Below are 57,671 nucleotides of genomic sequence, written 5' to 3'. Positions count from 1 at the left end.
CCGGTTTCCGGTACAGGCCTTACCGTCACACCTTGCGGATTCATCGAGTTTGGTCCGGGCGCGACCACCCAGTTGCATTTCAAAGCCAGCCATCCAAACAACTTTGCTGACTTTGATTTCAATCTGAGACGTGCCGTTTCCAATCACGTTGCCCTGGCCAGCACCAACGGTCGGGTGGGGTCCTCGCCTGTCACAACAGACGATCTCTCGCATTCGTACACATTGACTGCACCGAGTGATTACCGCGAAACGTTTACGGTTCTGGAATTACTCGGGCCCTGCTCACGTGCGGCTTTTACAGAAACCCTGCACGTTTGGTCTCGCGCAGTTGATGGTTACAACCGCTTGAGCAATCTCGACCGACACGGCGTTGACGGGTTTGCACTCACTCAACCGTGCCCGGAATGCTAGATAACAGGAAAATACTCCTTAAAGCCAGGGAGTATAACCACTGCTAGGCACTCAAGGAAATCCCCGTCTCATTTGAGGCGGGGATTTTTTTTGCCCGTTTGCTTAATTCCAAATGAATATTAAGGCAAGATGAAGACGACCCTTGTTGCAGTACCGGTATTGCCTGCCAGATCTGTTGCCGTGTAAGTGACTTCAATGACGTTCGGTGAAACCTGATTGAACTCTCCGGATACAGCAAGAACCCCGTCGACATTATCCAGTGCCGTAGCCCAGGGGTCGTTGTAGGGTTGACCGGATTGCAAGATGACCGGGTTGGCCCCATTGAGCGTAATCACCGGCGGCAACGTATCGTTTACCGTGACCGTGCGCGTCGCCGTAGCTGAGTTCCCGAAAAAATCGGTTGCTGTGTAGGTGAGCACATAAGTTCCCGTCTGTGGACCCTGTGGGGTAACTGTTACGGGCACTGTACCTTGAACGGAATCGGTGGCAGTGAAGCCCGGTTCAACGAAGGGCACGTTATTGTACACAGCAGGATTGGGCCCCAGAAGGGTCAATGTGGGAGGTGTTGTGTCTAAAAAGTTTACAACCCGGGTAGCCGAGGCAGTGTTCCCGGCGGCATCGGTGGCGGTGTAAATGACGTTGAATTGATTTGGACTTATTTGATTTGTGGTGAGTGTTACAGGAAGCACACCGTCTACGTTGTCGACCGCATTTGCCCAGGGATCCACATAGGCTGTTCCAATTTCATAATTTAATGGATTGGCACCGTTTATAGAAATCGCTGGCGGAATGGTATCGTTTATTGTGACCGTACGGGTTGCCGTTGCTGAGTTCCCGGAAAAATCGGTTGCTGTATAAGTGAGAACAAACGTGCCGGTTTGAGGACCAGACGGTGTGACTGTCACGGGCACGGTACCTTGTACTGTATCCACTGCGGTGAACCCTGGCTCAACAAAAGGAACGTTATTGAACACTGCCGGATTAGGCCCTTGCAGGGTTAGTGTCGGAGGAGTGGTGTCGACAAAATTTATGATCCGGGTGGCAGACGTTGAATTGCCGCTGATGTCTGTTGCGGTATAGACCACCTCAAAAGACCCTGGGCCCAGTTCATTGAACACCGCCGTTACCGGGACCGGACCATCGTGAATATCAGTAGCAATGGCCCAGGGATCGACAAAAGGGGTTCCCAGTTCGTGGGCAAGTGGATTTGGCCCATTGAGCGTCAACACAGGAATGGTGGTATCGACGATTGTTACATTCTGGATTTCCGTTGAAGTATTTCCTGCCTGATCAATTGCCGTCCAGGTGATTCCTATGGTGCCAAGAACAAATTGCCCGGGACTGTTACTGAACAAATGGATAAATTCCGGAGCAGAAAAATCATCGGTTACGGTCGCAGTTCCTATATCCAGAAATGTTACAGGACCTGTTGCCTCCTGCGTGATATCCGGCGGTGTGGTGATCACGGGTGGCGTTGTGTCTGTATCTCCGATTTTTGATACGAGCACATCGGATATTCCACTTCGACTTTCAATGGGAAACACGACATCATAATCCAGCGAGGTCGTCCAACCAGCGATGTAGGCATCGTCATTGGAGTCGATGGCAATCGCAAATGCCCGATCGTTTCCATCTCCCCCGAGATAAGTGGAGTATGACCGGGTGGGCCCCGAAGGAGAATCGTTCAGCTTCACGATGAAAACATCGGTTCCGGCACTGTCTCCTTCTATTTCGTTAACCAGATCGAAATCATTCGAAAGCGTATAACCTGCTATAAAGGCATTACCGGAGGGATCGATTGCAATAGACTGTGCAAAGTCAGCAGCACCCCCTCCCAGGTAAGTCGACCAGGCAATTGCGGGAGATCCGGCAATTTCCTGCAGCTTGAACACGTAGGCATCCCAGGTGCCATCTCCGCTGTCCCCTTCAATGGGATTGACCAATTCCAGGTTGGTAGAAGTTGTGTAGCCGGTGACATAAGCCCCGCCAGTCGCATCAACTGCAATACCAGACATTTCCTCTGCACCACTGCCACCAAGATATGTCGAATAAGCAAGGTTCAATACGCCCGCATTTTCTTCCAGTTTGAAAACAAAAAAATCAGAACTGAGATCCGGTGTGTCAAGGGTATTGACTGTATCAAAGTCCGGGGAAAAAGTACGCCCCGCAACATAGGCATCACCGGAAGGGTTTACCGCAATAGCATAGGCTTCATCGTTAAAACTGCCGCCAAGGTAGGTGGAATAAATAAGAGAGGGGCCTGTCGGTGTTTCTTCCAGCTTGAATACAAAGGCATCATTAAGACCGCTGTCTCCTTCCAATGCATTTAAGGTGTCAAAATCTCCCGATTGAGTCCAGCCGGCGACATATATACCACCCTGGGGATCAAGCGCCAGGCTTTCAGCTTGATCCAGACCGCTTCCTCCAAGGTAGGTGGAAAAATCAAGGCTGGGGACGCCGGCATTTTCTGAAATTTTCAGAACAAAAACATCGCGTCCCCCACTATCACCCTCTATGGGGTTCACTGTATTGAAATCGTTGGAGTCGGTCCACCCCGCAACAAACACATTGCCGGAAGAATCAACCGCAATGCTCTCCCCCTGTTCAAAACTGCTTCCTCCCAGATAGGTCGAATACACGAGATTCATTCCAAAGGGTGCGGTTTCCAGTTTGAAAACAAAAATATCCAGTTCGACATCATCGCCTTCAATCTCGTTTAACGTGTCAAAGTCCATGGAGCGGGTACTCCCGGTAACATAAACATCGTCATCCGGACCCACGGCAATCGAATAAGCTTCATCACTGCTTCCCCCTCCGAGGTAGGTTGAAAACTTTAGAATCGGGTCGATCACTAATTCGTGATCTCGATCAAAATTGGCAACCTGGAAAGTCACCCGGTTTTGTGACTCAAGGGCATAGCGGCTGGCAACGGTTTTCTTTTCGTCATTGATAACCTGGTAAGCCAGCGGTGCACGCTGAATAACTTTACCTGAGGGGGTGTTGAGTATCAGGTCACCTTGTTCATTCAGAGACAGGGCATCCGCACCCTTGAACTCCAGAATAATTTCGTTGGGGTCACTGCCGGGCTTTACAATGAAGTCATACTCCAACTCACCCTGGTTGCCGTAATACACCAGGTCAATTCCGGGATAAACTTCTTGAAAATGGACCTTTTCATAGTGAGGAATCTCCCGATGCCAGTTATCTTTTTTATTTCCAACAAAATAATGGCTGGCACTTTTAAGCTTTTCTTTACCCGTGATATGAGGAGAGGGATTCGCACCCGCCATACGCATCCGGATCACAGAGGTTTCAAATTGTCCCAGATCTCTTCCTTTAAAACCTTCTCTCAATCCCGACGGGTCCTTTTGATCCTTCCGCTTACTCAGCACCATCACCGATTCAGCCGGGGTCAGGAAAAAACTGTAGCCACGGCCACGCGAAAAAAACCGGACCTCTTCCGCTGTCTGGCCCAGGTTCTTTTCAAATCTTAAGGGCTGGCTGTAAAAAGATTTAGCGATCTCAAGTTTGGTAGAGTCATTTTTTGCCAAATCTTTTTTTTCTGTCGCAGCAAAAGAAAGATCAAAATGTAAGACCGCACTCAAAACCAAAAACAAGCAGGCAAGATTTTTCTGCACCGTTACATTCCCTCCAGGATTTATTTTTAGACAAAGAAAACCAATTCTCTAATCAGTCTAAATTTCGATTTGGGAGAGCACAATGCGAAACTGGAAGAACAGCCAAACAATTTTTCAGTAAAAAATTTTTCTTTGTATTTGGCCTGATAAGCGCATTAAATAGCCTTACAAGGGGGTAGGAGGTATTATTATGAAACCATCGAATAGCTTGTAGATCAAATCAATGACTGAAATTTTTTAAATATTTTCAGCATTTGAAATACAAAATTTTGCCACTTATTTTTAAATTAAATAATAAAATCCGGATTCGTTTATAGCGTATTTAATTTTTGAAAATTAAATTTTAAAACACAAAAGCTTTCTTGCTTTAACATCAAAACTCAATTCCAAAAGCCATCATCAGTTTTTTAATTATTTTGAATTGCAGGGCTCCGATGGTGCTGGCGAGTCCTCCGAGAATAAGAGACATTGCCAGAAATAAAAATGCTTTGGTCCTGTCGATTTTGATCTGGACCAGATCGGCAAGAAAACCAAGACCCATCAATCCGAAAAACAGAACATTCTGCACCATCCAGATCGCTTCTTCGCCTTCAAGAGGTTCGGACCGTTCGCCCGGAAAACGATATTCGTCAATGAAGCAGGTCAGGTAAAGGGCGGCCATAAATAGAGCCCACATCAGTTTGATGAACTGTAACGTCTCCTCGAGCTTTTCATTTCCTTCCATCAGAACCCAACCTCTCCAAGCATTCAAATATACTGAAAAATCCTGTGATATAATAAAGCATCAAAACTACAATACCAGCCCGCATCAAACTGCGGCATCTTTTAAATCCAAAAAATCATTCCCTATTATAGAGGAAAGGAAGCACGCAATGGCTATTCGATTAGGCGACACGGCACCTGACTTTACCGCCGAGACCACTGAAGGAACAATCAAATTCCATGAATGGCTTGGTGACGGATGGGGCGTGCTGTTCTCGCATCCCAAAGATTACACCCCGGTATGCACCACCGAACTCGGACGCGTGGCCAATTTGAAAGGTGAATTTGAAAAACGCAACGTCAAAGTCATCGCCATCAGCGTAGATGATGTGGAAAGCCACAAAGGGTGGATCGGGGATATCAATGAAACACAGTCCTGCACTGTGGGTTATCCAATCATTGCTGACCCGGAACGCAAGGTTTCGCAGCTTTATGACATGATTCATCCGAATGCTTTGGACAATATGACGGTCCGTTCGGTGTTCATCATCGGTCCTGACAAAAAAGTCAAACTGACACTCACTTACCCAGCTTCCACAGGAAGGAATTTCGACGAACTGCTTCGCGTTATCGATTCTCTGCAGTTGACCGCTAATTACCAGGTAGCAACTCCGGCCGACTGGAAGCATGGTGACGATTGCGTGGTAGTACCGGCAATCAAAACTGAAGATATTCCAGCGAAATTTCCAAAAGGGCATAAAGAGGTCAAACCTTACCTCAGGATGACACCTCAACCCAATATTTAGTTGATGGTTCTAATTTCAGATTAAATGCTGGCTTTGGCCAATCCCTGAATTCAGGGGATTGGCCTTTGCCGGTAAAAATCTCCTTAATAAATATAATTTGGACAATTAATGACGCTACCCGGCCACGAAAATATCGACTCCCTCATTCGCCTTCTGGATGATCGCGATTCGTTCGTCTACAACAAGGTTCGAGAAAATCTGATTAATCTCGGTTCTTCTGCAATACCTTATCTCGAAAAAGCAGCTGTCAGCGAGAACCCCAAGCTGCGCCAAAGGGTGGCCGACGTTCTGAACGCACTGCATCCAGTCCTCTTAAAAGAAAAGTTTATTACGTTTTCCAAAGAATCCGGTGGAGCCGACCTGGACCTCGAACGAGGGGCCTGCCTCATCATGGAAATCGATGGTTTCCGACAAAACGCTGAAAGGGAAGTGGAACTCACTTTGGATCAATTGGCCAATAACTTCAAAGGCCAGCTGGATTCATCGGACACTCCCGAACAAATAGTGAAAAAACTGTCCCGGTTTATTTTTGAAGAAAAAGGATTCAGAGGAAATCAGTCGGATTATTTCAATCCCGATAACAGTTACCTTGACCGGGTCCTGGAAACAAAGCTTGGGATCCCCATTACCTTGTCACTTATATGTATCCTGGTAGGAAAAAGACTGGATCTTCCTGTGGAAGGCGTTGGCATGCCCTGTCACTTTATTGCACGGTTAAGCCATCCGGAAAGCCCTGTCTATTTCGATCCCTTCAACAATGGACGCATCCTGACCCAGCAAGCCTGCATTGAGATGGTTCAAGGATTTGGCCTGGAGTTTGAAAACAAATTCCTCAACGTCACACCCTCCAGGGAAATTCTGGTGCGCATGCTGCACAACCTCATCACCGTTTTCAACCGTAACAACGAGGAAGAAAAAGCCTCGCAACTGATCGAATACAGCAAAATCCTTCTCGATCCAAACCAGGATTGACCCAAATGAAAACTATTCTCGTAACGGGAGCTGGCACCGGTATCGGGCTGGCCATCGCCAAAGTGCTGGCTGAAAATGGCTATTCGCTAATCCTGATGGGCCGAACTATTTCAAGACTGGAAGAGGCCCAATCCCAAATGCCTTCTTCAGAAAAACACTTTATTGCCGGCTGCGATGTTCGCGACCGGAACGCCCTGGACAATGCCTTGCAAAAGACCGGGGTTGAATCTTTATATGGAGTGGTCATCAACGCCGGGGTGGGTGGAGAGAACTATCCCGGAAAAGATGACCGATGGCAGGAGATCATAGACACCAACCTGACCGGTAGCTACCATACCTTGAACGCCTGTCTGTCCTACCTCAAAAGCAAAGCAGACAACGATTATCGAAAGGTGGTTTTCATCTCATCCATACTGGCTCGTCTGGGTGTACCAGGCTACTCCGCCTACTGCGCTTCCAAAGCCGGAATTCTTGGGCTGATGCGGTCCATGGCAAGCGAACTGGCAGGCGAAAAAATCCTGGTCAATGCGCTCTGCCCGGGATGGGTCGATACGGCTATGGCTCAGGAAGGGATAGAAGGATTTGCCGAGGCCCTTCAAATTTCCAAAGAGGAAGCATTTGAGCAAGCCATGCAACAGGTACCTCTTCGCAAAATGTCGACTCCGGAAGAAATAGCAGGTCTCGTCTCGTTTTTGATGTCCGATGCCCAGACTTCGCTAACCGGCCAAACTCTCGACATCAACAATGGCGCCATGATGCCCTGACTCATTGGAACCACGTTCTTCCAAATAAAAAAAGCCAGACGGGTGCTCGGCGCACGGCCAACTCCCTAACGTTTTACAGAATGTGAGATATCGAACGCGTCTAAAAAACTACACTCTCCCAAACAAAAAAAGCCAGACGGGAAACCCGTCTGGCTTTTATAATTTCTATCTTTTCAGAATCAGACTTCTATAAAATCCTGAACGTTGGATTGCGGTGTTCCTGCTGACTCAACTGTGGTCGGTTCGGAACCGTCCACAGGTTTCGCACCATTCAGCGAAACTGTCACCCGGTCTCGGAGTACGTCGAGAAATTCCCTGAGGGATCGAACCAGGGCTTTGCTTCCGAAAACCTCAAGACCTTTTTCAGGAAATTCGGTTTCGATTACGGACAAGACCAACTGGGTGATATCCCGCACATTCGGGAAATTCAGAAATCCATCCGAGGTACCCAGTTCATTGAGGGCGGCCGGATCAATCTCCGGAACCACTTCACCCTCACCGCCACCTTCACCACTGGGACCCGTCAACTGGGTCTGTTGAAACGCAAACGTAGCCGCTATGGTGCGTTCCAACCTGAGTTCCACTTCCTGAATTTCTCCCAGGCTGGCTCTCAGGGTTTCACTGGCTTCATCAAAATTAAACTCACCATTCAGAAAAAATTCTTCAGCGATCGGTTGGATCCCCTTAGCTAGAGCATCGATAGCGGCCAACTCGTCTTCATTCAGGTCCCCTTCCACAGACAGGGAGTAGCGTGCCGCAGCTTGAGCCACCGTGGAAATTTCCTGGGTCACAACACCGTTTTCTACCGTTTCCTGTTGGGACTGGGCGAACTGGAATTCATTGCCGAACGACAAATTGACCAGATCACCTTCCCGGGTGCGCAGGCTCAAGTCACCAGTATTCTGAACTCCTACCTGAGCTTCGGAGGTTTTTTGGTCAAACAATATATGGGGTTGCGTTGCAGTCTGTACTTCCATTTTCCTTCTCCATCACCAGCCAATTTCAAATTCGGGCTCACCCCTCTTTTCGGCATTTTCAAAAACAAACATAAGCCCTTTTTTCAAAAAGATTTACACTTGAAACCCTATGATTTTATAGCGGTTTTGAATTTTCCGGGTTGTGATAGAATGCCATCCACGTAAATTTTCGTATCAACTCATGACCGACTACAAGCCCTTATTCCAAAAAGAATCGATACGGACCCACCAGTACCGACGGGTCATTATTCGAAAAACCCTGCAGATTGTGCGCAATAATCCGGACCTCAAAGAGGAGGAAATCATTGCGCTGGCGGAGAAAGAAGCCGTCAAAATATGTGATTTATGTGTAGAATCTTCCATGGAGGAAAATTCACGGGAACTGGTTGACCAGTATTTTCTTCTGGAAACCGAAGCCCAGCGGCAGGATCACGTCGGTCGCCTGTTCCTTCATCCGCTTGATGGTGAGCTGCGAAAGGGATATCTCAAGGAATGCCTCATTCCCGTGTTCTGCAAATCCGTGCTCAATCTGCTTGGGCAGGAAACCTACGACCAGTTTTCTGACCGTATCCAGCAGATGATCCAGATCGCCAAGAAACATGGAATCATTTATGGAGACATGCTGGAGTCCCCCCCAGCCAGGGCCCTTATTCAGGAAATCATTGAGGCTTATAGAAATGAAATGAAAATATCAGGGGGTTTCGAGGCTCAGTTAAAAAACCAGATCGATGCCGCACTTGTGATTTACCAGAATGAACATCCAAATGAAGAATTTAATATCGAAAAAAATATAGAAGGGGCCTACGGAGATTTCACCCGCCTCATGGGTCTGGACAAATAGTTCATTAAAGATCATATTAGAAAACAAATCCTTTCAAGACCCCGACTCGAAAAACCATAGGGGAAACGTGGAACTCAAACCAGAAGATAAAATCCGGATTCACCAGGCCAGAAAGGCAATCTTGCGCAAGTTGTACAAGATCCTGAAGGTCAACCCCAGGTTGAAGGAAGACAAGGCCCTCCCCCTGATGGAAGCGGAAACCTCCACCCTGTTTGATCAGCTATTTTCTGTATTTGAAGGCATCGTCACCCACGATCCCGACACGGTAAAAACCAAGGCACACGCGCGCAAACGCACCCAGCAGAATTCACGTTCCGAGCATGTCGGCCGGTTTTTCATCCACGTCATGGAACAAAAACTTCACGATGCCGACCTGCACTCCTGTGTGGTCCCGGCGCTGGCACATTCTGTATCGGTAATGATCGGGGTTGAAGCCTACAACCAGTTCCAGGAAAAGATCAACCGCCTCATCGAGTTTGCGGAATCGCACGGATTCGATTACGACCAGATGCTGGCCAGCAAACCGGGACAGGAAATCATGAAGAGTATCTACACGCTGTACCGGTCCGAAATGAAAAAAAGTCCTGCAGTGGAGGAAAAACTGCGAAAACGGCTTGATGAAGCACTGGTGCAGTATTCGATTCGAAACGAAGGGAAAGAAAACGTCAATATTGAAGAAGAAGTCGAGAAGGGATTGCAGGCCTTTGTGCGCCTGATTCAAAAAGGCATCGCAGCCTGAATCAGAAACTGAAATTAAGATCCGCCATGCGGGGCAAGGCCTGGTCTTTTTCAGACACGATCGGGGCCTTTACCCCCCAGTCGATTGCCAGTTCCGGATCATTCCACACCACCCCGCCCTCATCCTCCGGGTGATAAAATTCCGAACACTTGTAAGCAAACTCCGCAGTCTCGCTCAGCACCGCGTATCCATGGGCATACCCGACCGGCACAAACACCTGCAGGTTATTTTCAGCGGTCAGATGAAACGCTTCCCATTTACCAAAGGTTGGTGAAGACTTTCTTAGGTCGAGCACTACATCCATCACCTCGCCATGGGTGGCCCATACCAGCTTGGCCTGTGGAAACTGCTTCTGAAAATGCAGTCCGCGCAAAACCCCTTTGGAAGAAAACGCGCGGTTGTCCTGCACCAGCGGGGTGTCGATCCCCTGACCGTGATAACGGCGGGCATTATAGGTCTCCATGAAAAAACCCCGGTCATCCCGGAACACCCTGGGTTCGATCAGCAATACATCCTGCAACGTCGTCTTCGAAACTTTCATGGACTCCCTTTCGTATTTTTCATAGATTTCCCGAAATTATAAAGACCTCATAGGGATAGTGCAATCAAAGCAACAGGCCTGACTAAAAAACCCCATCTGGCCGTTGACTACATTTGTCTGCAACATTCGAATAATTTTATGGCAAATCTAAATCAAGGAAATTAGACTAAAATTGTACATTTTCTCAAATTAAAACCCGATTCGTCTCAAGATACGCATCCTGACGGAGACAATATTATGATTCCCGCTATTTTAAAAATACTGCGCAATGTGGGCTCATGATTAATTTTTATTCTTTTTCAGGTAATGACATTCCGCCACTTTCAGGTGTATACAACCTGAATCTGGTTACTCTTTCCTATCTGATTGTAACGGTTGCCTGTTATACGGGTCTTCGCCTTGGCAATTATGCCCGGAATGGCAAAAATTTCAATTGGGTCTGGCTCGCGATTGGCAGCCTCACAATGGGAGTGGGAGTGTGGGCCATGCATTTCATTGGCATGTTGGCATTCAAACTGCCCCTGCCCGTCACATACAATCTGTCCCTCACAATTATCTCCATTATTCCGGTTATCATCTGCTGCGCAATCACTCTCACCTTGTTGAATCACCCCACTCGCCCTGTCAGTCACCTCAACAGGATCCTTGCCGGAATCAGCATAGGGATTGGGATTGCAGCCATGCATTACACTGGCATGTCAGCCATGCAGATTGAAGCCCGGATGTTCTACGACAAAAGCTGGTTTTTTTTGTCAATTCTCACCGCAGTAATCCTGGGCATTATCGGCATGTATGCAGAGATATTAAGGAATAAAAAGGCCGTTGGATGGCAAATCACTCTTTTCCAGATTTCCAGTGCCGCAATATTAGGGCTTGCCGTATCCGACATGCACTATATCGCCATGGAAGCCGCCATCTATATTCCGACCCCTGACAAGGATCTCAACTTAGGTCGTTTTATAAGCCCGGTGTGGCTTTATACAGGAGTTTCAATTGCCTCCCTGGCGATTGTGCTCATTGCCATCATAGCAGTGAAAGTGGATAGCAACTTACAGTCTGCCTATAACATGGTTCGAGTTACACGGGAAAGAATCGTGTCAGCTCTGGAAAGTATCAACGATGGGTTTTTATTGTTTGATGAAAAAGGAACGCTTGTTCTGAGCAACTCTGTTTTTTCCCACATGTATCCGAACCTCAAAGATTTTCTGGTTCCCGGCACACCTTATGAAAAAATTTTAAGGGCCTGGACTGCTGACCGAACACGATTCCCCAGCGATATGAATAAAGAAAAATATATTCAACAATGCCTTGATGCTTTCGAAAGCAGAATACGTCCGATAAGTGAGGTAGAAGATGAAGACGTTCTTTCAGATGGGAGATGGGCTGTTGTCCGTCAGAACCCAATCAATGTGGGGGGAATGGTGGGTGTATGGTCGGATGTGACCTTGCTCAAACAAAAACAAAGTTTCTACAGGCAACTGGCGCACACCGATGCGCTCACCAACCTGCCGAATCGTCTGGCGTTTAGTCAGTATTTGAGTGAAGCAATAAAACGGGCCGGGAGAACCAATCTGAAGGTAGCCCTCCTGTTTATCGATCTTGACAAATTTAAGCAGATCAACGATTCCCAAGGTCATGATGCTGGTGATCATGTCCTCAAAACCATTGCAAAGCGCATCTCAGATTCAGTACGGGAAACAGACCTGGTAGCCCGAATTGGAGGAGACGAGTTTGTCGCAGTCATTGAACACATCTCTGACATTGAGGGCATAAAAAAAATCGCCGGGAGTTTCCTGCAAAAAATTCAGGAGCCCATCGATTTCAATGGTCGTGATTGTTCCATCGGCGGCAGTATCGGGATTGCCATCTTTCCTGATAATGCAGAGGATGAAAAAGAGCTGCTGAAAAGGGCGGATAAAGCCATGTATGCTGCAAAAAGTGCTGGCAGTAACAATATTCAATTTTACTCTCCCGATTCCCTTTGAATATCTATTTGGAAAAACTTGTTTTCCCTGCTGCCATTTCAGGCGAAAGGCCCTCCTGCAGCACCTTATTTCACTGAAAATGTTTGAATTCCAGAAATTCACAACCTGAAAGCAGTCAAATAACTTCAATACCTTAAGAAGGATCTTCCCCGTTCCCTTTAAAATGAGGGAAGTTTTGACAGCGGCTTCTGTGCCGCATATAATCGCTCGTTCTTGATACCTCAACGCAAAACAGGAGTCCAGACTTGAAAGTCATTCCCGCAGTCGATATCAAAGGCGGTAAATGCGTCCGCCTCGTGCAGGGTCAGGCCGACCGTGAAACGGTCTACGGCGACGACCCGGTGGCCATGGCCGTCCACTGGGACGAAGAAGGTGCCCAGCTCATCCACATCGTCGATCTCGACGGGGCGTTCGACGGCCTGCCCCGAAACGCCGAAATCATCAAGAACATCATCTATAGCAGCACCGTCGACATCCAGGTCGGCGGGGGCATCCGCACTATGGAAGCCCTCGACGGTTACTTCATGGCCGGAGCCTACCGTTGTATCCTCGGCACTATCGCGCTCAAGGAACCGGCATTCGTGGAACAGGCCGCAAAAAAATATCCCGGCAAAATCATGGTCGGCATCGATGCCAAAGAAGGCATGGTGGCAGTCAAAGGCTGGGTCGAGGTCTCCGAAAAAAAGGCATCCGACCTGGCAAAACAAATGGAGTCTTGCGGTGCGGCAGGATTCATCTTCACCGACATCGGACGCGATGGCATGATGCAGGGTCCTAACCTCGACGCGGTCCGCGCATTCTGCGAAAGCACATCGCTTCCCGTCATCGCATCAGGCGGCGTAACCCGGCTCGAAGACATCACAGCGATATCTGAGCTTGCCGAATGCGGGGTCGAAGGCATGATCGTCGGCAAGGCCCTGTACGATAAAAGTTTCCAACTCAAAGACGCGCTCAAACTGGCCAAAGACCATGCTGGCTAAACGCATCATCCCCTGTCTCGACGTCAAGGATGGTCGGGTGGTCAAGGGGGTTAACTTCGTTAACCTGCGCGATGCCGGTGATCCGGTCGAAATCGCTTCAGCCTATGAAGCTGAGGGCGCGGACGAGTTGACTTTTCTCGACATCACCGCATCTCACGAAAAACGCGACATCATCATGGATGTGGTGGCCCGAACCGCTGAAAAAATCTTTATGCCACTGACTGTAGGTGGGGGCGTGCGCACACTCGACGACATACGCAATCTGCTGAAAGCGGGGGCGGACAAAGTCGCCATCAATACAGCCGCCGTACACAATCCTGATTTCGTGCAGCAGGCTGCAGAACGGTTTGGCAGCCAGTGCATCGTGGTTGCAATTGATGCCAAACAGGTGGCGGCGGATGCGCCCGATGTTGAATCCGAAATTGACTGGCGGGAACGTTACCCGGATTTGATTGTTCCTAAAGGAACGCACCAACTGCATTGGGAAGTCTACACCCATGGCGGGCGCAACCGGACGGGCATCGATGTTGTCCGTTGGGCCAAATGCATGGAGAAGTTTGGTGCAGGAGAGATTTTACTGACCAGTATGGATCGGGATGGCACCAAGCAGGGCTATGACCTGCCGCTCAACAAGGCTGTATCCAACACCTGCAACATTCCTGTTATTGCCTCCGGGGGAGCCGGGAATCTCGAACATCTCTATGATGCGTTGGCAGAAGGAAAAGCCGATGCCGTCCTGGCCGCTTCCATTTTCCACTTCAAAGAACTGACCATTCCCGAAACCAAACAATATCTTGCCGAACGTGGCATCACCGTCCGCAGCCCGGTAAACCCATCGGGCTGAGAGCTGATTCCCTAGACCACAAGCGTCCGCTTTCCCGTATCCAGGCTGGCTTTACGGCCTACAGGTAAGGTCCAGATTTCAGGGCCGTGCCCAATGGGGCAGTTCACCATCACCGGAATTTTCAGCTTTTCAAAATGATCGCGGAACACATCATCCAGATTGCCTTTCTGCCCTTTATTGAATCGACAGTCGATCATTTCTCCGACAATCAATCCCTTTACGCCTTTAAACTTTCCCGCCTGCCCAAGTTGCCACAACATGCCATCGACCTTATAAGCCGGTTCATTGACATCTTCAATCAGCAGTAACGAACCGCGCGTCTCAATTTCATAGGGCGTTCCCAGAGACCGGCACATTAGCGTGAGGTTGCCCCCTGCAAGCCTTCCTTCGGCAGTCCCTCCAAAAAGGGTACGACTTTTCGGGTCCTTGAAAGAAGCGGGTTCCTGCCCTTCGGTAAGCATTCGCACAAATTGTATTTTTGATAGAGCCATCGGATGACAACCAAAACTCGCTGCAGCCAACGGTCCATGGTATGCCACCGTACGGCACATCTGGTTGAGATAGATCAGCAACAGGGTCACATCGCTGCAGCCCACCACCACTTTCGCATTTTTCCGGATGACATCGGCCTTGAGTGAAGACAAAACCCGGTTGACACCGTACCCTCCCCGGGCACATACAATGCCGTGGATATCGGGATCACAAAACATCGCCATTAAATCGAGAGCACGTTCCTTGTCACTTCCCGCAAGAAAGCCGGAACGTTTACGGACGAACTGGCCCGGCACCGGTTCGAATCCCATTTGACGGAGAACACCCAGGCCCTTATCGAGAGTCCCCGGGTCGACAGGTCCGGCCGGTGCAACCACTCCGATCCGGTCGCCTTTTTTCAAAAGTGGGGGTTCGATCCAGCGCTTTTTTACGGTCATTGCAATATCCCGTTCAATCGATACAATGTCTTTTTAATCATAAGGTTTTACTGTCTATGAGCCAATCTGCCGCAATCATACAAGCTAGAACAGGGTCCACGCGCTATCCAGGAAAAGCCCTGGCCGAAATTTCCGGTGTACCCATGACCGAGCATATCATCAATCGAGTCAAGGCTGCGGGGGTTTTTGACCACATCATACTCGCCGTGCCGGATCTGAATACAGAAACACCTCTTGTGGAAATAGCGGACCGCCTTAACATTACCTGTCACAAGGGGCCTGAAGATGACGTGCTGGAACGATTCATCGGGGCAGCGGAATCTGTTGGCGCTACAAACCTCCTCCGGGTTTGTGGCGATAACCCCCTGATAGATATTCCCTTGATGATTGAACTTTCCAGGGAACACACTCAATCGGGAGCAGACTATACGATTGTAAAAGATCCTGTTCCACTTGGCACCGGGTCGGAAATGGTCCGGCTTGCAGCCCTGAAAAAAATTGCAGAAGCCACTCGTGAACCCAAATATATCGAACATGTGACCTCTTTTTTTGCTGACCATGAGGCTGACTACAATGTAAAAAAAATATCAGCCCCCTTTTATCTGCGCAACCTGCCACTCCGCCTCACCGTGGATACCAGTGAGGACCTTGAATTGATCCGCCATCTTTATGAGAAGTTTTATATTTCTTATCTGCCGGTAGACCTCGAACAGGTCGTGTTCTATCTGGTCAATCGTCCTGAAATTTATGGCATGAACGCCCACGTCGAGCAAAAGGACTGGCGCCAATAAAAATAATAAAAATCGTATTTCCTCCTCTAAAGTTCTCAAAATATCTGCCGATAACGTACCTGAGGTGAGTTGTAAGTTCTGGTGATTGCCCGATCCCGGAAACCTGGCAACTCTTTAGAAATCCTGGTGACAGGAGGACTCAGCGACACGGTAGCACCCTTAAAAAACGCATTTGAATCGGATAATTCCGTTTATTTTTTTAGTTCCAACTCTTGGTGGAGGATTAGGAAATGCCCGTACGTATATTCAATAACATCCCGTCTGTAAACGCCCAGCGCATACTGGGTATCAACAATGACCGGCTGGCCCAGTCGGTTGAACGAATCGCCTCCGGTATCCGCATTAACCGGGGTGCCGATGATGCAGCCGGTCTCGCAATCTCAGAATCACTGAGATCAGACATCCGCGCTTTGCGTCAAGCCGTCCGGAACTCCAACGACGGTATCTCCCTCATCAACGTTGCCGAAGGTGCTCTCAACGAACAGTCGGGTATTCTCATCCGTCTGCGAGAGCTGTCGTCACAAGCCGCAACCGGTACCGTAGGTTCTACAGAGCGTGCCACGATTCAGCTCGAATTCAACGCACTCCGCAACGAAATTGATCGTATTTCCAACACCACAGAATTTAACGGTCAGAAGCTGGTAGACGGATCACTCGCCTCAGGCGTGGCCGCAGGCAGTCAGATTCTGATCCAGGTGGGGATCGATTCAAGTACCTCAAGCCGGATTAATCTGAATCAGCAAGTTGACCTGTCTTCTATTTCAGCAACCTCTCTTGGTCTGGATATTCTGGCGGTGAGCACTGCTGCAGCAGCTCTGACTGCCCTGGACTCAATCAACGCAGCCATCGATACGGTCACTGCGAGTCGAGGTAAGGTTGGGGCCGTTCAAAATCGGCTGGTCCGTACAATCTCCAGTCTGTCTATAACCGTTGAAAACCTCCAGGCTGCGGAATCTGCAATCAGGGACGCAGACATTGCTGAAGAAGTAGCGCTTCTTACAAGGAACCAGATCCTGGTGCAATCGGCAACAGCAGCAGTCGCGCAGGCCAATCTGGCGCCTCAATCGATATTACAGCTTCTGGCATAAGCGGAATCGGGAAACTCTGAAACGGGTTTTCCTTTCGTTTCGCCGGATTACAGATACCACGTTATAAAATCCGGATACAACCATCGGTCTGGCATCCTCCGCCGGTGGTTTGGGGCCGGAACACCAGAATTGACTCCGCACCTCCCGGATTTACTTGCGGAATCAGATACCTCTGGGTTGTTCCCATCTGGAAATAATTACGTGGACAGGGCATTCCGGACTGCGGCGGTGGAGGTTTACTCCATTGTCCGCACCCGGATCGCCCAAACTTTCAAAAAAATTTCCCCGCCCCCCCTCTTCCCCGCATCCTGATTCCTTGAAAAATTGCAGGGTGCCCATTATTTTTTATTACCCCTCAAGTTATCAACATCCACTCCGATAAGCAGATTGGCCCCAGTTGTATCCGGAGGCAGCCAATACCGCTTTAAAAGGCCTGTCGCCACGTCCACGGCCAGAATCAAGTTGGACACGAAAAAAGGTGAAGAGCATGGGAGGTTCTTCGCCGGATAAAAAAAAGAAGTATTCCAGGGTTGGGAGGCCCGGGGATGCGACTTCAATCCAAATCAAGGAGGATGTAAAATGCCAGTTCGAATCTTCAACAATATACCCTCGCTTAATGCACAGCGTATTCTGGGTATCAACAACGACCGGTTGGCTACGTCAGTTGAGCGTATTGCTTCCGGTATCCGTATCAACCGGGGTGCAGATGATGCCGCCGGCCTCGCGATTTCCGAATCACTGCGTTCCGATATCCGCGCACTGAGACAGGCCGTTAGAAATGCCAACGATGGAATTTCCCTGATCAATGTTACTGAAGGTGCTCTCAATGAGCAGGCCGGTATTTTGATTCGTTTGCGGGAATTGTCTTCTCAAGCAGCAACCGGTACCGTTGGCTCCACCGAGCGTGCTACGATCCAACTCGAATTCACAGCACTCCGAAATGAAATCGACCGTATTGCAGACAGCACCGAGTTTAACGGTCAAAAACTGGTCGATGGTTCATTAGCATCGGGAGTATCCGCAAGCTCCCAGATCCTGATCCAGGTCGGTATCGACTCAACCTCATCAAGTCGAATCAACCTGAACACCGACGTCAACCTGACTTCCATTTCAGCAACGTCCCTCGGCATTGATATCCTGTCTGTCACCACGGCTGCTGCCGCGTTGACCGCACTGGATTCTATCAATTCAGCGATCGATACCGTAACGGCTGGCCGTGGTAAAGTCGGTGCCGTTCAAAACCGGTTGGTCCGTACCATTTCCAACCTTTCAATTGGGGTGGAAAACCTGCAGGCAGCGGAATCTGCGATTCGTGATGCAGACATCGCAGAAGAAGTTGCATTGCTAACCCGGAACCAGATTCTGGTACAGTCTTCTACCGCGATGGTTGGACAGGCCAATCTGATTCCTCAGTCCGTATTGCAGCTCCTCGGCTAGTTTTTTTAAAGCTGAAAAAAATATTCGCGGCGTGTCGACCCCGTTTGGGGTTGGCCGCTGCGATTTTTTTTGCAATTTTTTCCCTATCCCATCCATCCCCTAACTCCTGATAAACAAAACCCGATCCCCCGCTTCTCCAAATTCTCCGATGCAGGTCCCCCGGAAATTTCTTCCTGATTTAAAAAAAAACAGTAAAGGGATTTTTTTTAAATCCCGATAGGTGGGTCGAGGACACGGCATGAGGAACCCAAGAAGGGACCTCAGCCTTGAACCTCAAATGGGTTCCAGAAAATTTCGGAGCCGGCCCGGCAGGGAAGCCGGGTTTGATTATGGAAGATCACTGTACTATCACGGAGGATAGACATCATGCCAGTCAGAATTTTCAACAATATCCCCTCCCTCAACGCGCAGAGAATCCTGGGCATCAATAACGATCGATTGGCAACGTCAGTTGAACGTATTGCGTCCGGTATCCGCATCAACCGTGGTGCTGATGATGCTGCGGGGCTCGCAATTTCTGAATCACTACGTTCGGATATACGAGCCTTGAGACAAGCGGTCCGGAATTCCAACGACGGAATTTCACTGATCAACGTGGCGGAAGGGGCCCTCAACGAACAGTCCGGTATTCTCATTCGTCTCCGGGAGCTGGCTTCACAGGCCGCAACCGGTACCGTCGGCTCCACCGAACGGGCGACGATCCAACTGGAGTTCAACGCACTCAGGACAGAAATCGATCGTATCGCCGGGACCACAGAATTTAACGGTCAAAAATTGGTGGACGGTTCACTGGCCTCGGGCACAGCGGGAACCAATGCTAACGGTGGTGACCGCATTTTAATCCAGGTGGGAATCGACAGCAGTCCGGACAGCCGCATCGACCTGAACCAACAGGTCAATTTGCAGGCCATCACTTCATCCTCATTAGGAATCGACACCCTGGCCGTCACAACTGCTGCCGCTGCTTTGACTGCGCTGGACAGCATGAATTCGGCCATCGGCGTTGTCACGCAGGGTCGCGGTAAAGTCGGCGCAGTACAAAACCGGCTGGTCCGAACCATTGCCAACCTGTCGATTTCTATCGAAAACCTGACAGCCGCCGAGTCGGCTATCCGGGACGCAGACATTGCAGAAGAAGTGGCACTCCTTACCCGAAATCAGATTCTGGTGCAGGCCGCAACTGCAATGGTGGGGCAGGCCAACCTGATTCCGCAGACTGTATTACAGCTACTTCAGTAGTTTTTTCACAACGGCATTTTCCCCAAACCGAGTTTGAGGGAATGGTCTGGCAAGGACGCCAGATCAATTTGGCCCGACGAATGGGTCATTAATTCACGGAGGAAACATTTCATGCCTTTGCGAATTTTCACCAATATATCCTCGCAGAATGCCCAGAGGGTGTTGGACATCAATAACAATATGCTCGGGAGAGCGATTTCCCGCATAGCGTCTGGAATCCGGATCCGAACTGCGGCCGACGACGCGGCAGGGCTCGCTATCACCGAACAATTGAAAGCGGATTCCCGCACCTTGCGTCAAGGCACACGGAATCTCAACGATGGGGTCGCTCTTGTCAATGTGGCTGAAGGAGCCATGGGGGAACAAAGCGGAATTCTGATCCGCATGCGCGAACTGGCCTCACAAGCGGCAACAGGCACTATCGGGCAAACCGAACGCCAGACCATCGACCTGGAATTCCAGCAGCTCAAAGCCGAACTCGACCGTATCACCAACACGACCGAGTTTGCTGGTGGGGGAATTCTCGATGGAACCTTGGCGGCATCAAATCCCAAACATCTGATCCTTCAAATCGGAGCAACAACTGCGACCGATGATCGCATCGATCTCAATCAGGCTCTCGACCTGACCACAGTCTCGGCAGCAAACCTGGGTATAGGAAACTCGCGGATTTCGACTGAAGGGGATGCTCTGCTTGCGCTCGACCAGTTGAGTACAGCGGTTGATGAACTGATCGAAATACGAGCACGGGCAGGGTCCGTCCAACAACGGCTGGACCGCGCTTTCAATAACCTGAACATCACTATTGAAAACCTGAACGCTGCCGTATCTCAGATCAGCGACGCGGATCTGGCGGAAGAACTGACGGACCTGACCAAGAACCAGATATTGGTTCAAAGTGGTGCGGCCATGGTCAGTCAATCGAACCTGATTCCACAATCGGTATTGACTCTGCTGTCCTGATTCAGGATGGCAGTTCGAAAATAGAACGGAAGGAGAAGCACCATGTCATTCACAATTTCCCCGGCTACCCTGGGCGCCAATTTCCACCCGCGAGAGGCTGCGGCTGCCGGTGGACGTTCAGCATCAGGTTCAGGATCTGCACCGGCCGCTGCGCCTGTGCCTTTCCAGGAGCCTGTGGATGTCGTCCAAACCAGTCAATCTGGTGAAGGCAAAGCCCAGAATGATTCCGGAACCTTTTTTCATCAGACTCCAGAGCGCTATGGTCTTGCGGGTAATAAAACCCAATACGCCATCGACCTGGATTCGAAGGAGGTCGTCATTAAAGTAGTCGATCCCACAACTCAAAAAGAGTTGCGGCAGATCCCGTCTCCGGAAGCCAGAAAACTGGCCAAGCAAATTGAGGCCTATCAAAGTCAGGCCTTCGATAACGTTTAATTGACAACTATCGACTCCTGATTAATTAGTGTGTGAAAAAACCAGATAGTATTTGAAGAAGCCATTTGAATACTCCTTGATGAAAAGGCATCCCCGCCTCCCAAACGAAATTCGGGGATGCTTTTTTTTGCCCTCTGCACATCCAACCTGAATGCTATAATCACCCAGGTATTTTTGACCCACCTGGTTTTCAACTCCCCACCAGACTCTATGAAAAAACTCAAGGTTGGCATTATCGGCTGCGGGCGCATAGGCAGCCTCCTGGAAAATGACCCACTAAGAGATAAACCCTGCACCCATGCAGGTGGATTTAACGCGCTGCCTTCAACACAGATCGTCGCGGGATGCGACCTCAATCAGGAGCGATTGGATCAATTTGGGAAACGCTGGGATGTGGATGCCTTGTACACGAATTATCGAGAATTTTTAAAACAAGAATCCCTCGATATCGTTTCCATCGCAGCCTGGACCCGTGCCCACAGCAAACTCGCCCTCGCCTGTACAAAAGCGGATATAAAAGGTGTCCTCTGCGAAAAGCCCATAGCCCTTACCGTTAAAGAGGGAGCAAGGATGGTGCGGGCTTTCAGAAAACATTCCATCCCTCTTGTCATCAATCATGAAAGGCGCTGGGAACCGTTTTACACGCTTGCGCACAAACTCGTCCAACAGGGAAAAATTGGAGAAATCAGAACCATCGTGGGAAACACGTTATCCGGTCCACCCGGTAAAGGCCGCGTTGATCAATTTGGCGGCGGGCCCATGTTTCACGATGGCACACATCTTCTGGACCTGCTGGTGTTCTTCGGTGGCCCGGTCGCCTGGGTAAGCGGTCACGAAAACAGGCCACACGGGAAGCAGCATATAGAAGAAACCGCTACCGCTATGCTGCAATTTAAAAACGGGGCTCTTGGTTTTGTTGAAGGTGGGGGCGGAAGGCGTTATTTTAATTTTGAGCTCGATATTCAGGGAACTGAAGGTCGACTGTTGATAGGCAATGCGGGTCGTGAACTTTATGTCACTAAAAAAAGCAGACGTTTTACCGGTTTTAAGGAATTGGAGCAGGTGCCATTTCCGGAACCCAAAAACAAAGAGAGTCCCTTCACTGGTGCTGCACGCGACCTTGTCGGCTGTATCCTGAAGGGGAAAACCAGCAAATCCAGTGGTGAAGATGGACTCATGGCCCTCAAAATAATCACCGCCATTTATGATTCCGCACAAAAAAATGGTACAAAGGTTCGGATAAGGTAAAAGAACCTTAATAGTCACTACAAAAGTTTCTTTATGAAAATCTCTGAATCCTGGTTGTCCTGGCTGATAATGCTATTGATTGTGCTGGCATTTTCCAGCGTTGCCAAAGTTTATCTCAGTGCTCAAAGCGAACTGGCCGTGGGGGATCATTTCTTAAATCAAAGCAAACCCACTCGAGCGGTGGATCATTATATTCGCGCTATTAAATGGCACCTTCCCGGCCTTGGCACGGCAGATGAAGCGGCGAACCGCATCTGGTCTATTGCAGAGCAGTATGAGAAAAGAAATTTCTCCGAGGAAGCTCTCGAAATATACCGGACGCTACGTGGAGGGTTTTACAGCACTCGCAGTTTTTTCACCCCCGGCAAGGATTGGATTTCAAGGTGTAATGAAAAAATCGCAACCTTGATGGCCAAGGCTCCGGCAACGTCCCCGGCCATTGCTAAAAAACCATTTGAACAACGCAGAGCAGAAAACCTGAACCGTCTTGAGAGGGACCGGTCGCCCAATGTTGCCTGGTCCATCGTCTCGGAAGCCGGTTTTATCGGCTGGGTGGGCTGTCTGGTAGGACTGATCATCCAGGGATTTAATGCCAAAGGCCAATTTCGCAGAAGACCCGCAGTCCTGTGGAGTCTTGCCTTTGTCCTGTTTTTCGCCGTTTGGGGCTTCGGCCTGCTGGGTGTTTAAAATTTCCTGCCTTCAACTACCGCCGAAAACAAAATTTTTTGTGAAAATAAAAAGAGCCTGTGTTATTTTTTAAGAGAGCTTGATACTTTTCTGCCGGTGGTTCTATTACGGTTTTAAGGCTCTGGCTTTCCAAAGCAGTTCGCACCCAAAGTGTTTCCTCTAAAGAACTCTTAGCACCACGCCGAGCCTTAGCCAAAAGTTACAAAATATTTTAAACCTTGCCCCGGCTTGTATTAATTGCCTGATTCATGATTGAAGTAGAAAACCTGACAAAATCTTACGGGCCTCGACTCGCGGTCGACCGGCTGACCTTTCAAGTCAACCAGGGCGAAGTTGTGGGCTTTTTAGGCCCCAACGGTGCAGGCAAAAGCACCACCATGAATATCCTGTGCAGCATTCTTCCTGCCACCAGCGGTTCAGTACGGGTGCATGGTCACGATGTTTTCGAAAATCCGTTGGAAGTGCGGAGGAAAATCGGGTACCTACCGGAAAACCCTCCTCTCTATCAGGATATGGTGGTTCGCGATTTCCTGGTATTTGCCGCAAAAATCCACCAGGTCCCATCTGCCAAAATCAAGCAAGCTGTAAACTCCGTTATCGAACGTTGCATGCTTGGCGACGTACGGGGACGCATTATTGGCCGCCTGTCTAAAGGCTACCAGCAACGCGTCGGGCTGGCGCAGGCCATGGTCCATGATCCAGATATTCTGATTCTGGACGAACCCACCATCGGGCTTGACCCGATCCAGATCATTGAAATCCGTAATTTGATTCGTGACCTGGGAAAGGAGCACACGATCCTGCTCAGTTCCCATATTCTTCCGGAAGTGACTCAGACCTGCCAACGCGTCATCATCATCCACGAAGGACAGATCGCAGCTATGGACACCCTCGAAGGATTAACGGCTTCCCTCAATAAAACACAGCGACTGGAATTGACCTTGAGGAAGGATGCGGAACAAGCTGTCGAAAAACTAAATTCCCTGGCCCCCGTGATCTCGGCAACAGTTCAATCATCTAATCAATACATTCTGGAGTGCCAACCGGAAAGTTTGCCTCAGGAGGAGGTGGCACGCCTTGTTCTGGAACAGGGCTGGGGTCTCGAATCCCTGCGCCCCGTATCGTTATCTCTGGAAGATATTTTCCTGCAGTTGACTACGGAAGAAAGTGAGGTGGAAGTATGAGGAACGCTTTCACTATTGGCCTTCGTGAGGTAAAGGGATATTTCACCTCTCCTGTCTTCTATCTTTTAGCGACCGTCTTCCTCGGAATCATGGGATTCATCACAACCAATACGCTTGATGCATTCAGCTACGCAAGTTTCCAGGCGACCCAGATGCAAATGCAACAACAGGGAACGCCACCACTGAACATCAACTCTGATGTCATTGAACCGCTGCTCGGATTAATGGCTTTCATTCTGTTGTTATTCAGTCCAATGGTCACAATGCGTAGTCTGGCTGAAGAAAAAAAACAAAAAACATTTCCCCTGCTTCTGGCCGCACCCATCCGGCTTTGGGAAATTGTCGCCGGGAAATTTATCGCCTGCCTTTCAGTACTGGGACTTCTGGTCCTCGGCTCTTCCTATTTTGTTGTGTTTATCCTGGTCATGGGACAACCCGAAATGGGTCCCATCCTGACTGGTTATCTTGGGGTGTTGCTGATGACGGGGTGTTACATTTCCATGGGACTTTTCGCATCATCCCTCACCGACAACCAGTTGATCGCTGCCGTCATCACCTTCGGTTTCATTTTCCTGATGTGGATCATTGGATGGCAGTCACAGTCCAGCAGCCCGGGCATGGCCCAAATTCTGGAATATTTATCCCTGTCCAGCCACCTGCAGAATTTTACGCGGGGCGTAATCGACACCAGTGACCTGATGTACTACATCTCATTCACCCTGTTTTTCCTTTTCCTGACCCACCGGGTGCTGGAGTCGAGGCGATGGAGGTGATGCGATGAACATAATGATGCCTTTTGCTGGATGGACCGCGCTTATCTCAGGAATATGCGCGCTCCTTAATTTCACGTTCTTCCCTCATTTCACGTTGTCCCTTTATTCTTTTGCGGGACTGGCTCTGGTCAATGCCATTATTTTTATTGCAGGGGACTGGTCGAACCTGAAAAAGGCCTTGAAATCCAGGCAAACGCTTTATGGAATGAACGCCACGGTTCTGGTTCTAGTCGTGTCCGGAGTTCTTGTTTTTTCAAACCTCCTGGTGTTCCGCCATAAGGTGCAACTCGACTACACCGAAACCGGTATGTTCACCATTGCGCCCCAGTCTGCAAAGATCCTCAAAGGATTGGAACAGGATGTAAAGCTCATAGGATTTTTTACCGGGATGGATTTATCCCGGGATCATTTCAAGCATTTGATGAGCACCTTCAGTGCAGAATCCGATCACATCAAATTTGAATTGATTGATCCTGACCGGAATCCGGCCCTGGTTGAGAAACGCGGTATCACAACTTACAGCTCAGTGGTGGTGGAAAGCGGTGAAAAGAGTACGATCGTAAAAATTCTTAATGAAGAAAACCTGACCAACGCGATCCTTCAGGTGTCGAACAAGAACAGGAAGAAAGTTTATTTCCTGGAAGGCCACGGTGAACCGGATATCGAAAGCGAAGAAAAGAATGGCTACTCAAAAGCCAGGGAAGCCTTGGAACAGGACGGATTTGAAGTGGACAAAGTTCTGCTGGCCCAAACGGCAAAAGTTCCTGAAGATGCTGACCTGCTAATTATTAACGGCCCGAAAAACATTATTCCCCGGGTAGAGCAGGAAGTCATCGAGTCCTATCTCAATCAAGGAGGCTCCGTCCTCATGATGCTCGACCCACAGGAAGAGCCGGGAACAGGATCGTTCCTCCGACGTTGGGGAATTGAGCTCCAGGATGATGTGATTGTCGACCCACTGTCCCGTTTATATGGAAGTGATTTTTTTGCCCCCATCATTAAGGAATATGGCAAACACGGCATCACCAATAATTTCGGGACAGCAACCATATTCCCATTGCTCCGATCTGTTTCAAAAACCGAAGCGGATGGTGTCGACACTCAGGAATTTTTATTCTCAGGGGCAGGAAGTTGGGCTGAAAGTGACTACCGATCTGAAAAAATTCAACTGGAAGAGGGAAAGGATCGAAAAGGTCCGGTCCCCGTAGCGGTGGCCTCTACAAAAACTATCTCCGGGAACAAAACTTCAGACTCAAATGAAGACAGCTCCACTCAACCCGAAACAGTAAACGCCCACCTGGTCATGATTGGTGATTCTGATTTTGCAAACAATCAATATCTGAATCTTTACGGCAACAAGGATTTCTTCTCCAATTCAGCCGCCTGGCTCATGGAAGAAGAAGACTTGATTTCTATTCGACCCAAGGAACGCAAAAGCTCTCCACTCGCGCTCACCGATGTTCAGGGTAAACTCATATTTGCCGTTGGCAATATCATGATTCCTGGTGTAGCTCTCCTGATCGGCTTTCGTATCTGGCTCAAGAGAAGGAGGTTATGAAACAGTTTGCAGGAACCCTGGCGACCCTTGTTCTGCTAGGCGGTCTGGCAGGGTATTATTTTTTCATAGATGTCCCCCGGGAAGAAAAAAAAATCAAGGAAACCCGGGAGTCGGCAAGAGTCCTTCCATACCTGCTCGACAAAGTTCACCGGCTGACGTACAAGAACGGCGAGCTCACCGTGGTGGCCGAAAAAGAAAAGCTCACCTGGAAGCTGAAGAAACCGCTGGAGACGCTGGGCGACCACATGCTCCTCAATGGTATGCTCCAACAACTTGAAGAAGCCCGCCACACTCGGGTTGTCGAAGAAAATCCGGAAGACCTGTCTCAGTTCGGACTCAAGGACCCAGCCATCAGTATCACCCTCGAAGAAAAAAGTTTTGGCAAAAAGACAGTCCATATAGGCTCCCCCTCCCCCATTGGCCATTCAGCTTATTTCAAGGTTGATGACAACCCGCGCGTGATCCTCGTCCCGGGGTTTCAAAAAGACTGGGCCAAAACTCTTTTTGAATTTCGCAGCAAAACCCTGCTGGATTTCCCAACGGAAAAGATCACCCAGGTGACCCTTGAACGACCGGGCGGCACCTTGTCAATAAAAAAGGAAAAAGACGAATGGCATATTTCCCGGCCGATCGAGGCGCTTGGCGATAAAGCCGCAATTGAAAACCTGATCAATCAAATCCGACATGCAAGGGCCCAGGCGTTTGTCGAAGAAACGCCCTCAGATCTGACAATTTATAAGCTGGACAAGCCAAAACATCTGGCCCGTTTTTCCGATGAAGAAAACTCATGGGGGCTTGACCTGGGAACTGCCCAGGGAGAAAACACATTCCACGCCAAACTAAAAAATAAATCCAATGTTGTCGCAGTTGAAAACCGGGTGAAAGCGGCTATTGAAACCAATTACCTTGATCTCATCGACAAACGTGTTCTGACTTTCAAGGAAGATGAAATCGTTCAGATTCAAATCACCAGTGAAGAGGGGGAGAATAACCGAACTGTTGTGATCAACAAAGAGGAAGGCGAAAAACCGGTTTGGAAGATAACCCATCCCACCCAAGTCGATGCCGACCAGGCGGCAGTCAACAGCCTCCTGTTTGATTTGAAAGACACCCGTGCTATCGCTTTCATGACTTTTGGTAACAAGGAGAACTTTGGACTTGAAAACCCAAAGCAATCACTCACCATTAAGAAAAAAAATGGCGACACAGAAACGCTTCATCTGGGAAACGCCAATCTCGATGGCAAACAGTATTTTCTATCACGCAGCCTTGATGGTGGTGTGTTTGTTTTGGAAACGGAAAAAGTAAATAAACTGTTTCGGGCCTTTAAGGATCTCAGAGATAGAAGCCTGGTATCCATTGATTCTGATCAGGTTCACCACATCGTTTTAAAATACCCCGATAAAACTTTTGAACTAAAGCGTGCCGGAAAAAACTGGACGCTGTTGAAACCGGAAAAAGTTGACCCCTTGAAACCCTTCATCGGCAACGATATTCTATGGACTGTCAACAGCCTACAGTTTGAGCAGGAATTCCCATCAACAGGTTCCGAAAAAACAGGTTTTGATTCCCCAACGCTTACTCTTTCCCTTTCAGATGAAAACGGAAGCAAACTGGCAACCGTAATTGTTGGAAATGCTGTGGAGGACACAAAACTCCGTTGGGCAAAAACTGAAGATCCAACCCGAAAAGTACACATTCAGGACCGGTTTCTGAACGAAATCCCCAAAACACTGGAAAAATTCCAGCTGGCACAAGAACAATAAACCTCAGTTTGCCCAAAAACAGTTATAAATCCATAACCTCTTGTTTCTTAGATATTTCGTTAAATTTTGATATTTAATGTTCCAAATTGAGATCTCTTCTTACCATTTAGTTTTTCAAACTAAAACCTATCCAATCCATTGGGGTATATATGGGAAATTACCGCAATATTTAGGGGAGAAATAAATTTGACGTTTTCCACAGGACAAAAATTGACAGTTAACCCTTTATTTATTAAAGCTTAAAGCGTTTTCTGAGAATTATTTTTATAATTTTCTTGACTGGCACAATATATGGTGGTATTTTTCTCTTTGCTATACAACATACAGGAGAAGTACTCTTCTCCGAAAAAAAGGCCTTTTGGGCCACCACACTTACTGAAATGAGTGTTCAACGATGGCTAAATCCAGTCACAGGCTGGAAACGATACCCTGCCCCGACCGGCGGGTTACTAAGGGCGTGTCTTCCGTTTTTCCGTTGTCTGGCCCCGGTTTTCGGATTGGAAAAAGACAACAAAGGCCCCTCCATAAATCCCCAAATGTATTGAGCGCCGGCCGAGATCTTCTCAATCGGCTCCAACAATCAAGCCAAGCGGCGTTAAACGGGGACTCGATCCGGATTTTCAGTACTTCTTCGGAAGTTCTGGTGATCAAGTAACCCGCCATCCTTTCTGTTTCGGACTCCGCCGATTTCGGCGTTTGATTTTATCCAGAGTTTTGACATGCATACACCGAGTCTTTGCCAAGGACACGGCACAGGGTTGTTTCCTCACCGATACACCCATGTGTTCCACATGTTGAAATCGGCGGAATCCGAAACTTTTAAACCATTCTCCCTTACCACTTTAAAGACTCCTCAGACATGACTGATTATGATTGCCCCGTCCAGGGGGAAGTGTTGCCGGAATACGCCCAACCTGAAGATGCCGGGGCTGATTTACGATCTTCCGTCGATGATGTTTTACCCCCACGCAGCCGTAAACTGATTTCAACAGGGATCAGTATTGCTCTTCCGGAGGGATTTGTCGGACTGGTCTGGCCACGCAGTGGACTGGCTGTGAAAAAAGGGATTGATAGCGGCGCCGGGGTTATTGATTCCGGGTACCGTGGAGAAATCAAAGTCCTCCTTTTTAACCACTCAGATGAGGCTTTTCCGATAAAAAAGGGAGATCGGATTGCCCAGCTTCTTGTCCAAAAGGTTGAACGTGTCTTGTTCAGGAAAGTAGATAAGCTTCCTGATTCAGAGCGTGGTACCGGGGGTTTTGGGTCTACAGGTCAATAATAGGGCGTTTTGATTATCCCGGATTAAGCCTTTCCCTGAAAATATGAGATGGATTCCATTACATAATATTTTCCGATATTTGATATTTGCCTGAAAGGGCGTTAAGATAGCAACACACTCAGAAAAAACCCGCTTTTTTATAACCCTATGTGCTTTTGAGTTTTTCTTGAAATTACATATCAATAAATCCTGGGTCGAATTGACGCAGGGAGACATTACGGAAAGTTCGGTAGAGGCAATCGTTAATGCTGCCAATTCCGACCTCGCCCTTGGTGCCGGAGTTGCCGGTGCTATCCGAATAAAAGGGGGACCCTCTATTCAGGAGGAGTGCGATATTTTGCGTCATTGTCCTGTTGGTCAGGCCGTGGTGACAGGGGCCGGGCAGTTAAATACGAAATATGTGATCCATGCAGTCGGGCCAAGACGAGGTGAAGACGATGCAGAGGACAAACTACAGGGTGCCACTCTTCACAGCCTTAAGAGAGCCGATGAATACAATATCCAGTCCATTGCCTTCCCTGCAATCAGCACCGGAGTTTTCGGTTTTCCCGTCAAAGCCTGTGCCCGGATAATGCTGGAAACCGTTATCCGCTACCTTAAAGGTAATACAGGAATCACTCTGGTCCGATTTTGCCTTTTCGAAACCCGCACCTTTGAGGTTTTTTCTGCGGAGTTAAAAAAAGCCCAGGTTTAAGGATTTGTGGTGCCTCAGATCGAAATCGTCTATAATTAATGCTGACCGATTGACCCATTGCAGGACTCTACCTTATGACCAAAATCACCCGTTTTTTAAGCGATCTCTTTGGCCCCAAACATCCCCGGCCCGGCGAAGACCGGCTGAGCGATCCGGAAGAAGGCGAAACCAAACGCCAGTTCAAGGTTGTTCGGTTTGTACAAACCCCCAACCCGGAAGCTGGCCAATTCATTATGAGCCATCCCGTGGTTCGGCCCGGCGGTACCCGAACGTTCAGTTCCCCCGACACCTCTAAAGATGATGCGTTCGCTCAAACCATGTTCAAGGTTTTTGGAGTGGAAAGCCTGTTCCTCAAGGAAAATTTTGTCACGGTCACCAAAAGCTCTACCATCAACTGGACTTCTGTGATGGGGGCTCTTCAGGAAGCTTTAGAGAAAAACCTGGTCTATTACGAAAAAGCGGATGAAGACGAGCAACCCGTAGAAAAAGAAACAGCGAAAAGCCTGCTCGAAGAAGTCGATGTTGAAGATTTCCCGAATTTCGATAATGAGCAGAAGGGGAAAATCATTGATGCCGTGCTGGATCACGCTATCCGACCCGCACTTGCCAACGACGGTGGCGGCATCACGCTCATTGGTGTAGACGGTGATGTGGTGCAAATCCACTATCAGGGCGCTTGCGGCACCTGCCCGAGTTCAACCACCGGCACCCTGCAATACATCGAAACGTTTTTGCAAGACACACTGCACAAAAACCTGACCGTAAAAACAGTCGATACCCACGCCGCCTAGGCCCGTAATTCTTTCCCGGCAAAATCAATCCCGGCTTCGCTTTGCGTAATGGCTCCGGATATATTCCACGGCCGCGACTGGATTGTCCTCCATCCCGAACAGTTGCAACATCTCCTGTTTCGCGAAATCCAGATCAACCAGATGATGGAAAAAACGTTCCAGCTGGTGATAAAATCCTTCTGTATTGATAAACACCAGCGGCTTGGCGGTCTGTTTCAACTGAATCTGGGACAGGATTTCCATCGCTTCCTCAAGCGTGCCCACCCCACCGGGTAACACGATAAAAGCATCGGCGCGCCCGTCCATTATCGATTTACGTTCCCGCATATCCTGGGTGACGATCAATTCATCCGCCGCCTCGTAGGTGATATCCTTGTTTAAGAAAAATCGGGGTAACACGCCCACAACCCGGCCTCCCCGCTCGTGGACACCCCGCGCCACCTCCCCCATCAACCCAATGGACGCGCCTCCATAAATCAATTCATAACCCGAATCACCGATCAGTTGGCCCAGTTCCCGAGCCACCTTTTTATAGTTATCACTCACCGCCTGGCTGGAAGCGCAATACACGCAAACCGATTGAATGGGTAAACCTGTTTTAACCATTTGGAACCACATGAACCGTTGAAAATGGCCTTCTAATCACACTTGCGGGTCAACCGCTGTTTTTTTGTGATGTGTTTTGCCTGATGATCCGGATAAACTGAGTCCATATCAATTGCTCAGGAAATCACATTCTTTTTACATTTCTTTTAAACCGAATTCACCAATCGATCATGGGGAAAAATTACTCTGGGACAAGAGATCGACGGAACCATCGTCCGGACTCGAACTGAAACCCGATTCATCAGGAGCCCTCCCATGAAAAAAATCAAACACATTCTAAGAACAGCCGGCCTGGTAGCCCTCATCGGCCTGATAGCCGTCCCGGCCCCGGCCCGGCAAGTGAATCTCGATGTCGCCCTTGGCACTCCGGTTATCACCGCAGGAAAAAAACAAACAGCCTTCCTGAAAGTTTCCCTGATCGGACAGGAACACCACAGCGACCGGGCACCGGTCAACGTTTCCATCGTCCTCGATAAATCCGGGTCAATGGCAGGCGACAAAATCGAATACGCCAAAGAAGCCGCGATCATGGCAGTCAACCGGCTGGAGGCTCAGGACACCTTGTCTCTGGTGACTTACGATAATGTCGTCCGGGTGATTCTACCCGCGCAGAATGTTGTCAACAAGGCCAATCTCCAGAACCGCATCCGCAATATTTCCTCAGGTGGCAACACCGCCTTGTTCGCTGGCGTCAGCAAAGGTGCACACGAACTCAGGCGTTACCTGGAATCAACACGGGTCAATCGCGTCATCCTTTTATCCGATGGCCTGGCCAATGTCGGCCCTTCCACTCCTTCCGAACTCGGCAACCTGGGTTCCTCGCTCAGTCGCGAAGGCATCAGCGTCACCACCATCGGCTTGGGTCACGGTTACAACGAAGACCTGATGACGCGTCTGGCCGGATACAGCGATGGCAATCATTATTTTGCACGCAGTGCCAGTGACCTGGTAACGGTATTCAACAATGAGTTCAGCAACGTCCTCGCCGTGGTGGCCAAGGATGTAAACGTCATCATCCATTGCCGACACGGTATTCGCCCCATTCGTGTACTCGGCCGCAATTATGAAATCATGGGGCAACGTGTGAGTGTGGACCTGAATCAATTATCAAGCCGACAGGAAAAGTTTGTCATGCTGGAGGTGGAGCTACCCGAAGGCAGCGCCGGGCAAAGTCGTGAAGTTGCCTCGGTCGATGTGAACTACCTGGATTTAAAATCAAAACGCAGCGATGCCCTGCAGGGACTCGCCGCCGTGCGCTACTCCGCCGCACCGGAAGAGGTCAAACGAGCCACCAACAGGAAAGTCATGGAAAAAGCGGTAGAGCAGGTCTCCAATGAAATGAGCAAGGATGTTTTGAAAAGTCTGGACGAAGGCCGAGTGGAAGAAGCACAGAGGCTTCAGGAAAAAAATGTTTCGCTACTTAAGGAAAGTGCCAAAAAATACGATTCTCCAGCACTGCAAAGCCTGATGTCTGAAGCGGAAGAGGATGCAGAAGTTTTCCGCGACGAGGCTCCTGCAGCTAAAATGCCTGGCAGATCCGGTGCATTCAGCCAGTCGCCGCCTGCTTCCATGGAATGGAACAAGAAACGTAAGGAACTGAAAGAACGCCAGTACAAACGCGAGACCCAGCAACAGTATTAACCGTTAGAGGCCTCCCCTGAGTTTGTTTTTGGAGAGGCCTCTAAGTAAATTTTTTCTATGGCCCCCTCCTTATGGAAGGAGGGGGTACGGGGGAGGTTGTTTCCATAACCCCTCCCGCACCCTCCCCTTGAAGGGGAGGGAAAACATAAACAATTCCTTAGTACCGACTAATATTAAAATTTTGAACTCAAATTTCCTAAGCAATGATCCCTTATTAAAGGGGATCAGAATTAAAATTATTCGGAAGTTTTCTTGAACCTGAAAACACTCATTGTTCTTTGGACCATCATCATCGTGCCTCTGGCTCTTCTCGGCTGGCTGGGATACGACCGGTCCGTCAAGGAACGTGAAATGCGAAACTTCCAGCTGCAGGCCCTCATCGAAGGTCAGTTAAAATCCGTGGACACTTCCCTTCAAAATTATTTTGCCAACCTGGAGGAAATCCTGCTCCAAGCGGTGAACGACCTGCCCGATGAACCGGAAAATATACGAAAATTTCTGAAAAAACGTTCCCGCATTCGGCAGGTGCTCTGGTTCGGCCCCGAAGGCACGCGTCTTCATCCCCCTGAAAAGGCTCCGCTCACTGAAAAGGAAAAACAGTTTCTGGAACGCACTCTCGGTGTTATTCCCCGGCTGGATCAGAACATGACCCTTGAAAAAAATAAACCCTTTCCCAAAGAACCTGCACCGGGCAAAAGGTCCAGTCTTTCCCCCAAATCTTCTGCACCTGTCGAAGACCCGCGTAACGATCGTGGCTGGTTCGTCTGGCACTCCGGCTCGGAACTGGTTCATTTTTTCTGGAGGCGGGACCCGGCACGCGGCCTGATCGCTTTTGAACTGGAACCGGTACGCCTTCTGGCCGATGTGATCGGACAACTCCCCGCCACCGGTGGAGAAGTTGACGGTAGCCTGCCCAATGCCCGCATCCGGCTGATCGATTCTTCCGGTGAAACCGCCTACCAGTGGGGCAACCATGAACCACTTGCATCCGATACGCCCATCACCCTGCTTCCTCTCGGTATGCCGCTTGCCAGCTGGCACCTCGAATACTTTGCTCCGGGATTTGCCGGAGACAATTCACTGGAATGGTTCAATTATGCGGCTGGATTTTTCGCCCTGGGTGCGGCACTGCTCGGCCTTGGTTTCTATCTCTACCGCGAACACAGCCGTGAGGTCCGGTTGGCCCAACAGCGGGTGAATTTCGTCAGCCAGGTTTCACACGAGCTGCGTACCCCTTTAACCAACATACGTCTGTATGCCGAGTTGCTTGATGAGAAACTGGGCGACGAACCGGACTCCGATCCCAAAATACAACAATACATCGGTGTCATCACCACCGAGTGCCGGAGACTGTCGCGCCTGATTGCCAATGTGCTCAACTTTTCCCGCGAAGCGGAAAAACAGTCGGCCACCCGAAAAGAACCCTGTCGAATCGACGACATCATCCGCAATGTGTTGACCGCGTTCGAGCCTACGCTTAAGGCGAAAGGCATCAAAATTCGTTTCCGCGGTGGTGCAAACAATGAAGTCATTGCCGATCCCGATGCGGTCGAACAAATCCTCAACAACCTGGTGAGTAATATGGAAAAATACGGTGCAGCAGGCAAACGGCTCGATGTGGTGTCCGAAGCAAAAAACAATCTCACCACAATAAAAGTACGAGACTACGGTCCGGGCATTCCTAAAAAGGAACGGCGGCGTATTTTCCATCCTTTCTATCGCATCAGTTCACGATTAACAGACGGCGTTGCCGGTACGGGCATCGGACTACCCATCGCACATAAACTGGCCATCAAACATGGCGGCACGTTAACGCTGGAGGCCGTCGACAAAGGAGCCTGCTTCCAGGTTCAACTCCACACTCCACCAGCAGAAAGAATGTCATGAAAATACTGATCGCCGAGGATGAGCTTTATATACGTGAAGGGTTGCGGGATTTGCTGGAGGGCGAAGGCTACGCCACCGTGTGTGCGGAAGAAGGGAACAAAGCGCTCACCCTGTTCGAAAGTGAGGAACCCGACCTCGTGCTGCTCGACATCATGATCCCCGGAAAAGACGGTTATTCCCTGTGTCGGGAAATCCGGAACCGCAACCAGGACGTGCCGGTGATTTTCATCAGCGCCAAATCGGAAGAGATCGATCGCGTAGTGGGCCTGGAACTGGGAGCGGACGATTACATCATGAAACCATTCGGCACGCGCGAAGTGGTTGCCCGAATTCGCGCCGTGACACGGCGCTATTTAAAAAGCAAAGCCTCGTCGCCTGCGGAACCTGAAAACAAACTTGAGTTTGGCGACCTCGTGCTTTTTCCGGACGAACTGCGCGCCCGACGTGGAGAGACTTCCATGGATCTCAGTTTGCGCGACGTGCGCATCCTGCAACTGTTGCACACCAACGCCGGGAAAATTGTCGAACGAGACAGCCTGTTCAATCATTGCTGGGGACAAGACTACCTTCCGTCCAGCCGGACATTGGACCAGCACATTTCGAAACTACGCAAACGCATCGAAAAAAATCCCCAACAACCCGAAATAATCAAAACCGTGCACGGTGTAGGTTATCGGTATGAAATCCTTGAGGGATAAATTTGAGCTGAGCGATTAATTGCACCAGCCATTTCAAAATTGTACCCAACTGTACTGCCCCCTGAAATCAGGACAGATTAAACAGATAAATTTTTGCGGTACTCGCGTGGGCTTTGATAGCCGAGGACCGAGTGAGGCCACGCTGTGTTGTCCTTGTCGATCCACGCAAGGATCACCTTGATCGCATGGGGGAATAGAGATTCCCATCTTCAATGCCCACTAACGTCAGGTGACGGGACGACTCCGAAGGGAATCTTACCCACTTAAGCGCATTCATAAATCCGCAAATACCCGTCCAACTCTTTTGTAAGGACACTATACCCATTGATAGAACGAGTGCAGGCCACTTTCACTCGCATCCATTTTGGCCGAGCCGCCGCCCGGCAAATGCAGAAGAACGGGTTGGATCGGTAGGCACTGCGGAGTTGATAAAAAGCAAAAGGCTTGACAAAATAATAATAATGACTATCATTACCAACTCTGAGGAGACCATCTGTCATTTAGTTATCTAAATGCGCGAACGGGGAGATTTCTCCGATACCATGCCCTATCGATATTATGATTCCAAATTACTTGACGTTCTGGTTGCAAGTTACGAAGACATAAAAGCGTTTCTGACCCGCCAATACGGTTGCCGATTGCTCGCCGAAGATGTCGTCCAGGAGACCTGGTTGCGTGTAAGCCAGCTTTCCAAGCAGCCGGTGGTCGATCATCCACGTTCTTATCTGTTCAAAATGGCGGCCAACCTCGCTATTGACCATCTCCGCTCGGAAAAAAGGCGCACCCGGCATATCAGTGCGAAGGCGGTTCCTGAGAACATCTCCAGTGGCATGCCCCTGCCTGACCGGGTGATTGATTACCAGCAGCGACTGGCGATTTTGCGTAAAGCGGTCGAAGAGTTGCCACCGCGGTGCCGGGAAGTGTTTTTGCTCCACAAGTTTGAGGCCTTCACTCATGCGGAAATTGCAGACCGTCTGAATATTTCCCGAAATATGGTGGAAAAACATATTATTCGCGGCCTTGCTCATTGCAGGGACCGTCTGCGTCAGGTGAATTAATAAAACAATGTAAGGTATAATTCACTCTATAACGTCTTTTTGATAATAGTCACCGAACCCGTGACAAGCATATTGGAATAGCTAATGAATATTCCAGCACTTTATCAACTAACAAGACCTGAATGAAACACAATCCTCTCGACGAATCCAAATCGGTCTCTGATGAGGCGGTCAGGTGGTTCGCCCGGCTCCATAGCGGTGATGCCACAGAAGACACTCGCCGTCAATTTGAAGCCTGGCGCTCTAGCAGCCCCCTCCATGCACTTGAGTACGAGGGAATCCGAGCTGTCTGGGAAGATCTTGATGGGATCAAGACCGGGCCGGGTCATAAGCGTTCCAGAAAAAAAACCGTAAGTCGGCCTCCCGTATTTCCACAGGACAAATTACATAAGGGTGGTATGGCTCGTTGGGGAACCTCCCTGGTTGCCATGTTGTTGCTCTTTTTAGGTGGCAGCTTCTGGTTGTCTGACGCCTGGGATCATCTCGCCAGTGATTTTTACACGAATCCCGGTGAGTTGAAGACGCTGAACCTGGCCGATGGTTCGAAAGTTTATCTGGATGCCGACTCAGCCCTGTCTGTTGATTTTTCTCCTCAACAAAGGCGGCTGGTGCTGGACCGGGGCGGTGCCCTGTTTGTAGTTTCAGAGGACAAGAAACGGCCATTCGAAGTGGTTGCCGGGGAGGGTACCGTCCGGGCTCTGGGTACAGCATTTGAGGTGCGCAAAAAGCTGGATCAAGTGATAGTGAAGGTGCTCGATAGCGAAGTGCAGGTTACCCGTGATTTTTCGAAGGTAAACCTGGTTCCCGGACAGAAGATTCATTATGGTTCCAATACAGGTCTTTCCGAAGTTGAATCGGTTGATCGTGGTCAAATCGCCATCTGGCGTCGTGGAAAACTAGCGTTCGACAATCAGCAACTGGGAGAAGTAATCAATGAGGTTAATCGCTACCGCAAAGGGGTTATCCTCATTCTTGATGAGAAACTTCGAACATCAAGGGTCAGCGGAATTTTCGACATCAGCGATCCCGATGCCGTCCTACGGGCATTACAAAGTACATTGCCAATCCGCGTTCATCGTGTGACAAGTTATTTAGTCTTTATAGATCAAACCGACTCCCCGGCTCCTGCCCTTTAATTCCCTCCCCGAAAAATCTGCACCTACTGACAGGACAATCACAATCTTTTCTGCTTCTAAAAGCGAAAAAGCGCAAATCAAAAATCCGTTTCCAGAAATAATCACTTCTTAAGTCAGGGAACCAGGCTTTCCCATCGTTATATTAGTGAGATCCATTAATTAATCGAGACTTTCAAGAAAAAAAATGCTGCCTCTAGGTCAGGGGGGAGGGTTCTTTTTTCGTTCTATTGTTGTAACCCAATTAATTTCATTTTTACCGGGGGTAAATAGAACGATGAAGGAACAGTCTGTGTTTAATGCCAGGTCCGGAGGGCACAACCCAATCTGGTCACAATCCGTGCGCCTCATTCAGTTTTTATTTTTGGGGCTGATCATGACCACGACAGCCTACGCACTGGAAGGTCCTAATAATGCTGACTCCAACACGGGGACTGTTCCATCCGTTGAAAGCAGGAAGTTGCCATTCAATATTCTTCCACAGGACCTTTCCTCCGCGCTTTCCAGGTTCGGCGAAACCGCGGACCTCCAACTTCTATACGACGCTAAAATGACGACCGGGTTGAAGACGCAGGGTGTCCAGGGGACCTACACGCCCAGGGAAGCCCTGGAGTTCATCCTGGATGGAACCGACCTCGATTTCCGATTCACGGCTCGCGATACGGTCACCCTGACAAAAGCGGCTGATTCCATATCATTAGGGAACATAGAAGTTGGGGTAACCCGGAGTGTTGGTAACCTTATTGACACGCCTCAAAGTGTAACCATTGTCAGACGTGAGCAAATCCAGCGGCAAATGGACCTGACGACGGACCTGGGAGACATCCTGGCCAAAACCGTGCCGGGTCTTGGGACCAGCACCGAAGGCAATACCGAAGTGGGACAAACTTTGCGGGGACAAAACCTGTTTGTCCTGATTGATGGCGTGCCACAGACCCTCCCCCTTCGAAACGGCCAGCGAAACTTACGGACCATAGATCCCGCGGCCATCGAACGGGTGGAGGTGCTACGTGGTTCAACCAGCGTGTATGGTCTGGGGGGCACAGGGGGTATTATCAATATCATCACAAAAAGGGCAGAGGAAGGGCCTGCGAAATTCACTACAGATTTTACAGTCCGCTTTCAGCCTTCCGAGGTTGGCGAAAGTGCCAGCGAACGGCTGACTCAGCGTGTGGAAGGCCGTCATGAACAACTTGACTATATTTTGAGCGCGACGGGTGAACAGACCGGCGGATTTTTTGATGGCGAGGGTGACCGGATTTCTCCTGACCCCAACGGCCAGGGAGGTATAGCGGATTCCGACTCCTATAACCTGTTCGGAAAACTGGGATACGACCTGGATGAACAGCAACGGTTTGAACTTTCTGCCAACTCTTTTAAACTCGAACAGGAAACGAATTTTTCAAGGGGAGTGGGTTTGACCGGTGTGGTAAAGACCCCGGCAGTCCCAGGCGTTCCGCTGGGAGAGGATACGGGAACTGAGAATCTTCAACTCAATCTCAACTACCGTAATACAGATGTGATGGGAAGTATTGTTAAGACTCAGCTCTATTACCGGGATTTCTGGACGCGCTATGGATATTTCCCGCCTCCCACTCACACGACCGGCGGACAGACTTTTATTGATTCGCAGCGGTATGGTGGACGTCTGGATATTGAAACACCGCTATTCTCTTTTGGACGCCTGCTTTGGGGAGTGGATGTGGTCTATGAAGAAACATCACAGCCCATGGAAGATGGAAGGTTTTTCACGCCTGAAATGGAGCAGTGGACCGTGGGTCCGTTCGCGCAGACCGAGGTTTTCCTGGGCGAATCCCTGACGCTTCATGGCGGGGTCCGGTATGAAACGATCCTGTTTGCCGTGGACAATTTCACCACCGTAGGCAACTTCGATGTCGTGGGAGGGAACCTGGACTACGGGCGCGAGGTGTTTAATGCGGGCGCGGTGTATAATTTGACCGAAGAGGTTGACCTGTACGCGTCCTTCTCCCAGGGCTTCACCGTGCCTGAAATTGGCCGGGTCCTGCGTACCGTTGGTTCTGCTGGAGCTTCGGTGGACAATATCCGGCCAAAGGCGCAAGTCGTCGATACCTACCAGGTGGGGGCTCGCGGGTCCTGGGCCAATGTACAGGGGGATATATCCCTGTTCTATAGCGATTCCGATCTGGGTTCCACCCTCACCAGTCCGACTTCTCCGAACGTGCTCATCGGGCTCTTGCGTATTCCCGAACGGGTTTATGGCCTGGAAGTTTCTGTAAATGCACAACCGTTTGACAAGTGGGGTATAGGGGGAACTTTGTCCTGGATGGAAGGCGAACTGGATTCCGATAATGATGGAAACTTTGATTCCTTTATGTTGGGCAACCGCATTTCCCCGTTAAAGCTGACCAGTTACATCGAGAATCAAACTCTTTCTAACTGGCGTAACCGTCTGCAATTCCTGTACTCCGGCAACCGGGACCGATTCAAAGGGCAGCCCGGATTTGGCAGAGGCGCTGTGGACGATTATGTATTGGTGGATTTGGTCAGCACCTTGAATTTCGAAACAGGGTCACTGAGTGTTGGCATCAAGAACCTGTTTGATGAGCAGTATTTCCCGAACATTTCCCAGATATACGACTTCAATGATCGCTACTCAGCGGGATCGGGCCGTTCCATCAGCGCCACTTATTCATTTAAATGGTGACCTGATGAATGCATGGCCTTCGATCCATTGGAGTTCCACTCAAGGAAAGAAGGGAGGCGCATGCGGCAAACAGGAAAGCCAAGGCGGAGTGTCAGAGATATTGAACAACGTGTATGAGTTTTGAAGACATCCATCCGGAAAAAACGAACCGCTCCTGCCCCCCGCCACAGCTTGTGGTTCAGGATTCATCTATATCTCGGTCTGTTTGTCGGCTTAATGTTTGCTTTCAGCGGTCTGACGGGAAGTGCCCTGGTCTTTTACAAGGGCATCGATGAACTTCTGAACCCCGCCTTGCTGACCGTTGAGCCCGGTGGAGAATACGCCCGGCTCACTGAAATCACAGCGGCGGCACAAAAGGCGGTGCCTGTTTCGGCAAAACCAGCCAGGCTGTATTTTCCTCCGCATTTGCGAGCGCCCTTTAAAATCCGGTTTACTCTTCCCAAAGAAGATCAAACGGTTTTGCTGGATGTGATGGTCAACCCTTTTACGGCCGAAGTGTTAGGGCAACGGCGGTGGGGCGGCTACCTGATGAGTTGTCTATATAAGATGCATTTCACCCTGCTGTCAGGTAAGCGTGGGGAAACCATCGTAGGTGTGATAGGCCTGCTTTTAATCTGTTCGGTTGTGTCCGGGGTTGTTCTGTGGTGGCGGCAACCTGGAAAATTCCTGCAGGCATTTACATTCAGGCATCGTTCCAGCCCTGTCCGACAAATTTACGACCTGCACAAAACGGTCGGCGCCTATGCCTGCATCGTACTTGTGGTGGCGGCCTTCTCCGGGATATCCATGATTTTCCCCCAATACATGAAATCCGCCCTCAGCATGATTCTTCCCGTTGAGCAATTGCCTCCATCCGGTATATCCAAAATAGAGACAGGCGGAGGTCAAAAAATCAATATCCACGAGGTCGCTTCTATTGCCCGCGATTTTTTTCCCCGGGCGAAACTACAGCGTATTTATTTCCCATCCTCTACCGAAGCCGCTTTCCGCATCATCATGCGCCAGCCCGGCGAGATACGCCAAACCAGCGGCAGCACCCAGCTTTGGATATCAGCTTACAATGGTGAAATTCGGAAAACTCAGGAGCCACAGACCATGAGCAGCAGAGACACTTTGCTGTCCTGGATGTTCCCCATCCACAATGGAGAAGCGCTCGGAATGCCCGGTCGTGTCCTGATGTTCCTGGCTGGATTTGCCCCGATCCATCTTTATGTCACCGGACTCATAGTCTGGCAGCGTAAACGCAAAGCGCGCCTGCGTGCCGACTTCCCAGGAGACCCTGATACACGATATCGAAAAAGATCCCCAACAACCTGAAATTATCTGAACGGTGCATGAGGCAGGATATCGTTTTGAAAGTTTTGAGGGATAAAGTTGTGCAGAGGGGTTAACGAAGGCGACAACTTTAAATTTTCAGATAAATTAAGGCTTGACCCTCTTCACACTTTGTCATCGTGCAAAAACATCAAGCTCCCACTCCGCTATCGGTTTATTACCTGCTAACTCTGATGCCCTACTTACCAGCTCTTTGTAATCTTCAATTGAATTCTACTTTGTCCATGGAGGTAGTCTACTCATTTGCATTTTTGAAATAATAATTCTATCAAAAGGGCAGTGAGGTGGAGTTGAAACCAACTCCAAACGCCACTGATACTTTAGATAAAGATTTAGGAGCTTTTGAACAACTCCTATTTTTATTTCACTATCACGTAGTATCTGCGGATATTTGTTATCAATCCATTGTTTTATGTTAACGATAGTTTCTGATGTTCCTGGCCTATGACCATTCTCATAATTTTGTTATGGACTAACTTAAAGGGTCACCCTTTAAAAAGAGGTCAGATTTTTTTGACTACAAATGGACTATTGAGAGTTGCCAATCAACCCTCCTCATCTTCTTCCTCTTCCTCAGCTAAATCGAGGGTCATTTCGTAAAGCATATCCAATCGGCCAAGCATGCGGGTGCGGTCTTCCGGGACGGCATCATTAAACCACTCCTCATAACCCATGGCGACAAGCTCCTTTGTCGGCGGCTCTTCGCTTTCCACCAGCGGGGCGATCAGTTCCCATTCCTTGCGGGCCTGTTTTGAAATTTCTCTGTATGGAGCATTTTTGTCGACCAGTTTTTTGGAAAGGGCCGAATCCGGTATACCCTCTGCGAACTCTACAAGAATGGGGTTGGGCGCTTCACTCATTAACGTTCACTCCTCGAAAAAAGTATTAGAACAATTCAACTTGAGACCTCAAAAACGCGAGTCCTATTTATAATCTTAAATTCAAAAGCAAAGGCGAGATTCTTCGCGGAGTTTATCCTGAGCCAAGTCGAAGGGCTCAGAATGACAGTGCTTTGAGTTAATGTGTCACATTCAAGAACGCGAGTAGCGGTTCTTGAACAGGAGTGCTTGTCCTTTTCCTGTCGAAGTGTGACCTCCTTATTGTTTTCATTCAAAATGCACTTATCCAAAGATATCCTTTCAAGGGGAGGAGAAAAGGAGCCATCTACTCTCCTTTAAAATTGTTTCAGGGCACCTCAATGGGGCCTTTCTTAAACGAGGCCCTTACTTACCCAAAAATCGAATTCAAAGATAAGATTTTTCCACTCGCAAGAACATAGAGTCCGTCATCGCGAGCGACTAAAAGGAGCGTGGCGATCCAGAGGTTTTCACCAGTTTACTCCGGGCGTTTGCCCGGCTGGATTGCTTCGTCACTCTGATTCCTCGCAATGACGAAGAACCAACTCCGACCCGATTCTCTCATAAAAAATAGAGTGCTGGAACCTGATCCTGTCATCCTATAGTCCCCAAATACGTTACAATGTGCAGGCTCTCTTTCTTAAACCCCTGCTCGTTGTGCCATGGCTCTGGATCATTTAATACAAAACGCCAACCAGTTACTGGAAAAGGGTGATTATTTCGGTGTTTACGACTGCATCCAGAAACCACTGGAGAAAGGGGAGTTCAACTCCGACCTGGTCTATCTCGGTCTCCTGGCACTGGCCCGAAGCGGGGCCACCCGGCAGGCTCTGGAACTGTACGAAACCTTCCACGAACGCCTGCCAGAGGAAACCCGGTTTTTATCGCTGCTGGCCCGTCTTTATAAAGACCTGTGCAACAACTCGCGAAATCCGGAAAATCAAAAGGTTCTGGGTGAACGCAGCCGCGAACTTTACATGGAAGCGTACAACAAGAATCCGTCCTATTACCCCCTCATCAACGCGGCGACTCTATCGCTTCTGGTAGGGGATGAAGTGGCTTCAAAAAAACAGGCGGAAACGGTTCTCGAACTTTGTGCGAAAGATCCCGATGGCTCCGGAATAAACGGGTTTTACCTCAGGGCCACGCAAGCCGAGGCGGCCTTGCTTCTGGGCCGAACGGATGAAGCCGTTGGTCGGCTTCAGGAAGCGCGGGAAATATGTCCTTGGGATCTGGGGAACCTCAGCACCACCTATCAACAATTAAACCGTATCTGCAAAAAGCGCGGAATAACGCTGGACACGCTGGAAGCGATCCGGCCGCCGACTGTCATCACCTACACCGGCCAGATGGTGCACGGGATTGGGAAATCACCGGGCATGGACCCGACGGATGAAGACGCAATCCGGACTCATATCACCGCGCTGCTTGATCAGCACCGGGTGCGCGTTGCCTATGGCTCTCTCGCCTGCGGAGCGGATATTCTGGTGGCCGAAGCGGTGCTGGAATCGCAGGGTGAGTTGAATATCATTCTGCCGTTTGGTCGGGAAGAGTTCAAACGGATCTCGGTTGCACCCGGTGGGGAATCCTGGGTGAAACGTTACGAAGCCATTTTATGCCGGGCCAGTTCGGTCACGCAGATTGTGGAAGAAGCCATCACCGGTCACGATTTGTTATTTGAAGCCTGCTCGCGGCAAGGTATGGGACTGGCCCATCTGAGAAGCCAGACGCTCGGTTCGCGCGCTTACCAGATCGCGGTGTGGAACCAGTTGAATGTGGACAATCCGGCCGGCACTTCAGGAGCCATGCGCCGCTGGAACGATCTGGGTCTGGAAAATCTCATCGTCCCGGTGCCGCCGCCACGCAGTGAAGGTGTGAAACCCACCATCAAGATCGAACCGGCGCCACCTGGACTGCAACGCCAGATGAAGGCCATGATTTTTGCCGACGTGAAAGGCTTCAGTGCGATGAACGAGCGCCAGATTGCCATCTTCATGGCGCGCTGGTTCAACGCTCTGGAAACGATCAAGACCAAACACACAGAACATATTCAATACATCAACACCTGGGGAGACGCGGCTTATCTGGTGATCGACGAGGTTCCGACTGCAGCCAATCTTGCGCTTGAACTGGCGGGGATGTTCAACGACTGGGACTATTTTGAACTGGGCCTTCCAACCAACCTCGGTCTGCGCGTCGCGGCGCATGTCGGCCCCATTTTCCAGACGGATAATCCCGTGCTGGGCAAACCCGATTTCTTTGGCAAACACGTCAACCAGACGGCAAGGCTGGAACCGTGCACACCACCGGGATCTGTTTATGTAACCGAACCCTTCGCTGCTCTCATCTCACTTGAAGGCGAAGGCGGATACCGTTGCGAATATGTTGGGAACCATCCACTACCAAAAGGTTTTGGTCGCATCCGTATGTATCATCTTAAGGAACTATAGAATGATTTTTCGTTTCCTTATCTTTATAGCCGTGTGTCTCTTGATGCCTCTGGGGGTGACGGCTCCCGTTGTTGCCGACGAACATGGTTCCGTCACCTTTCTCGGGGTGGCGCTGGATCCGGAAACGCAGGAAGCCGACCAGAAGTTGCGTGAATTCATCCGCGGACAACAGTCACTTCACTTCGAGACACGCGATCAGGAATACGGCGCGGCGATTCACACCCTGGTGGATTGGGATGAAAATGAACAGGGCCCCATGATCGCCCGCGTTACACCCTACGTTTATGTTGTTGCAGAAATGCTGGGGGCTGAGCTGGATATCCTGGCCACCTACCACAGTAAGAAAACAGGAAAGTTCATTTATCACTCCTATCTGGTCACGAGGAAAACAACTTTCTCAGAAAACGACCTCGACGGATTTGTGAAAACACTGCGGGAAAGCCCTGTCCCGAGCCAGTTTATCTATCACAACAAATTCAGCACCTCGAGTTACTTCCTCCCGTCTCTCTATTTTGCCCGTCACGATATTTTTTCAGTGCCGGGCAGCTCGGCCAATGATCGGAAGTTCATCACAATCAACGCCAGGCGCCCCGAGGATGCCAGCGGCAGTTCGAGTCTGGTGCGAAAAGTCAAAGAAGGCCAGGCGGATTTTGCCGCTGTGTGGGACGGCACCAAGGTAAAATTCGATCAGGATCCGGACCTCAACTTTTTGAAATTGCCACAGGGGCTGCCCAACGATTTGCTCGTGGTCACAAGAAATTCCCCGGACGAATTGAAGGACGGCTTGCGGGAAACGATCAACAAACTGGGTCCACAGGAAATCAACATCGGGGATTTTCAAACCTGGGTGGATTTTAACAAAACACCCGAGGCAAGGCGTGCCCTGGCTTCTCTGAGGTGGCTGGCCAAGGTTCCGCCCAATCCCGTACCGGTAAAGATTCGAAAACCTCATGCCGATGGCGAAACCATCGAACCACGTTATCTGGAAGCAGCCAGACAGGCAGTGCGTTTGTCCGGCACAGAATTTATTTTATACGACGAGGATTTCCACAAACAGTTCGACGTGCTCTGGACTCTGCACCAGACCCACGATGACTCACTCATCATCACATCGGAGTTTATCGATTCGGAACTGCCTCAGCAGAAATTTCATATCAGCTTCAAACGCAATGATCTCGAAAGCCTGGTCACGCGCATCGGTTCGGAGATTACCAACCGCATGCACCGGATACGTTACATATGGCCGTTTGATGACGCGGCGGCCCGGGTTTTACGCGATGTGGATTTTAATATTCCCGAGGGTACCCGGATGAAGGGCATGAAAATCACCTGGAGCGACCAGAGCAGCAATGCCTACACGAGTGACAAACCTTTCGATATCTCCGTTGCCGAATCTGGATTCCATTCTTTCCGACTGGAAGGGGATGGTTTTCCCAAAGGTGCAGATAATCATTACAGTTTTGATCCGATGGGCAACAGTGCCTACCGTGTTTTTCTGGTACGACCCAACCCCGGAGGTCGCGTCCTCAAAGTGGCGACCCTGGGCATGATCGGCCTGTTTTCCCTGGCAGCGTTGTTCAGTCTCAAAGCCGCATTTTTTTCCAGGAAGAAAGACGCGTAAATGGAAAAATCACTCACAACCCGCATTGGCCTCACCGGAATTCTGATCGCGCTGTTCCTTTTTAATTTCGCCGAGACCAAAATGGAAGAGATGCTGAAGGGTCCGGGAACTTTTGAAAAAGGGTATCGGATAGCCCAGGCGTTTGATCAACTGGAAGGCAAGATAAGATTCCAGAATCAGGCACCACCTTCCATGAAAGCCATTGGCGGGTTTTCCCTGTCCTATTTTGTGGTGTTTCCTGTGCTTCTGCTGGGAACGGCCGCTGCTCTGGTGCGTCGCAAACAGGTAGGGCCGTTTCGCGTGTTCACCCTGGCGCTCACTGGAAACTACCTGCTCAGTCTGCCGTTCTTTCTCTTCTTTCCCGTTCCGGAACGCTGGGCTTATCCAGCGGCGAGTGCCACACTATGGTCGGATTTGCTATCGACCCATTTGATTGAAATGATCCGCCCGATCAGTGGCCTCGACAATTGTTTCCCGAGTGTACACGTTTCATTTTCCATCATCACGCTAATCACCGCCTACCGTTTTCGCTTGAGATTCCGACATAGCATTGCCTGTCTCGCTCTCACCGTTGTGCTGTCCACTTTTGCACTTGGGATTCACTGGCTGCCGGACCTCGCCATGGGTAGTGTGATGGCGGTGCTGGCTTTCGGATTGGCAACGGTTGTGGACCGCCGTTACCCCGAGCCCCAGGAAGAAGAGTTGCCGGAGGTTGATGCAAAACCAACGTCATCTGTTCCACTGGATAAATCGAAAGGCAACCGGGTGTTTATCAGTTACCGAAGGGAGCGTGGATCTGAACTGGCGCGGGTGGTGCACTCGGAACTGGAACGACGTGGGGTGCCGTGTTTTCTGGATGTGGACGACCTGGGAGCCGAACATTTTGATCAGCGCCTGTTACAGGAAATTGAATCGACTACCAATTTTGTGGTCATACTTTCTCCGGGTGCGCTGGATCGATGCCAGATGCCCGGAGACTGGTTGCGCAAGGAGATCGGGCACGCCATCAGGATGAAGCGGAACATTGTGCCTTTGATGGTGGAAGGATTCGAATTTCCTCCTTCGAAGGAATTGCCGGAGGAGTTGCGCGAGTTGGTGCGTCACAATGGTGTGCCGTATTCACACGAATACTTCAGCGCGACCTTTGAGAAACTGTATTCGTTTTTGGAGATTGATTGAAAAACCGACCACCTTCAGTGCCAATGATATATTCTGGATCGCCGCGCTCCCTCTGGTCGCTCGCGATGACAGGAACGCAATCTGGTTGGGAATCCTAGGACAAACTATTTTTTCGTCATTGCGAGGAACTAAAGTGACGAAGCAATCCAGAACAATGAAACAACCTGCCATTTATATAATGACAAACAAACGAAATGGTACTTTATATACGGGCGTGACAGGAGACCTAATAAAGCGCATTTTTGAACATATAAACAGGGTATAGTACCTGGTTTTACAAAAAGATACGGTTGCAAGTTATTTGTTTATTTTGAAACATTCGACACTATGGAAAATGCTATATCACGCGAGAAACGGATTAAATCAGGATCAAGGAGAAAAAAACTGGAGCTGATTGAAGAGATGAATCCTCAGTGGGCTGATTTATACGATCAAATCCTTTAAATTGCTTCTCAAGCAAAAGTGAGCGAGGTATAAATATTTTCATTTTATAAATTCTGGATCGCCACGCTCCCTGTGGTCGCTCGCGATGACGGGCTTCACTTATCCACATTAAGCACTCAGAGTGACACAGCCAACCTCAATAAAGCACTCATTAAAGGTCATCTACCTATTAACAGGCATCCAGTATTCGCACACCTATTAGAGAGGGGCATCGCCCGTCCGGTGAGGACTATTCGTTGGGACGTTCGGAGGGGGTTTCCTGGAGGATCTCGTCGATCTGATTGAAATGCGCCTGAAGATCCTTAAAAAGCAAATCCCTGTTCTTTTCATTTTTTTCCAATAGCATCTGAAATACTTCGAGGGGGGTCGGCTCCTTTTCAAACCCGACCATTTTTTTCCATTCGAAAAACCGCTGTTCCCATTTATCATGTACACTCATCGTCTGTATCACCGGATGAAAAAGTTATCGATTCACGCAACTAAAATTAGCCGCCGCCCTATTTTATATCAAGCTTATCCAATTTAAACCCATTGATTTTTTTCCGGGACCATATTTTTAATCCTTTTCTTCCGGCCCGAACAGGCTTTTATACTCACGAATGCAGAATCGGTCGGTCATCCCCGAGATGTAATCGCAAATACGGCGCTCTATAGAGTCCCCCTCCCCCTTTGGAGAAGCATCTTCCGGCACAAGGTCCGGAAACCTTTTGTAAGCTTCAAAAATTTTATTGAGATGCAGTTCCGCCTTGAATTCCATTCGACGGACCTTGGGGTGTTGATACATCTTTTTATTCAGGAATTGCTTCAGCTCTGCATTTTTTTCCCCTACCTCCTTACCAAAGCCCGCCAGCCGGATAGAACTGGTCCGCACGGCCTGAACTGAATCTATGGAGTGTTTCTTAATATTTTTCAGTGTCGCTTTCCGGAAATCAGTGATGAGGTCGTTGATGATGCTCCGAACAATCTGGTACTTTTTCATTTTCAGATCCAGGTTGGCGAATTCCTTGTCCAGGCGTTTTTCATTTTCCCGCCAGAGGGCTACCGATCGGAGTTGTACCGGATCAAGCAAACCGGAAGTGATGCCGTCGTCGAGGTCATGGGCGTTATAGGCTATGCCATCAGCAAAGTCCGCCACCTGTGCCTCAAGTGAGGGAAAGCGGTTCTGTTTTGGTTTGATCAGTGGATTATCCTCATCCCTTGAATGTTTGCTGATTCCTTCCAAAACCTCCCAGGTCAGATTGAGGCCTTCAAATTGCGGATAACGTTTTTCCAGAAGTTTGACGATCCGCAGGCTTTGCCGATTGTGTTCGAAACCACCGTGATCTTTCATCAACCGGTTGAGGACTTTTTGCCCTGTGTGACCAAAAGGAGGATGCCCCAGATCATGCGACAAGGCAATCGCTTCCGCCAGGTCTTCATTTAGCTGGAGAGATTTACAGATAGAACGGGCGATTTGCGCGACTTCAAGCGAGTGGGTCAGGCGGGTGCGGTAATAATCTCCCTCATGATACACAAACACCTGGGTTTTATATTCCAGCCGGCGAAAAGCGGAACAATGAATCACCCGGTCGCGGTCGCGCTGGAAGCGGGTCCTGTAGGAATGTTCTTTTTCCCGGTTCTGGCGTCCCCGGCTTTCTCCGCTTTTAACGGCAAACGGTGCCAGGATCTCCTTTTCCAGTTTTTCTATATCCTGTCTTTTTATCACCTGATATCCCGACCTTTTTCACAGCAATAGAATTAAAATCAAATCATATCATAGGCTTGCACATTCCTGTGTGCAGGTGCCCCGGGCTCAGGCAATAAGAATCTTCTTACCAATAGAAGCCTTTAAAATTTTTCAGGGAAAAATGAGGGGGGGGAAGCAGATTAGTCCAGGGAAGGTCCCATCATCAGAATAAATTGTTTTAAAAGTTCGGGGTCAAATTGAGGACGATATTCCGTGGTCATTTTGGTAAGAGCCTGGATTGGTAATAACGCTTTTTTGCTTTCCCGTGGGGAGGTGAAATCATTGTACATATCCATAATTTTACAAATGCGGGCATTGTAGGGGATATCGTTTCCAGATGCACCTTTCGGGTACCCTCCTCCTTCAAATTCTTCGTGATGGTTTTCAACAATTTCCAACACCACACTGTCAGAAAAATCCAATTCTTTTAAAATTTCTTTTCCCTTATTGATATGTTGTTTAACAATTTCCTCTTCTTCTTTATTTAAAGCCGTTTTTTTTTGCAGAATTTCAACTGGGACCGTAGACATTCCAATGTCGCAGAACAACCCGCCCATTCCCAGGGAATGAACTTCTTCGGGTTTTATTTTGTTATAAACCCCGAAACTGAGGCAATATAAACCCACGTTAACGCAATGGGTATAAAGGGAAAAATCTTTAGCAAGTGTTTTATTTAAGATGGAATAGTTAGATTCTGTCAAACATTGTTGCATTTTCTCCATGATGGGATCGATCAGTTTCAATACCTTTGAAGAAACATTGAACTCAAAAAACCCCTTCATAATATCCAGGCAAAGGCCATGGAGTTTTTTGGCTAAAGCTTCGGGATTGCCTTCTTCAGCTTTCTCCCACTCCTTTATCCTTTCAGAAGCCTGAGAAAAGTATTCCTGCATTTCATCCTTATGTATATAGAGAGAGTTGTCCAACTCCCCTTCATTCAACATTTTTCGGACCTTCTCTTGATGGGCAGGATCCGGACCCGCAAACTTCACAAATAAATCATAAGGCTGACTATTTTCTTTTAAATAAAGCGTGAACTGCTGGTCTGAATTTTTATTGAGGAATTCCTTATTGATTGGCCAATAAGATAAAGTAGAAGCAGGATTAGGCGACATGGGCACTCTTTGGTGATTATCGATCAATTTAAACAGTCGATAATATCCACAAAGTTTGACTATTTCGATATTTTTAATATTATAAATCCATTTTTGGATATTTGTTAATGGCAAATCAGTTTCAAAGATCGCAGGATTGCCGAGCCTGCAGGCAAAAACCTGTTATTTATTGACAGGTTTTCCATCTACCTGAAACAGTCAAACCCAGATTATTAAATTTGAAATAAACCATTTTTGATGATTGACCTGATTAAAATATTGGGAGGAAATTCAGGGTTTTTTTTGTTTTTTATGGGGTTTTAGGGTAAAATCCATGGAACTGAAAATCATTCTCATGAAGTGTAGATTTGGGGGAATAGAACTCTACTCATTACGGTTTCTAATAAGAGTTTGTGCCCAACCCTTTTCTTACGTTTTTGTTAGTTTGCCGCTTTTCATCAACCTGTGACAAAAGGAAACCAGGATGGAATCGATCAATTCCGCATTTGATTTAATTGGCCGGGGTGGCCTGTTGATGGCCCCGATTGTGATCTGTTCCCTGATCGCGTTAACCATCATTTTCGAGCGGCTTTACTTCTTTTTTAAAACGTACGAGAACCCGGAAGCCATTTTTGACTCTATAGAAAAAATGCTGGCCAAAGGCAAGAACCTGTCTTCAAAAGACATCCCTGTAAAAGAGGACGGTCCTATTGCGCGTCTTTTAAAAGTAGGCCTTGAAGAAAAAAATGCCCCGCAGTGGAAACTCGAAGAAAAGCTTTCCGTTACCGGGCAGGAAGAGATCAATAGTTTTTCAAAAAATATCAGATGGCTGGAAGTAATCGCCACCATCTCCCCACTACTCGGTTTATTGGGTACGGTTACCGGTATGGTGCGTGCCTTCAACAAGGTTGCAGAATACAAAGGACAGGTCGACCCCAGCCTGCTCGCTGGCGGCATCTGGGAAGCCCTGCTGACGACCGCTGCCGGACTCGCCGTTGCCATTCCAGTAGTCATCATGCTGCACTACTTTGAAAAAAAGATCGAAACCATCTCGTTCCATATGGAAAAGTTCGCCAAGTTTCTGGTCCATCAAATTCATGGTGAACAGGAAACCCGGGGTAACGGAACCGGTTCACACGGTTCCCAACACGTTCAACCCGTTCAAAAAGCGCGTACAGTCGCATAACCTTTTTTCCGGTCACCTGAGTCATGGTTCAGATTCAATCCGAGCGGAAAAAAAGTTTCCGTATGGACATGGCCCCGTTAATCGACGTGGTCTTCCTTCTCCTCATATTCTTCATGCTCACGTTCTCCGTTCTCGGTCAGGCGATGGATGTCAACCTTCCCGATGGTGAAGCCCAACCGGAAGCCAACCTGCAGGAAGACATCAACATCATGATCGACCGGGATGGACTGATTCGGATAAACGGCGAGCCTATAAAAATCACCGACCTCAGGCAGGAGTTGAAAACACGGTTGGATGCGCGCAAGGACAAGCTCGTCAGCCTGGAAACGTTTGATTCAACCAAATTCGAGATGTTCACATCGGTGTTGGATATTTCTCGCCAGGCTGGCGCAAAAGACTTCAACATCATTCGCTGACAACGCTCATGATCAATTTCACCAAGAAAAAACGGGAATCATTCAGGCTGGATATCACGCCGCTGATCAATATCGTGTTCCTCCTGTTGATCTTTTTCATGTTGACCTCCTCCGCTGTCAATCAGGGTCTGGATGTTGAATTGCCTGATGCGGCCACGGCGGAGAAAATCAATTCACAGGAAATCGCACTCAGTATTGGGGAAAACGGCGACCTGCTTTTGGAAAATGAAAAAGTCTCTATGGAAGAGTTGTCTGGAAAAATCAAATCATTGCTGGATGAAAATGGACGAGATGCCCTGATCATCCAGGGCGACCAGAATATCGAATTTGGGCTGTTTGGTGAGGTTCTGGACCGGGCTCGTGAAGGGGGAGTGGTAAAATTCCTGATCGCTACCGATCAATTGGAATCCGAAGGGGAGGCTACCTAAACCATGCTTTCCCAGAAAGTCCTGTCCAAGTCATTCATAGTTTCTGCTATCGGCTCAACCGCACTCCATCTGGTATTTGCCATGACGGCGGGAGCCTATTTCCTGACACGTGAGCCGCCCCCGGTAAAAAATCAGGTAAAAGTCCAGATTATCGAAAAAGAAAAGCCCGAGCGTAAAGAGAAAAAGGAACGAAAAATAAAACCCGTGGTGGAGGTGGCACCGGCTATACAACCGGTTGAAATCACCCAGCCGAAACAGCCGCAACAGGTAACCCAGGTCGCTTCCGTCCAGACCAAGGTTGACGTTCAGCCGGTTATGATGGAATCGGTACCTACTGCGACCGCGTTGCCAAAAAATGCGAAAGTCACATCGCATGTCAGCTCCCGGGCCATGACGGCTGCAACCTCGACTCCGCGCCCCATGCGAACCACAGCCGTAGCCACTATGGCCTCATCCAGCAATACCGTAAGACGAAAAACATCCAATGTCTTTGCTTACAAGATTTCTGATGTGGCACCGGTCAAGAAACCGACTACCATCGCCAAGCCGATCCTGACCTCAAAACGTACCGGGGTCAAACGTGGACGGGCGGTGGCAAAAGTAGGCATTCCGGCCCCTATAGCAGTCGCTTCGGTCAATACAACACAGTCAGGAACCAAAGGCGCCGCTATTAAACGTTCGAGCGCAACGCGGGTAGCCAACTCTTTTGGATCGCCACGGTCCGTTGCAGCACCTGTCGTTACCGGTTCCAGCGGATCCACTGGTGTGGGACTTAAAAAATCCACCGCACGCCCGGTCCAGGTCGCAGGCCTTGCACCAATGGCTCAAACCCCGGTCGAGGTGATCGAAGAAGTCATAGGAGAGGTCACCGATCCGGAAGCCAAAGCGGGTTACGAAAGGAAAATTTCCCGGAGACTGCAATACGTCGCCCAGAAACATTTCAAGCGGTCAAGAGCCAGAAAGACGGGTAAAAAGGGCAAAGTGGTTATCTCCTTCACGCTGATGCGGGATGGAAGCGTAAAAAAGGTCTATGTAAAAACCCCGAATGAATTCGCGAGTATCAATCAAGTCGCCCTGGAAGCACTGAAAAAGGCCGCTCCGTTCTCGGAATTTCCGGAAGGGATCGTCGGGAACGAATTTGATGTGACGGTTCCATTTAATTTCTACATACGATAATCTAGAAGGAAATAAACCATCTCAATTTTCAGGATAACGCCATGAAACAATTCCAACCTTTTCTTCTCACAGCTCTGGCCACCTTCCTGGTAGCCACGGGGTCTGCCAACGCCACAGTCAACGAGTCTGATTCAAATTTCGATGGTAAACCCGATCAATGGGAACACGTGGACTCTAACGGCCAGACCACCAAAATCGAACACGATGGCAATTTTGACGGGGCAGTTGATCAGATTGAATACTACGGCCCGGGCAAAACGCTCCAGCGCGTTGAGTTTGACAGTAATAACGACAAAAAAATGGACAACTTCCAGTATTACGGGCCTGGTAAAAAGGTCGTTCGCATCGAACGTGATTCAAAAAACAAGGGCAAGATCGACTGGAAAGAATTCTTCAACGACGCAGAAAAACTTTCGCGTGTTGAAATTGACACCGACCTAAATGGCTCGTTTGATTTGATCCAGCATTACAACGCATCGGAAAAACTGGAACGGGTTGAAAGCGACACAAAAGGCACCGGCAAAACCGATGTGTGGAGCTGGTTCGACTCCTCAGAGAAACGAACCAAAACAGCATTCGATACCAACGCCGATGGCAAACCTGACCAGTGGCAAATCTTCAACAGCAGTGAGCAGGTCGACAAAGTTGAATTCGATACCAACTACGATGGCAAGGTAGATCGCTGGGATACCTACAGCGGCGGCAAAGTGACAAAAGTGCAACTCGACCGCAACTTCGACGGCAAAATCGATATGACCCAGAACAAGTAAATCATCGTCTAATGTAGACATAATTAGTGGTGAACATAATATTCCCCTTGGAAATAAAACCTTTGTATAACTATTGTCTTAAAAGGGGCAGGAAAGATGTCGCACATCTACAGGTTTGTTGTGCCGCATTAAATTAAAGGATTGTCATCCTGAATTTTACGCAGTGAAGTAAGGAACCTCGCCCTGGACTTTAGTTTTTGGGTTTTGCAAAATTCTCCTTGAATATGGAGGCGTAAAATAAAGGACTCCTCCATTTCCCCCGACTTTCCTCCCTCCCCCCCTCCGAACGTGTTTTGATTTCAAAATGAGCTTAAGAAAACCTGCGAACAGAAAATGTATGAACCAAAAAGAAATGATGCTTCTGGCCCAGAAGACTCAAGAGATTTACGAGCGAAACGGACCGCGCTTTGACATGGAGCGTCCAAAAGTACTTTATGAAAAAGAATGGCTCAGCCGTTTTCAAGAGCTGCTACCCCCCAGGGCAAAAATTCTTGACGCAGGGTGTGGCGCTGGAGAACCAATCGCCCAGTATTTTATTTGTCGAGGGTTCGATCTAACTGGAATCGATTTTTCTCAAAGTATATTGGACATTGCCAAATCACGTTTTCCTGACCATCAATGGCTTCAGATGGATATGCGAAAATTAAACCTCGAGAAAAAATTTGAGGGAATCATCGCGTGGCACAGTTTTTTTCATTTAATACCCGAGGATCAACGGGAAACTCTTAAATGCTTTAGCAATCATTTAACCCCCGGGGGTGTCTTGCTGCTTACGATTGGTCACGAAGAAGGAGAAGTTATCGGCAATGTCGGTGACGACAAGGTCTACCATGCGAGTCTTTCGATTGAAGAATACACTTCGATTCTAAATAGTTTAAATATTGAAACGATACATTTTGTCCCTGAAGATCCTCATTGCGGAGGTACCAGCGTCCTCCTGGCTCAAAAAAAAGAACTATAAACTAAACTTTTCCCTCCATAATTGAACGGTTGCTTTTTCTGTTTTTACCAACCCCATAGCAACTCACTAAGGCTTCAACAAAATCACACCAACCAGGAGGGCCAGCGTCACCACCCAGATCACGAGTGACACTTCCACTGATTGGCGCGCTTTAAGTTTTTCATCCTTTGTTCTTGGACTGATCCCACGCATCAGAAAGGTTACCTTTGCAGACAGGTTCACAGCCACCACGTTCACTGCAAGCAAAAGAGCCGCGCTACTTGCCAGTTCATAATGCCCACCGCCCAGCATCATGCCTACAGTAGCAGTTGGTGGCAATAGGGCAACAGCAACCATCACTCCCACCAATACGCTTGGCAGTCCGGTAGTGAGAGACAACACAGCGGCGCCGCCCGAGGCCAGTGCCAACACAATGGAATCCAGTTTGACGACTGTCCGCGACATCAACTCTTCGCTGGTCAGATCAACAGGAAGGACCCAACCTATCAATACCGACAACAACAAAGCCAGCCCCAGTCCCGCCAGTGAGGTTCTTAAAGACTTCAACATCAAGGGGACATCACCCAATGTCGCGGCCAGGGCAAGTGCAATATTGGGTCCCAGTAAAGGTGCAATCACCATAGCTCCGATAACCACTGCAACGTTGTCTTCGACCAGGCCAATGGCGGCAACGATGGTGGATAACAAGACCAGAATCAGATAGGTTCCTGTAAGTTCGGCATTTTTTTCAATCCCACTGTACAGTTCCTCGCGCGTACCCGTTGAGCGAATTTTATTGTCGGGGTCCGTTGGAATTTTTTTAGGTGAAGGCAGCACCGCCTCCACAGGAGTCACCAGAATCAGGGTTCTGGGGCTACTCTGCAGATGATCCTGCAATTCATCAATAAAGGCCTGTCGAATTGCCGAATCTACGAGCAGACGATACGTACAACGGTCATCCTGTTCGTCTTCCCATAAAATTTCTGCGCCGTGCTTTTCCACCACTTCACGGGTGATATCCTGATAACTTCTATCCACTATCACTTCGACAATTTTCATCATATTATTTTAACGGGATCTCTATTTGTTTGGATATTGTTTGTTCAGGCATTTTGCAATGAAATAAAAAACTAGAGTTTTTTTGTTGCCACCCCTATTCTGAATGGTAACTTCGCAGTTATTAATTGCAATAACGGTTTTCCAAAAAGTTATATGCCCCCGACCTCTTATACACGATTTTTAATTCGACTGCTTATCCTCGTCTATGGAGTCCATGCC

At 49.0% G+C, this 57,671-nt stretch carries 53 protein-coding genes and 1 pseudogene (2 of these 54 only partly in view); 42 read left to right on the top strand and 12 right to left on the bottom strand.

What is annotated here, in order from left to right; all coding sequences use genetic code 11:
• On the top strand, positions 1-411 hold the end of the coding sequence (locus G3M70_09800; protein QPJ62146.1) for a hypothetical protein. It extends 1,896 nt beyond the left edge of the window; 411 of the gene's 2,307 nt are visible here — the last part of the coding sequence; its start codon lies off the left edge, out of view; the stop codon is at positions 409-411.
• A gap of 119 nt (positions 412-530) precedes the next feature.
• On the opposite strand, the gene G3M70_09795 is transcribed toward G3M70_09800, so the two are convergent.
• Both G3M70_09795 and G3M70_09790 read right to left on the bottom strand, forming a co-directional pair.
• Entirely contained in the window at positions 531-3,962 is a 3,432-nt protein-coding gene (locus G3M70_09795; GenBank protein ID QPJ62145.1) for a DUF5011 domain-containing protein, read from the bottom strand.
• A 460-nt stretch (positions 3,963-4,422) separates the two neighbouring features.
• Positions 4,423-4,773 (bottom strand): hypothetical protein, encoded by a 351-nt coding sequence (locus tag G3M70_09790; GenBank protein QPJ62144.1) that lies wholly within the window; start codon positions 4,771-4,773, stop codon positions 4,423-4,425.
• Positions 4,774-4,921: 148 nt separating this feature from the next.
• Between G3M70_09790 and G3M70_09785 the strand changes: the two genes are divergently transcribed.
• The 3 genes from G3M70_09785 to G3M70_09775 all read left to right on the top strand — a co-directional run bounded on the left by G3M70_09785 (position 4,922) and on the right by G3M70_09775 (position 7,293).
• Positions 4,922-5,557: a peroxiredoxin gene (locus tag G3M70_09785; protein QPJ62143.1), complete on the top strand. Its 636-nt coding sequence runs from the start codon at positions 4,922-4,924 to the stop codon at positions 5,555-5,557.
• A 108-nt stretch (positions 5,558-5,665) separates the two neighbouring features.
• Positions 5,666-6,529, top strand: a complete 864-nt coding sequence (locus G3M70_09780; protein ID QPJ62142.1) for a hypothetical protein — start codon at positions 5,666-5,668, stop codon at positions 6,527-6,529.
• Positions 6,526-7,293 (top strand): SDR family oxidoreductase, encoded by a 768-nt coding sequence (locus G3M70_09775; GenBank protein ID QPJ62141.1) that lies wholly within the window; start codon positions 6,526-6,528, stop codon positions 7,291-7,293. Before G3M70_09780 ends, G3M70_09775 begins: the two co-directional genes overlap by 4 nt.
• Positions 7,294-7,472: 179 nt before the next feature.
• On the opposite strand, the gene G3M70_09770 is transcribed toward G3M70_09775, so the two are convergent.
• The gene (locus tag G3M70_09770) at positions 7,473-8,270 is read right to left on the bottom strand and encodes a hypothetical protein (GenBank protein QPJ62140.1); all 798 of its coding nucleotides are present in this window, start codon (positions 8,268-8,270) and stop codon (positions 7,473-7,475) included.
• 181 nt (positions 8,271-8,451) lie between these two features.
• On the opposite strand from G3M70_09770, the gene G3M70_09765 reads away from it, so the two are divergent.
• Positions 8,452-9,111, top strand: a complete 660-nt coding sequence (locus tag G3M70_09765) for a hypothetical protein (protein ID QPJ62139.1) — start codon at positions 8,452-8,454, stop codon at positions 9,109-9,111.
• A gap of 67 nt (positions 9,112-9,178) precedes the next feature.
• On the top strand, positions 9,179-9,850 hold the full coding sequence (locus G3M70_09760) for a hypothetical protein (GenBank protein QPJ62138.1): 672 nt from the start codon (positions 9,179-9,181) through the stop codon (positions 9,848-9,850).
• Between the two features lies 1 nt (position 9,851).
• Here the strand turns inward: G3M70_09760 and rfbC are convergent, their stop codons facing one another.
• Positions 9,852-10,391, bottom strand: a complete 540-nt coding sequence (rfbC, locus tag G3M70_09755; protein QPJ62137.1) for a dTDP-4-dehydrorhamnose 3,5-epimerase — start codon at positions 10,389-10,391, stop codon at positions 9,852-9,854.
• 278 nt (positions 10,392-10,669) lie between these two features.
• On the opposite strand from rfbC, the gene G3M70_09750 reads away from it, so the two are divergent.
• The 3 genes from G3M70_09750 to hisF all read left to right on the top strand — a co-directional run bounded on the left by G3M70_09750 (position 10,670) and on the right by hisF (position 14,200).
• Positions 10,670-12,376 (top strand): diguanylate cyclase, encoded by a 1,707-nt coding sequence (locus G3M70_09750; protein QPJ62136.1) that lies wholly within the window; start codon positions 10,670-10,672, stop codon positions 12,374-12,376.
• Positions 12,377-12,621: 245 nt separating this feature from the next.
• Positions 12,622-13,356 carry a 1-(5-phosphoribosyl)-5-[(5-phosphoribosylamino)methylideneamino]imidazole-4-carboxamide isomerase gene (hisA, locus tag G3M70_09745; GenBank protein ID QPJ62135.1) on the top strand — a complete coding sequence of 245 codons (735 nt, stop codon included), beginning with the start codon at positions 12,622-12,624 and terminating at the stop codon, positions 13,354-13,356.
• Positions 13,346-14,200 carry an imidazole glycerol phosphate synthase subunit HisF gene (gene hisF / locus G3M70_09740; protein ID QPJ62134.1) on the top strand — a complete coding sequence of 285 codons (855 nt, stop codon included), beginning with the start codon at positions 13,346-13,348 and terminating at the stop codon, positions 14,198-14,200. The genes hisA and hisF overlap by 11 nt, the downstream gene beginning before the upstream one ends.
• 11 nt (positions 14,201-14,211) lie before the next feature.
• On the opposite strand, the gene G3M70_09735 is transcribed toward hisF, so the two are convergent.
• Positions 14,212-15,129: an LD-carboxypeptidase gene (locus G3M70_09735; protein ID QPJ62133.1), complete on the bottom strand. Its 918-nt coding sequence runs from the start codon at positions 15,127-15,129 to the stop codon at positions 14,212-14,214.
• A gap of 56 nt (positions 15,130-15,185) precedes the next feature.
• On the opposite strand from G3M70_09735, the gene G3M70_09730 reads away from it, so the two are divergent.
• Together G3M70_09730 and G3M70_09725 are read left to right on the top strand one after the other, a co-directional pair.
• Positions 15,186-15,920, top strand: a complete 735-nt coding sequence (locus G3M70_09730; protein ID QPJ62132.1) for an NTP transferase domain-containing protein — start codon at positions 15,186-15,188, stop codon at positions 15,918-15,920.
• A 230-nt stretch (positions 15,921-16,150) separates the two neighbouring features.
• Positions 16,151-17,008: a flagellin FliC gene (locus G3M70_09725; protein QPJ62131.1), complete on the top strand. Its 858-nt coding sequence runs from the start codon at positions 16,151-16,153 to the stop codon at positions 17,006-17,008.
• A 61-nt stretch (positions 17,009-17,069) separates the two neighbouring features.
• On the opposite strand, the gene G3M70_09720 is transcribed toward G3M70_09725, so the two are convergent.
• The gene (locus tag G3M70_09720) at positions 17,070-17,222 is read right to left on the bottom strand and encodes a hypothetical protein (GenBank protein QPJ62130.1); all 153 of its coding nucleotides are present in this window, start codon (positions 17,220-17,222) and stop codon (positions 17,070-17,072) included.
• Between the two features lie 365 nt (positions 17,223-17,587).
• Here G3M70_09720 and G3M70_09715 point away from each other — a divergent pair, with 365 nt between their 5' ends.
• From G3M70_09715 to G3M70_09655, 13 genes are all read left to right on the top strand, one after another.
• Positions 17,588-18,445, top strand: coding sequence for a flagellin FliC (locus tag G3M70_09715; protein ID QPJ62129.1), 858 nt, complete (start codon positions 17,588-17,590; stop codon positions 18,443-18,445).
• A 366-nt stretch (positions 18,446-18,811) separates the two neighbouring features.
• On the top strand, positions 18,812-19,684 hold the full coding sequence (locus G3M70_09710) for a flagellin FliC (GenBank protein QPJ62128.1): 873 nt from the start codon (positions 18,812-18,814) through the stop codon (positions 19,682-19,684).
• A 111-nt stretch (positions 19,685-19,795) separates the two neighbouring features.
• Positions 19,796-20,647 carry a flagellin FliC gene (locus G3M70_09705; protein QPJ62127.1) on the top strand — a complete coding sequence of 284 codons (852 nt, stop codon included), beginning with the start codon at positions 19,796-19,798 and terminating at the stop codon, positions 20,645-20,647.
• Positions 20,648-20,689: 42 nt separating this feature from the next.
• Entirely contained in the window at positions 20,690-21,082 is a 393-nt protein-coding gene (locus G3M70_09700; protein QPJ62126.1) for a flagellar protein FlaG, read from the top strand.
• A gap of 210 nt (positions 21,083-21,292) precedes the next feature.
• Complete coding sequence (locus tag G3M70_09695; protein ID QPJ62125.1) at positions 21,293-22,330, top strand: Gfo/Idh/MocA family oxidoreductase; 1,038 nt, start codon at positions 21,293-21,295, stop codon at positions 22,328-22,330.
• 33 nt (positions 22,331-22,363) lie between these two features.
• Positions 22,364-23,017, top strand: a complete 654-nt coding sequence (locus G3M70_09690; protein QPJ62124.1) for a hypothetical protein — start codon at positions 22,364-22,366, stop codon at positions 23,015-23,017.
• A 248-nt stretch (positions 23,018-23,265) separates the two neighbouring features.
• The gene (locus G3M70_09685) at positions 23,266-24,201 is read left to right on the top strand and encodes an ATP-binding cassette domain-containing protein (protein ID QPJ62123.1); all 936 of its coding nucleotides are present in this window, start codon (positions 23,266-23,268) and stop codon (positions 24,199-24,201) included.
• Positions 24,198-24,974, top strand: coding sequence for an ABC transporter permease subunit (locus G3M70_09680; protein QPJ62122.1), 777 nt, complete (start codon positions 24,198-24,200; stop codon positions 24,972-24,974). The genes G3M70_09685 and G3M70_09680 overlap by 4 nt, the downstream gene beginning before the upstream one ends.
• Before the next feature lie 4 nt (positions 24,975-24,978).
• Positions 24,979-26,532: a hypothetical protein gene (locus tag G3M70_09675; GenBank protein QPJ62121.1), complete on the top strand. Its 1,554-nt coding sequence runs from the start codon at positions 24,979-24,981 to the stop codon at positions 26,530-26,532.
• Complete coding sequence (locus G3M70_09670) at positions 26,529-28,298, top strand: DUF4340 domain-containing protein (protein ID QPJ62120.1); 1,770 nt, start codon at positions 26,529-26,531, stop codon at positions 28,296-28,298. Before G3M70_09675 ends, G3M70_09670 begins: the two co-directional genes overlap by 4 nt.
• An 859-nt stretch (positions 28,299-29,157) precedes the next feature.
• Positions 29,158-29,577 (top strand): dUTP diphosphatase, encoded by a 420-nt coding sequence (dut, locus tag G3M70_09665; GenBank protein QPJ62119.1) that lies wholly within the window; start codon positions 29,158-29,160, stop codon positions 29,575-29,577.
• Between the two features lie 166 nt (positions 29,578-29,743).
• Complete coding sequence (locus G3M70_09660) at positions 29,744-30,271, top strand: macro domain-containing protein (GenBank protein QPJ62118.1); 528 nt, start codon at positions 29,744-29,746, stop codon at positions 30,269-30,271.
• 74 nt (positions 30,272-30,345) lie between these two features.
• Complete coding sequence (locus G3M70_09655) at positions 30,346-31,062, top strand: NifU family protein (protein ID QPJ62117.1); 717 nt, start codon at positions 30,346-30,348, stop codon at positions 31,060-31,062.
• A gap of 24 nt (positions 31,063-31,086) precedes the next feature.
• On the opposite strand, the gene G3M70_09650 is transcribed toward G3M70_09655, so the two are convergent.
• Complete coding sequence (locus G3M70_09650) at positions 31,087-31,680, bottom strand: TIGR00730 family Rossman fold protein (GenBank protein ID QPJ62116.1); 594 nt, start codon at positions 31,678-31,680, stop codon at positions 31,087-31,089.
• Positions 31,681-31,923: 243 nt separating this feature from the next.
• On the opposite strand from G3M70_09650, the gene G3M70_09645 reads away from it, so the two are divergent.
• The 7 genes from G3M70_09645 (at position 31,924) to G3M70_09615 (ending at position 42,088) form a co-directional block, all read left to right on the top strand.
• Complete coding sequence (locus G3M70_09645) at positions 31,924-33,309, top strand: VWA domain-containing protein (GenBank protein QPJ62115.1); 1,386 nt, start codon at positions 31,924-31,926, stop codon at positions 33,307-33,309.
• Between the two features lie 252 nt (positions 33,310-33,561).
• The gene (locus G3M70_09640) at positions 33,562-35,196 is read left to right on the top strand and encodes a HAMP domain-containing histidine kinase (GenBank protein QPJ62114.1); all 1,635 of its coding nucleotides are present in this window, start codon (positions 33,562-33,564) and stop codon (positions 35,194-35,196) included.
• On the top strand, positions 35,193-35,894 hold the full coding sequence (locus G3M70_09635) for a response regulator transcription factor (protein ID QPJ62113.1): 702 nt from the start codon (positions 35,193-35,195) through the stop codon (positions 35,892-35,894). Before G3M70_09640 ends, G3M70_09635 begins: the two co-directional genes overlap by 4 nt.
• Before the next feature lie 542 nt (positions 35,895-36,436).
• Positions 36,437-36,952 (top strand): sigma-70 family RNA polymerase sigma factor, encoded by a 516-nt coding sequence (locus G3M70_09630; protein ID QPJ63779.1) that lies wholly within the window; start codon positions 36,437-36,439, stop codon positions 36,950-36,952.
• 122 nt (positions 36,953-37,074) lie between these two features.
• Positions 37,075-38,088 carry a FecR family protein gene (locus G3M70_09625; GenBank protein QPJ62112.1) on the top strand — a complete coding sequence of 338 codons (1,014 nt, stop codon included), beginning with the start codon at positions 37,075-37,077 and terminating at the stop codon, positions 38,086-38,088.
• A gap of 373 nt (positions 38,089-38,461) precedes the next feature.
• Positions 38,462-40,771: a TonB-dependent receptor gene (locus G3M70_09620; protein QPJ63778.1), complete on the top strand. Its 2,310-nt coding sequence runs from the start codon at positions 38,462-38,464 to the stop codon at positions 40,769-40,771.
• A gap of 120 nt (positions 40,772-40,891) precedes the next feature.
• The gene (locus tag G3M70_09615) at positions 40,892-42,088 is read left to right on the top strand and encodes a PepSY domain-containing protein (protein QPJ62111.1); all 1,197 of its coding nucleotides are present in this window, start codon (positions 40,892-40,894) and stop codon (positions 42,086-42,088) included.
• A gap of 563 nt (positions 42,089-42,651) precedes the next feature.
• Here the strand turns inward: G3M70_09615 and G3M70_09610 are convergent.
• Positions 42,652-42,966 carry a hypothetical protein gene (locus tag G3M70_09610; protein QPJ62110.1) on the bottom strand — a complete coding sequence of 105 codons (315 nt, stop codon included), beginning with the start codon at positions 42,964-42,966 and terminating at the stop codon, positions 42,652-42,654.
• 659 nt (positions 42,967-43,625) lie between these two features.
• Here G3M70_09610 and G3M70_09605 point away from each other — a divergent pair.
• The 4 genes and pseudogenes from G3M70_09605 (at position 43,626) to G3M70_09590 (ending at position 48,657) form a co-directional block, all read left to right on the top strand.
• Complete coding sequence (locus G3M70_09605; protein QPJ62109.1) at positions 43,626-45,413, top strand: adenylate/guanylate cyclase domain-containing protein; 1,788 nt, start codon at positions 43,626-43,628, stop codon at positions 45,411-45,413.
• A gap of 1 nt (position 45,414) precedes the next feature.
• Positions 45,415-47,034 carry a PhnD/SsuA/transferrin family substrate-binding protein gene (locus tag G3M70_09600; protein QPJ62108.1) on the top strand — a complete coding sequence of 540 codons (1,620 nt, stop codon included), beginning with the start codon at positions 45,415-45,417 and terminating at the stop codon, positions 47,032-47,034.
• The gene (locus G3M70_09595; GenBank protein QPJ62107.1) at positions 47,035-48,213 is read left to right on the top strand and encodes a TIR domain-containing protein; all 1,179 of its coding nucleotides are present in this window, start codon (positions 47,035-47,037) and stop codon (positions 48,211-48,213) included.
• 154 nt (positions 48,214-48,367) lie between these two features.
• A pseudogene (locus G3M70_09590) lies at positions 48,368-48,657 on the top strand (GIY-YIG nuclease family protein).
• Between the two features lie 229 nt (positions 48,658-48,886).
• On the opposite strand, the gene G3M70_09585 reads toward G3M70_09590, so the two are convergent.
• The 3 genes from G3M70_09585 to G3M70_09575 all read right to left on the bottom strand — a co-directional run bounded on the left by G3M70_09585 (position 48,887) and on the right by G3M70_09575 (position 51,498).
• Positions 48,887-49,096 carry a hypothetical protein gene (locus G3M70_09585; GenBank protein QPJ62106.1) on the bottom strand — a complete coding sequence of 70 codons (210 nt, stop codon included), beginning with the start codon at positions 49,094-49,096 and terminating at the stop codon, positions 48,887-48,889.
• Between the two features lie 117 nt (positions 49,097-49,213).
• Positions 49,214-50,362 carry a deoxyguanosinetriphosphate triphosphohydrolase gene (locus G3M70_09580; protein ID QPJ62105.1) on the bottom strand — a complete coding sequence of 383 codons (1,149 nt, stop codon included), beginning with the start codon at positions 50,360-50,362 and terminating at the stop codon, positions 49,214-49,216.
• A gap of 161 nt (positions 50,363-50,523) precedes the next feature.
• Positions 50,524-51,498, bottom strand: a complete 975-nt coding sequence (locus tag G3M70_09575) for an HD domain-containing protein (protein ID QPJ62104.1) — start codon at positions 51,496-51,498, stop codon at positions 50,524-50,526.
• A 463-nt stretch (positions 51,499-51,961) separates the two neighbouring features.
• Between G3M70_09575 and G3M70_09570 the strand changes: the two genes are divergently transcribed.
• The 6 genes from G3M70_09570 to G3M70_09545 all read left to right on the top strand — a co-directional run bounded on the left by G3M70_09570 (position 51,962) and on the right by G3M70_09545 (position 56,414).
• On the top strand, positions 51,962-52,663 hold the full coding sequence (locus G3M70_09570) for a MotA/TolQ/ExbB proton channel family protein (GenBank protein QPJ62103.1): 702 nt from the start codon (positions 51,962-51,964) through the stop codon (positions 52,661-52,663).
• Positions 52,664-52,686: 23 nt separating this feature from the next.
• On the top strand, positions 52,687-53,079 hold the full coding sequence (locus G3M70_09565) for a biopolymer transporter ExbD (protein QPJ62102.1): 393 nt from the start codon (positions 52,687-52,689) through the stop codon (positions 53,077-53,079).
• Positions 53,080-53,087: 8 nt separating this feature from the next.
• On the top strand, positions 53,088-53,507 hold the full coding sequence (locus tag G3M70_09560) for a biopolymer transporter ExbD (protein QPJ62101.1): 420 nt from the start codon (positions 53,088-53,090) through the stop codon (positions 53,505-53,507).
• Between the two features lie 3 nt (positions 53,508-53,510).
• Entirely contained in the window at positions 53,511-54,683 is a 1,173-nt protein-coding gene (locus tag G3M70_09555) for a TonB family protein (GenBank protein ID QPJ62100.1), read from the top strand.
• Positions 54,684-54,724: 41 nt separating this feature from the next.
• Positions 54,725-55,453, top strand: a complete 729-nt coding sequence (locus G3M70_09550) for a hypothetical protein (GenBank protein ID QPJ62099.1) — start codon at positions 54,725-54,727, stop codon at positions 55,451-55,453.
• Between the two features lie 337 nt (positions 55,454-55,790).
• Positions 55,791-56,414: a class I SAM-dependent methyltransferase gene (locus tag G3M70_09545; protein QPJ62098.1), complete on the top strand. Its 624-nt coding sequence runs from the start codon at positions 55,791-55,793 to the stop codon at positions 56,412-56,414.
• Between the two features lie 66 nt (positions 56,415-56,480).
• On the opposite strand, the gene G3M70_09540 is transcribed toward G3M70_09545, so the two are convergent.
• On the bottom strand, positions 56,481-57,452 hold the full coding sequence (locus G3M70_09540) for a TIGR00341 family protein (protein ID QPJ63777.1): 972 nt from the start codon (positions 57,450-57,452) through the stop codon (positions 56,481-56,483).
• 153 nt (positions 57,453-57,605) lie between these two features.
• Here G3M70_09540 and G3M70_09535 point away from each other — a divergent pair, with 153 nt between their 5' ends.
• Positions 57,606-57,671: the start of a hypothetical protein gene (locus G3M70_09535; GenBank protein ID QPJ62097.1), read on the top strand. Its footprint extends 1,440 nt past the window's final position; only the first 66 of its 1,506 coding nucleotides appear in the window; its start codon is at positions 57,606-57,608; its stop codon lies off the right edge, out of view.

The sequence above is a fragment of the Candidatus Nitronauta litoralis genome, from assembly GCA_015698285.1.
GTDB lineage: Bacteria > Nitrospinota > Nitrospinia > Nitrospinales > Nitrospinaceae > Nitronauta > Nitronauta litoralis.
Note: the sequence above shows the minus strand (reverse complement) of the source record. Positions and strands in the feature narration are given on the sequence as shown.

Bases quoted from the DNA above. Each gene is read 5' to 3' on its own strand.
- G3M70_09790 (QPJ62144.1), bottom strand. From the start codon at position 4,773: ATGGAAGGAAATGAAAAGCTCGAGGAGACGTTACAGTTCATCAAACTG.
- G3M70_09785 (QPJ62143.1), top strand. From the start codon at position 4,922: ATGGCTATTCGATTAGGCGACACGGCACCTGACTTTACCGCCGAGACC.
- G3M70_09780 (QPJ62142.1), top strand. From the start codon at position 5,666: ATGACGCTACCCGGCCACGAAAATATCGACTCCCTCATTCGCCTTCTG.
- G3M70_09770 (QPJ62140.1), bottom strand. From the start codon at position 8,270: ATGGAAGTACAGACTGCAACGCAACCCCATATATTGTTTGACCAAAAA.
- G3M70_09765 (QPJ62139.1), top strand. From the start codon at position 8,452: ATGACCGACTACAAGCCCTTATTCCAAAAAGAATCGATACGGACCCAC.
- rfbC (QPJ62137.1), bottom strand. From the start codon at position 10,391: ATGAAAGTTTCGAAGACGACGTTGCAGGATGTATTGCTGATCGAACCC.
- G3M70_09750 (QPJ62136.1), top strand. From the start codon at position 10,670: ATGATTAATTTTTATTCTTTTTCAGGTAATGACATTCCGCCACTTTCA.
- hisF (QPJ62134.1), top strand. From the start codon at position 13,346: ATGCTGGCTAAACGCATCATCCCCTGTCTCGACGTCAAGGATGGTCGG.
- G3M70_09735 (QPJ62133.1), bottom strand. From the start codon at position 15,129: ATGACCGTAAAAAAGCGCTGGATCGAACCCCCACTTTTGAAAAAAGGC.
- G3M70_09730 (QPJ62132.1), top strand. From the start codon at position 15,186: ATGAGCCAATCTGCCGCAATCATACAAGCTAGAACAGGGTCCACGCGC.
- G3M70_09725 (QPJ62131.1), top strand. From the start codon at position 16,151: ATGCCCGTACGTATATTCAATAACATCCCGTCTGTAAACGCCCAGCGC.
- G3M70_09720 (QPJ62130.1), bottom strand. From the start codon at position 17,222: ATGCCCTGTCCACGTAATTATTTCCAGATGGGAACAACCCAGAGGTAT.
- G3M70_09715 (QPJ62129.1), top strand. From the start codon at position 17,588: ATGCCAGTTCGAATCTTCAACAATATACCCTCGCTTAATGCACAGCGT.
- G3M70_09710 (QPJ62128.1), top strand. From the start codon at position 18,812: ATGCCAGTCAGAATTTTCAACAATATCCCCTCCCTCAACGCGCAGAGA.
- G3M70_09705 (QPJ62127.1), top strand. From the start codon at position 19,796: ATGCCTTTGCGAATTTTCACCAATATATCCTCGCAGAATGCCCAGAGG.
- G3M70_09700 (QPJ62126.1), top strand. From the start codon at position 20,690: ATGTCATTCACAATTTCCCCGGCTACCCTGGGCGCCAATTTCCACCCG.
- G3M70_09695 (QPJ62125.1), top strand. From the start codon at position 21,293: ATGAAAAAACTCAAGGTTGGCATTATCGGCTGCGGGCGCATAGGCAGC.
- G3M70_09690 (QPJ62124.1), top strand. From the start codon at position 22,364: ATGAAAATCTCTGAATCCTGGTTGTCCTGGCTGATAATGCTATTGATT.
- G3M70_09685 (QPJ62123.1), top strand. From the start codon at position 23,266: ATGATTGAAGTAGAAAACCTGACAAAATCTTACGGGCCTCGACTCGCG.
- G3M70_09680 (QPJ62122.1), top strand. From the start codon at position 24,198: ATGAGGAACGCTTTCACTATTGGCCTTCGTGAGGTAAAGGGATATTTC.
- G3M70_09675 (QPJ62121.1), top strand. From the start codon at position 24,979: ATGAACATAATGATGCCTTTTGCTGGATGGACCGCGCTTATCTCAGGA.
- G3M70_09670 (QPJ62120.1), top strand. From the start codon at position 26,529: ATGAAACAGTTTGCAGGAACCCTGGCGACCCTTGTTCTGCTAGGCGGT.
- dut (QPJ62119.1), top strand. From the start codon at position 29,158: ATGACTGATTATGATTGCCCCGTCCAGGGGGAAGTGTTGCCGGAATAC.
- G3M70_09655 (QPJ62117.1), top strand. From the start codon at position 30,346: ATGACCAAAATCACCCGTTTTTTAAGCGATCTCTTTGGCCCCAAACAT.
- G3M70_09650 (QPJ62116.1), bottom strand. From the start codon at position 31,680: ATGTGGTTCCAAATGGTTAAAACAGGTTTACCCATTCAATCGGTTTGC.
- G3M70_09645 (QPJ62115.1), top strand. From the start codon at position 31,924: ATGAAAAAAATCAAACACATTCTAAGAACAGCCGGCCTGGTAGCCCTC.
- G3M70_09635 (QPJ62113.1), top strand. From the start codon at position 35,193: ATGAAAATACTGATCGCCGAGGATGAGCTTTATATACGTGAAGGGTTG.
- G3M70_09630 (QPJ63779.1), top strand. From the start codon at position 36,437: ATGCCCTATCGATATTATGATTCCAAATTACTTGACGTTCTGGTTGCA.
- G3M70_09625 (QPJ62112.1), top strand. From the start codon at position 37,075: ATGAAACACAATCCTCTCGACGAATCCAAATCGGTCTCTGATGAGGCG.
- G3M70_09620 (QPJ63778.1), top strand. From the start codon at position 38,462: ATGACCACGACAGCCTACGCACTGGAAGGTCCTAATAATGCTGACTCC.
- G3M70_09610 (QPJ62110.1), bottom strand. From the start codon at position 42,966: ATGAGTGAAGCGCCCAACCCCATTCTTGTAGAGTTCGCAGAGGGTATA.
- G3M70_09605 (QPJ62109.1), top strand. From the start codon at position 43,626: ATGGCTCTGGATCATTTAATACAAAACGCCAACCAGTTACTGGAAAAG.
- G3M70_09600 (QPJ62108.1), top strand. From the start codon at position 45,415: ATGATTTTTCGTTTCCTTATCTTTATAGCCGTGTGTCTCTTGATGCCT.
- G3M70_09595 (QPJ62107.1), top strand. From the start codon at position 47,035: ATGGAAAAATCACTCACAACCCGCATTGGCCTCACCGGAATTCTGATC.
- G3M70_09585 (QPJ62106.1), bottom strand. From the start codon at position 49,096: ATGAGTGTACATGATAAATGGGAACAGCGGTTTTTCGAATGGAAAAAA.
- G3M70_09575 (QPJ62104.1), bottom strand. From the start codon at position 51,498: ATGTCGCCTAATCCTGCTTCTACTTTATCTTATTGGCCAATCAATAAG.
- G3M70_09570 (QPJ62103.1), top strand. From the start codon at position 51,962: ATGGAATCGATCAATTCCGCATTTGATTTAATTGGCCGGGGTGGCCTG.
- G3M70_09565 (QPJ62102.1), top strand. From the start codon at position 52,687: ATGGTTCAGATTCAATCCGAGCGGAAAAAAAGTTTCCGTATGGACATG.
- G3M70_09560 (QPJ62101.1), top strand. From the start codon at position 53,088: ATGATCAATTTCACCAAGAAAAAACGGGAATCATTCAGGCTGGATATC.
- G3M70_09555 (QPJ62100.1), top strand. From the start codon at position 53,511: ATGCTTTCCCAGAAAGTCCTGTCCAAGTCATTCATAGTTTCTGCTATC.
- G3M70_09550 (QPJ62099.1), top strand. From the start codon at position 54,725: ATGAAACAATTCCAACCTTTTCTTCTCACAGCTCTGGCCACCTTCCTG.
- G3M70_09545 (QPJ62098.1), top strand. From the start codon at position 55,791: ATGAACCAAAAAGAAATGATGCTTCTGGCCCAGAAGACTCAAGAGATT.
- G3M70_09540 (QPJ63777.1), bottom strand. From the start codon at position 57,452: ATGAAAATTGTCGAAGTGATAGTGGATAGAAGTTATCAGGATATCACC.